Source organism: Streptococcus parasanguinis, from assembly GCF_023109675.1.
In the GTDB taxonomy this organism is placed as follows: Bacteria; Bacillota; Bacilli; order Lactobacillales; family Streptococcaceae; genus Streptococcus; species Streptococcus parasanguinis_I.
In genome coordinates, this window is record NZ_JALDUR010000002.1 from 1 (window position 1) to 55809 (window position 55809).

The following is a 55809-nucleotide window of genomic DNA, read 5'->3' on the forward strand; positions in this document are numbered from 1 at the left end:
ATGGGACTTTTTGTGTACACTCAAAAAGCTCTATAATCTCTACAGTGGTTTTTACCCACTACAGAAATTATAGAGCCATTTTTGTTGGGAGAGAATCAAAAGAAGAAAGTACGGACCAAATATGGTATAATAGCTGTATGATTCAAATGATTTTTAATCTTTCAAGCCATCTATTGTTTATCTTTTTTGCCTATTACCTATTGATGAACCTAGTTCAATGGGAAAAGTTTATAAAAGTAAGTGCTGAAAATGCAGTTAAAATCCGTTTTTTGATCTTGATGATCAGTGTTGGAATAGGCTATCTAGCCAGCTCATTTTTTATCAGTGTTTATGAGATGAGTCGGCAGATTTTTATTGGCCAATTCTAGCCATATTTTATAAAAAATATGGTATGATAGAAAGCGTGACTTTAAGAAATTGGAGAACAATCCCGTATGGAAAAAATAATCGTTAATGGTGGTCATAATCGACTGGTTGGAACCGTCAAAATCGAAGGAGCCAAAAATGCTGTCCTTCCTCTTCTTGCTGCAACAGTTCTAGCAAGCGAGGGCGTGACAACCTTGAAAAATGTGCCTGTTTTATCAGATGTCTTTACAATGAACAATGTTGTTCGTGGGTTGAATGCACAAGTGACCTTCAATGAAGAAGAAAATACAGTTGTCGTAGATGCGCAAGCAAAATTATCAGAGGAAGCACCTTATAAGTATGTGAGCAAGATGCGGGCTTCTATCGTTGTCCTAGGTCCTGTCTTGGCACGCAATGGCCATGCCAAAGTTTCCATGCCTGGAGGCTGTACGATCGGTAGTCGTCCGATTGACCTCCACTTGAAAGGTCTGGAAGCTATGGGAGCTGAAATTACCCAAACAGCCGGCTATATTGAAGCAAAAGCAGATCGTCTCAAGGGAGCACACATCTATATGGACTTCCCATCAGTAGGGGCGACACAAAATATTATGATGGCGGCAACCTTGGCAGATGGAGTTACTGTGATTGAAAATGCAGCTCGAGAACCTGAAATTGTTGACCTAGCTCTCTTGCTGAATAAAATGGGGGCTAACGTCAAGGGTGCAGGAACTGAGACCTTGACCATTGTTGGTGTGGAGAGCTTGCACGGTGCAAACCACAATGTTGTGCAAGACCGCATCGAGGCTGGAACCTTTATGATTGGGGCAGCCATGACTGGTGGAGATGTCTTAATCGAAGATGCCATTTGGGAACACAACCGTCCGCTTCTATCTAAGATGCAGGAGATGGGTGTGACGGTAACCGAAGAAGAAAATGGAATTCGGATTCAGTCGGATATCAGTAAGCTCCGTCCAGTGACCGTTAAAACCCTTCCGTATCCAGGATTCCCAACCGATATGCAGGCTCAATTCACAGCCTTGATGGCCATGGCTAAAGGTGAGTCTACCATGATTGAAACGGTTTTTGAGAATCGCTTCCAGCATTTGGAAGAAATGCGTCGGATGGGCGTTCACTCGGATATTATGCGGGATACAGCTCGTATCGTTGGAGGGGAAAGCTTCCAAGGTGCAGAGGTTATGTCGACCGATTTACGAGCAAGTGCAACCTTGGTCTTGATGGGCTTGGTAGCAGAAGGAGAAACGAAAGTCAGCAAATTAAGTCACTTAGATCGTGGTTATTATCAATTCCATGAGAAATTGGTGGCACTAGGTGCAGACGTGAAACGTGTAGAGGAAGAAGACGATGAAAACTAATCTTCGCTATGTTGGAAAACAGCTAGGAATTGTCCTCCTGTTGGCTGTGATTGGAATCATCATTTTTGCAGTTGGTTTGGTCATTGGCTATGGAGTGATTGGAGATGGAAAAAATCCATGGTCCATTCTCTCTCCGGATACCTGGTCAGAAATCATTGGGAAGCTAACCGGCAAATAAGATTTAAATAACATTGAGTAAAAAGGAGAGCAGCGAATCGAGTCAGTGACCCATCTAGCGCTGCTCTTTTTTGGAGAGAGGCATGACAAAACAAACGTTAACCAAACGAACCAAACAAACCTTAGCAGGTTTTGTGGTGGCAACAGCCCTAGCAATCGGGGGCTATTATTTTAATCAACCGACGATAAAAGAAGCGACGGATCAGGTTGTTTCGGTGGTGACGAGTAGCCAACAAGAAACACCCAGTAAAGAGTTAGCTAGCTCTGTACTAACGAAATCTGCTCGTTCACAATTAGGAAATGACATAGAATGGAATGGCGCTGGAGCCTTTGTAGTTAAGGGGAATCGAACAGATCTGGATGCCAGTGTGGCTAGTCAACCCTATGCGGATAACAAGACAAAAGAAGTCAATGGAAAGACCGTACCGACAGTGGCCAATGCCATCATGACTAAGGCGACTCGTCAGTACAGAGATCGCGATGCAACAGGAAGTGGCCTAACCGATTGGAAACCTGCAGGTTGGCATCAGGTTCATAATCTGTCAGGCGAGTACGACCATGCTGTGGATAGAGGTCATCTATTGGGCTACGCCTTGATCGGCAATCTTAAAGGCTTTGACGCCTCTACTAGCAATCCCAAAAATATCGCCGTTCAAACGGCTTGGTCCAATCAAGCCAATGATCCTCATTCCACTGGTCAAAACTACTACGAGACCCTGGTTCGAAAAGCCCTAGATAAGAACAAGCGGCTCCGCTATCGGGTCACTTTGATCTACAATCAGCCGGAAGATCTGATTCCTTTAGGTTCTCAGATCGAAGCCAAATCGAGTGACGGGACTCTTGAGTTCAATGTCTTTGTTCCCAATGTTCAAAGTGGAATGAGCCTGGATTACCAGACAGGAAGAGTAACCATCCATCAATAAGCAAAAAAGCAGGTTTATTTAAGTTATTTTTAAGCATGGAGTGTTACAATTACATACCTTCTTTAAGAGAAAGGAGAATGTATGAGAACTATTTTTCGGTTTTTCAGAGGAATCCTTCGCATGGCTTGGAGTCTCTTTTGGGGATTTTTCTGGACCATTGCGATCAGTTTTCTCATCCTTGTGGGGATCATCTATTTCACAGATTCTCCTAGTTCTGGTATGGATGGGGTTGGGCGAGCTGCCCAAAAGGTTGTCTATCAAGTCGGCAATTTATTTGGTGATCAGGGCTTTGCATCGCGCTTTGGGTTGACACCTAGCTCACAGACCACGCAGACGGACAATCATGAGCATAGCGGTGCTCGCTGGGAAAAAGCGGAGGCCACGGTCTACCTGGATCCTAATATCAGTCAAACTTTTGTAAAAGCTTATCGGGATGCTATTGAGGCTTGGAACCAAACAGGCGCCTTTACCTTCAAGTTGGTTACAAATGAAAAAGAGGCTAATGTGGTCTTGACGGAAATGGATAACGCATCCGTTTCTGCTGCAGGAGAGACTGCTTCTCAGACCAACCTCTTAACCAACCGCTTCACCCACATCACAGTGCGTCTCAATCGCCATTATCTTTTAAATTATGTCTATAACTATAGTTATGATCGGATTGTCAATACAGCTGAGCATGAGCTAGGCCATGCCATTGGGCTGGACCACACTGATGGAGAATCGGTCATGCAACCAGCTGGCTCCTTCTACAGTATTCAGGATACAGATGTGGAAGCAGTCCGACAATTATACAAGGAAGAATAAAATACAATTTATCATTGAAAAGTTCTGGGCCCCAAGGGCTCAGGATTTTTTTGATGGCTCGTCTTTCCTTGTTTAATCTGAAAAAAGATAGTAAAATAGGGACATGATTATTTTACAAGCCAACAAAATTGAACGCTCTTTTGCAGGGGAGGTTCTTTTTGATAATATCAGCCTGCAAGTGGATGAACGGGACCGGATTGCCCTGGTCGGAAAGAACGGAGCCGGCAAGTCTACGCTCTTGAAAATCTTGGTGGGAGAAGAAGAGCCGACTTCTGGGGAAATCAATAAAAAGCGGGACCTTTCTCTATCTTATTTAGCCCAGGATAGTCGATTTGAGTCGTCCAATACTATCTACGATGAGATGCTCCATGTCTTTGACGATCTCAGAAAGACCGAGAAAACCTTGCGGCAGATGGAGCTTGCGATGGGGGAAAAAACTGGGGCTGACTTAGAAAAGCTCATGCAGGACTATGACCGTCTCTCGGAAGAATTCCGTCAGGCAGGTGGCTTCACCTATGAAGCTGATATTCGCGCCATTCTCAACGGCTTTAAGTTCGATGAGTCTATGTGGCAGATGAAGATTGAAGAGCTGTCTGGTGGGCAAAATACCCGTCTCGCTCTGGCCAAGATGCTCTTGGAAAAACCAAATCTCTTGGTACTGGACGAGCCGACCAACCACTTGGATATTGAGACCATTGCCTGGTTGGAAAACTATCTGGTCAATTATAGTGGGGCCCTTCTCATTGTCAGCCACGATCGCTATTTCCTCGATAAAGTTGCTACCATTACCTTGGACCTGACCAAGCATTCTTTAGATCGCTATGTCGGTAATTACTCTAGTTTTGTGGAGCAAAAAGAGCAAAAACTGCTGACGGAAGCCAAGAACTACGAGAAGCAGCAAAAAGAAATTGCTGCGCTGGAAGACTTTGTTAATCGCAATTTGGTGCGTGCGTCGACCACCAAACGGGCCCAGTCTCGGCGTAAACAGTTGGAAAAAATGGAGCGCCTAGACAAGCCGGAAGCTGGGACTAAGTCTGCTCATATGACCTTCCATTCTGATAAGACATCGGGAAATGTCGTCTTAACAGTAGAAGAGGCAGCCGTCGGCTATGACAATCAAATCCTGTCAGAGCCAATTAATTTGGATATCCGCAAGATGAATGCGGTCGCTATTGTAGGACCAAATGGGATCGGGAAATCTACTCTTATTAAGTCTATTGTCGGGCAGATTCCTTTTATCAAGGGAGAAGCTCGTTTTGGGGCCAATGTCGAGGTAGGCTACTATGACCAGACTCAGAGTAAGCTAACCCCTCACAACAGTGTCTTGGATGAGCTCTGGAATGACTTTAAACTGACACCAGAAGTGGAGATCCGCAATCGCCTGGGAGCCTTTCTTTTCTCTGGGGATGATGTCAAGAAAACTGTCGGCATGCTGTCAGGTGGAGAGCGGGCGCGTCTGCTCTTGGCCAAGCTGTCCATGGAAAATAACAATTTCTTGATTCTCGACGAGCCGACCAACCACTTGGACATCGATAGCAAGGAAGTGCTGGAAAATGCCTTGATTGATTTTGATGGGACCTTGCTCTTTGTCAGCCACGACCGTTACTTTATCAATCGGGTGACTACACAGGTCTTGGAACTGTCAGAAGAGGGCTCAACTCTTTACCTAGGCGACTATGACTATTATCTGGAGAAAAAAGCTGAGTTAGAAGCCCTAGCTGCAGCACAAGCAGAAGCTGTGCCTGTTTCTTCTACGGAGGAAGTCACAAGCAATGACTATCACCTGCAAAAGCAAAACCAGAAGGAACTCCGGAAAATCACCCGTCGCATTGAGCAATTGGAAGCAGAGATGGAAGAGCTGGATCAAAAAATCCAAGCCATCACCGAAACCATGCATAGCACCAATGATGCAGAGGATTTGGTCCAACTGCAAAGCGAGCTAGACCAACTGACTATTCAACAGGAAGCTATCATGGAAGAGTGGGCAGAACTGTCAGAGCAGGTGGAATAAATGGACGATCTTGGCAAAGTTTTTCGTGAATTTCGAATCAGTAAGAATTATTCGTTAAAAGAAGCTGCAGGAGAAGCCTGCTCGACCTCTCAATTATCCCGTTTTGAATTGGGGGAGTCGGATCTGACTGCGTCGCGCTTCTTTGAAATATTAGACAATATCCATGTGACGATTGAGAATTTTATGGATAAGGCTAGGAATTTTCAACACCATGAGCATGTCGCCTTGATGGCTCAGATTATTCCGCTTTACTATGCAAATGATATTGCTGGTTTTCAAAGGCTTCAAAGAGAACAACTGGAAAAGGCTACAAGTTCGACCAATCCCCTTTATTTTGAATTGAACTGGATTTTGTTACAAGGGCTGATTTGCCAGAGAGATGCCAGCTACACGATGAAGCAAAGTGATCTGGACAAGGTGGCAGATTATCTCTTTCAAACGGAAGAATGGACCATGTATGAATTGATCCTCTTTGGCAATCTCTACAGCTTTTATGATGTGGACTATGTCACACGGCTTGGGAGAGAAGTGATGGAGCGTGAAGATTTTTACAAAGAAATTGGTCGCCATCGCAAACTGGTCTTGATTCTTGCTCTGAATTGCTACCAGCATTGTTTAGAACACTGTTCTTTTGAAAATGCCAGCTATTTTGAAGCCTATGTAGAAAAGATTATCGGGAAGAGCATCAAGCTATACGAACGCAATGTCTTTCATTATCTCAAGGGATTTGCCCTCTATCAGAAGGGGCAAACAGAAGAAGGGCGGCAGCAAATGAGGGAAGCCATGCACATTTTTGATGTGCTGGGACTGCCAGAGCAGGTGGCCTATTATCAAGAACACTTTGATAAATTTGTAAAAAATGAATGTTCTAAATAGGACAGTGATAAAGGAGATTTTATGAACCGACATGCGGTCCAATTAATTAGTCGTGGAGCTATTAACAAAATTGGAAATATGCTCTATGACTATGGAAATAGTGTCTGGCTAGCCTCGATGGGGACTATAGGAAAGACGGTATTAGGGATCTATCAAATTTCTGAGTTAGTGACAGGGATTCTCGTGAATCCTTTTGGAGGAGTGATTTCAGACCGTTTTTCTCGTCGCAAGATTTTGATGACGACCGACCTGGTTTGTGGACTCCTTTGTTTGGCGATTTCTTTTATCACAAATGATAGCTTGATGATTGTGGCTCTTATTTTTGCCAATATTGTTCAGGCCATTGCCTTTGGTTTTTCTCGACCTGCCAATAAAGCTATTATTACCGAGGTAGTAGAGAAAGAAGAGATTGTGACCTATAACGCTCACTTGGAGTTAGTCTTACAGGTTGTTAGTGTCTGTTCACCTGTTTTTTCTTTCCTAGTTCTACAATTTGCCAGTCTTCATATGACCCTCTTATTAGATGCGCTGACCTTTTTCATTGCCTTTGTCCTAGTGGCTTTCCTTCCGAAAGAAGAAGCTAAGGTGCAAGAGAGGAAACAGTTTACCGGGAAAGATATTTTTTCTGATATCAAGGATGGGTTAGACTATATCTGGCATCAGAAAGAGATTTTCTTTCTCTTATTAGTGGCTTCTAGCGTCAATTTCTTTTTTGCGGCTTTTGAGTTTTTACTTCCCTTCTCGAATCGTCTATACGGGGTTAAAGGAGCTTATGCGACCATTTTAACGCTGGGAGCTATTGGATCTATTCTAGGAGCACTTGTTGCCAATAAAATGAAATCAAGTATGAGAATTCTCCTGTTTTTACTGCTTTTGGCAGGGATAGGAGTGTTCATAATGGGCTTGCCCCTTCCACCTTATCTTTCCTTTTCAGGAAATCTGGTCTGTGAATTTTTTGTGACCATTTTCGACATCCACGTTTTTTCCCAAGTACAAACCAAGGTGGAAGATGATTATCTGGGGAGAGTCTTGAGCACAATTTATACCTTGGCTGTTCTCTTTATGCCCATCGCCAAAGGGTTGATGACTTGGTTGCCAAGCGTCCGTATGGAATCATTTCTCTTGATTGGAGCTGGGGTTATTCTCTTTTCACTCTTGGCTCAGCTAGTAGCTAAGCAGCTTCAATCAAAAGAACAGTAGGGATCCTTTGATAAATTTGTGAACCATTAATTTTCCCAAATAGGGGACAAAATGAAAACCTCTTTCATGAACTGATACAATAGTTTCAGAAGATGAAGGAGGTTTTTTTATGAATCGACATGCAGTCCAATTAATTGCTCGTGGAGCTATCGATAAAATAGGGAATATGCTCTATGATTATGGGAATAGTGTCTGGCTGGCCTCGATGGGGACGGTGGGAAAAACGGTATTAGGGATTTATCAAATTTCAGAGTTGGTGACAGCTATACTAGCTAATCCATTTGGAGGCGTGATCTCAGATCGTTTTTCCCGTCGCAAGATTTTGATGATGACCGACTTGGTTTGTGGTCTCCTTTGTTTGGGCATTTCTTTTATTAGGAACGATCGTTGGATGATTGCGGCCCTGATTTTTGCCAATATTGTCCAGGCCATTGCCTTTGCTTTTTCTCGGCCTGCCAATAAAGCCATTATCACAGAAGTCGTAGAGAAAGATGAGATTGTGACCTATAATGCCCACTTGGAGTTGGTTTTACAAGTGGTCGGTGTCAGCTCTCCTGTGTTCTCTTTCCTTATTTTACAATTTGCCAGTCTCCATGCGACCCTCTTACTGGATGCCCTGACCTTTTTCATCGCCTTTGTCCTAGTTGCATTCCTTCCGAAAGAAGAAGCCAAGGTTCAAGAGAAGAAAAAATTTACAGGAAAAGATATTTTTTCGGATATTAAGGAGGGGTTACACTATATCTGGCATCAGAAAGAGATTTTCTTTCTCTTGTTGGTGGCTTCCAGCGTTAATTTCTTTTTTGCAGCTTTTGAGTTTTTGCTCCCATTTTCCAATCGCCTTTACGGGGTCAAAGGAGCCTATGCGACCATCTTAACCTTGGGCGCTATTGGCTCTATCATCGGAGCCTTGATTGCTAATAAATTTAAATCAAGCATGGAAATGCTACTTATCTTATTGATTTTAACAGGAGTAGGGGTCTTCATGATGGGCTTGCCCCTTCCGCCTTTTCTTTCCTTTTCTGGAAATTTGGTCTGTGAACTCTTTATGACAATTTTGAACATCCACTTTTTTACCCAGGTTCAAACCAAGGTAGAAGGAGATTATCTGGGCCGGGTCTTAAGCACCATTTTTACCCTAGCTATTCTCTTTATGCCCGTAGCTAAAGGATTGATGACTTGGTTGCCAAGTGTCCGTGTAGAATCTTTTCTCCTGCTCGGAGCTGGCGTCATTCTCTTTTCACTCCTAGCTCTAGTAATCGCCAAGAAATTACAAGCAAAAGAAGGTACATCAGCATGAAAAAAGCACCGATCGGTGCTTTTTAGTTGTTTTCTTTTTCTTCTGTCTTGATTTCTTTCTTTTCTTCTTCCAGTTGCTTTTGAGTGCTCTTGAGTTCTTTTTTTAGGGAGAAGCCCTTTGAAAAATTAACCAAGGTCATGACGAATGCACCCAAGAGGACACAGAGCAAGATCAGAATGATCAAGGGCAATTTAAATTGAATCAAGAGGAAATTCACGGTGACCGTTTGCATATTTGCAAGGGAAATACCAGCAATCAATAAAATTAAAAGTAATAAAGCAATGTAGTGTAGATTATTTTTGTTCATCATTATCTCCTTATTGTTCAGTCGGTGCCTTGCTTTTCACATCAGCGTATTCTTCCGGCTGCTCTAGGCTTAGAATCTCCTCATAAGCCGGTAGGGAAAGGTCCTTGCCATATTTATTTTTTAAAGCAGTGCTCACTAGTCGATAGGCCAAATTGGCATTTCGGGACAAGATAGGACCGTGGAAGTAGCTGCCAAAGACGTTCTTGTAATGAACCCCTTCGCACCCATCTTCTTTGTTGTTCCCATTTCCATAGACGACCTTACCCAGCGGTTTTTCATCCTCAGCCAAGAAGGTCCGACCTTGGTGGTTTTCAAAACCATAATAGGTTTCGTTAAATTCTTCGTTATGGATTTTGATATCACCGATATAGCGGTTGTTGACTTGGTTGAGCGTATAGTGGCCCATAATGCCAAGTCCCTCAATGCGTTTGCCAGAAGCTTCAATGTAGTATTGGCCTAGAAGCTGAAAGCCACCACAGATAGCAAGGACTACACCATCGTCATGAATGAAGCGTTCGAGGTCTTCTTTTTTATCTGGTAGATCCTCGGATACAATGGTCTGTTCGTAGTCTTGCCCGCCGCCGAAAAAGGCGATATCGTAGGCATCAGGGTCGAACCGGTCTTTGAGAGAGACGATATCAACAGTGACATGGGCTCCAAGCTTTTCCGCAACGTACTTGAGCATGAGGATATTCCCATTGTCCCCATAGGTATTCATTAAGTTGCCATAGAGATGGGCAATACGCAGGCTGTAGGGATACTGTGCCTGATCAGAAGATTCTAGGGAAGTATAAGTCATTAGTGCATCTCCTTTTCAATCAGGTGTTCTTGGGCCAAAAGTTCACGGAATTCTAGCATGGCTGTATAGGTAGCTAAAATGTAAGCGTGAGGGGTTTCCTGTTGCTGGATGCGTTGGAAAACCTCTTTTAATTCAGCCATTTCTGTGATCTTTTCTGCAGGATAGCCAGTGACCCGAAGTCGCCGAGCAATCTCAGAGTGGCGCACCCCGCCAGCGTTGATCTCTGGAATGTCCATCTGAGTGATTTGCTCGAAGTCGGCATCCCAAATCCAGCTGGTATCAATCCCATCTGCATAATTCGCATTGAGGAGAACCGACAAGCTAAAGGGATAAGGGGCTAGTTTGATCATTTCAATGGCTTGGGTCGCACCAACCGGATTTTTAATCAGGACTAGGGTACATTCCTTATCCCCAATCTTAAAGGTTTCCTGGCGACCAAAGACAGCGCGACTGCGATCAAATCCTTGCTTAATCACTTCAGGTTGAACCCCAAAGAATCCAGCAACGGAAACAGCTGCTAAGGCATTATAGATGTTGTAGAGACCACCGATATTGATGTGGTAATCTTGCCCTTGGATCCGGAATTGGGAAGAGCGATGGGTTAAAGAGAGGAGGTCCGATACGGCATAGGTCAGAGGGGGCCGGTGGAAACCACAGTGCTCACAGATATAATCTCCCAGGTTAGCATAGGTATTGAGCTTGTACTTGAGGATGTTGTGACAATGCGGGCACAGGATTCCTTCCGTATTGTAATGGGCTAGTTGTGGCTCTGATTTGTCTGTATCAAATCCATAATATTGGATCGGATTGGATAAGGTCTGACTATTAAAGAGCGGACTATCTCCGTTTAACAGAACCGTCGCAGTTGGGACCTTGTGAATGGCATCCAAAATCATCTGGTAAGTTGTATAGATCTCCCCATAGCGATCCATCTGGTCCCGGAAAATATTGGTGACCACAAAAAGGCTGGGCTTAATATAATCACAAATACGAGAGAGGCTGGCCTCGTCAATTTCAAGTACCGCAATCGGTCGATTTGATTTCGAATGTTTGGCCCGTATGAAGGTCGTCGTGATTCCCGAGATCATATTGGCCCCGCTTGGATTGGTCAAAATAGGTCCAAAAGCTTCTTGGAGAATACCAACTGTTAGCGCAGTGGTCAAGGTTTTTCCATTTGTCCCTGTAATCACAACAATCTCATAGTTTTTGGCCAGTTGACTGAGAATATCTTTATCAAATTTGAGGGCTACTTTACCTGGTAGGGTTGATCCCCGCCCCATTTTTTCTAGAATAGAGCCGGAAAGCTTTCCTGCCAGAAGGCCCAAGGTTGTATTTATCTTCATAAATCATATTTTATCATAAAAAGCATCAGAAGGTTACAGAAAAATCTGTTGAAACATGTTATAATAAGGTGATGTCTTTTAGAGAAGTGGTAGGTTTGAGAATATGAATATTCAACAGTTTACAAATCCACAATTTTGGACCAGTTTGTTCCCGAATTGGTGGAGTATTATTATCAATATCATTGATATTGCCCTGGTGGCTTGGTTGTTGTATTTTTTGATCAAGGCCATCGTAGGGACCAAGATCATGATTTTGGTTCGTGGAGTTATTATCTTTTTCTTGGTGCAGTTTTTAGCCAATTTCTTAGGCCTCACGACTATTTCATGGCTGATCAATCAAGTGATTACCTATGGTGTTATCGCCCTGGTTGTGATTTTCTCCCCTGAGATTCGGATCGGTTTAGAACGTCTGGGTCGAGCGACAGAATTCTTTATGACGAGTGAAGTCAGTCAAGAAGAGAAGATGGTACATGCCTATGTTAAGGCGGTGGCTTATTTGAGCCCACGTAAGATTGGTGCCTTGGTAGCCATTCAAGGAGCCAGAACCCTTCAGGAATATATTTCCACAGGGATTCCTCTAGATGCAGATATTTCAGGAGAATTGCTGATTAATATCTTCATTCCTAATACTCCCTTGCATGATGGAGCCGTCATTGTCCGCAATGACAAAATCGCTGTTTCTTGTGCCTACCTGCCCTTGACAGAAAACACTGGAATTTCAAAAGAGTTCGGAACGCGTCACCGCGCAGCCATTGGTTTGTCTGAAGTTTCGGATGCCTTTACCTTTGTGGTATCAGAAGAAACGGGCGGGATCTCTGTGACCTATAATGGAACCTTCCGTCACGATTTAACCTTAGAAGAGTTCGAATCAGAATTGAGAGCTTTCTTGGTTCCTGAAGAGAATAAAACGATTAGTTGGAAAGAGCGTCTATTTGGGAGGGTGACAAAATGAGATCGAAAAAAGAATTTCTTTATGTTTTCGCCTCCGTCTTATTGTCCTTTATCTTGTTTATCAATGCGTCTTCCTTTAATTTTCAAAATAATAGTAGCGCTAGACAAGTGAGCTCAGAGACCTACACCAATACATTGACCAATATTCCAATTGATGCCAAGTACAATGACAAGACATACTTTGTCAGTGGGTTGACATCAGAGGTAACGGTCTTTCTGAAAGGTTCAAACCGGGTTGCTCTTGCTAGTGAGATGCAACCGGGCACTCGGAAGTTTCGTGTGGTAGCAGATCTTCGTAAGGCCAAGGAAGGCACCGTAGAAGTTCCGTTGATTGTGGAAGATCTTCCGGCTGGTTTGACCGCAACCGTAGAACCTCAGAAAGTTTCTGTAAAAATCGGGAAGAAAGCGAAAAAATCGTTTGCGGTCAGGGCCACAATCCCGGACAATCAAATTGTGGATGGAATAACGGTATCGGATATTACTCTTGAAACCACCAAGGTAGAAGTGACCAGCGATCAAGAAACCTTGAGTCGCATTGATCATGTCGAAGCTGTCTTCCCATCCAGTGAGATCATCAGTGGAAATTATAGTGGAACTCTTTCATTAAATCCGGTAGATGCTCAAGGAGATGGTCTACCAGGTCTGGTAAATCCGAGTGAAACACGGATTAAAGTAACCACAAAGACTAGCTCGTCTACGTCAAGCTCTAGCAGTTCGTCGTCGACCTCTTCCAGTTCAAGTAATTAGAAAGTAAAAAAGGTAATGAAGAATGGGTAAATATTTTGGAACGGACGGTGTCCGTGGAGAAGCAAATGTAGAATTAACGCCAGAATTGGCTTTTAAACTAGGCCGTTTCGGTGGCTATGTGTTGAGCCAACATGAAGAAGAAACACCCTTGGTATTTGTTGGACGTGATACGCGTATTTCTGGTGAAATGTTAGAGCATGCCTTAATTGCTGGCCTCTTATCTGTTGGAATTCGCGTCTACAAGTTGGGTGTGATTGCAACACCAGGTGTTGCCTATCTGGTTCGTACGGGAAAAGCCAGCGCCGGCGTTATGATTTCTGCTAGCCACAATCCAGCCTTGGACAATGGCATCAAATTCTTTGGTGGTGATGGCTTCAAATTGGATGACGATCGCGAGCTTGAAATTGAAGCCTTGCTTGATGCTGCTGAAGATACCCTTCCACGTCCAAGTGCCCAAGGTTTAGGAACGGTCATGGAATATCCAGAAGGCTTGCGTAAGTATCAAGAATTCCTTGTATCGACAGGCATTCAACTCGAGGGCATGCACGTAGTCTTAGATACAGCAAATGGTGCAGCCTCTACTAGTGCCCGCCAAATCTTTGCAGATTTGGGAGCTCAATTGACTGTCATCGGTGAAAACCCAGATGGTTTGAACATCAATGATGGGGTTGGTTCTACTCACCCAGAGCATTTGCAAGAGAAAGTCAAAGAAGTAGGTGCAGCGATTGGTCTTGCCTTTGACGGAGACAGCGATCGCTTGATTGCTGTGGATGAAAATGGAGAGATCGTAGACGGCGATAAGATCATGTACATCATCGGTTCTTATCTTTCAAGCAAGGGCTTGCTCGAAAAAAATACGATCGTCACAACCGTCATGTCCAATCTCGGCTTCCACAAGGCATTAGATGCGAAGGGAATTCAAAAAGAAATCACAGCTGTTGGAGACCGTTATGTGGTCGAAGAAATGCGCAAGTCTGGTTACAATCTTGGTGGTGAACAATCTGGTCACGTAGTCATCATGGATTACAACACAACTGGTGATGGTCAATTAACAGGAGTTCAATTGACTAAAATTATGCAAGAAACTGGCAAGAAATTATCTGAATTGGCTGCTGAAGTAACCATTTATCCACAAAAACTCGTCAATATCCGGGTTGAAAATAGCATGAAAGACAAGGCGATGGAAGTGCCTGCCATTCGTGAAATCATTGAAAAAATGGAGGCAGAAATGGCAGGAAATGGTCGCATCCTCGTGCGCCCAAGTGGAACGGAACCCCTCCTTCGTGTGATGGCAGAAGCACCAACCCATGAAGAAGTGGACTACTATGTGGATACCATTGCTACAGTTGTCCAAGCAGAAATCGGACTTTAACCTTGTAAAAAACATGGCTCGCAAATAGGCGAGCAGAGGAGGTATATATGAAACAGGTTCGTCAAATTGTATGGGCACTTGCCTTAGTGCTAACGATTCTATTCACAGTTGGTTTGACTAAAACAATTCATGCTGCAGAAGTCTCATCATATACACAGACAGCACGTCTAACGAAAGATGGTAACACGCTAACAAATGGGAGCAAGGTGTTGACAAATGAAAAATTGTCAGCAAGTATTTATTTTGCCTTTCCAGATTCGCAAACTATTCAAGCTGGGGATACCTTAACTCTTAGTTTGCCAAAAGAATTAGCCCTCTACACAGCATTGGAATTCAATGTTCTTGAGGAAGGTCAATCAAATGGTCAGATGGTTGGGAAAGCTGTCGTTGATACAGCTAAGAAAACAGTGACCGTTACCTTTAATGATTATTTCGCATCTCATCCACTCAACAAACGAGTTGCCTTGCATTTTGATGTAAAAGTAGATTCCGAAGTGGTCACTAAAACCTCCCCAATCCAATTTAAACTTGGAAATACGGATTTTTCATTGAATTATGAAAAGACAGATGGGGAAGCTGGAGACTATGAGATGAAATATGGCTACCAAGATAAGTCTGATCCAACCATTATCAAATGGCGGATTCTCTTAAATGCTCGCCAAGATATGCTTCGTGGAATGGTCATTAAAGACCAATTCGGAGATGGCTTAACATTGGTTGAAGGTAGCTTACGCGCTGTTCGTTATGCTCCTGTACAAGGTGGGATTAAGAACGAAGCTCAGATATTAAGTCTCCCAGTTCTAGATAACTTTACTAAAAAAGCTGTTTTCAATAAGAATGCAGATGGAAAGACCACTGGTTTTACAATTGAATTTGGTGATAACTACAATTGGCCAATGTATATTGAATATTCTACAAAAGTGGCACCTGGAACGAAAGTAGGCGATATTGTCCATAATACGTTAACATGGACGGCAACCAATTTCCCAGCACCGCGTAGTTTAACCCGTGAAGTGCGATTGGAAACAGGATCTGGCGAAGGATTAGGTGAGAAAGATCAAACGCCACCGACACCTAGCTCAACCTCCTCATCAAGTTCTAGTTCTTCATCAAGCTCATCATCTTCAACGAGTTCTAGTTCTTCATCAAGTTCATCATCTTCAACGAGTTCCAGTTCTACATCGAACTCAACATCCACATCAAGTTCTTCATTGAAATCATCTTCATCTTCTGTTAAAGAAGAAGCCCCAAAACCTGGTAAGAAAAAAGTTCTTCCAAGTAAAGGTGAAAAGATGACACCGGTAGTTCTTGTCATGGGTGTCTTCCTAGCAATTCTATCGGTTGGTGTTTTACGTGTAAGAAAAGATTCTTAATATGATCAATGAAAGATCAGACTTCTGTCTGGTCTTTTTGTGTAGGCTCGATTTGAAAAATCCCCTATTTCGTGGTAAAATAGGGCTAATGAATTTATAGTAATCGAGGTATTAGAAGTGGCTTTTGGAGATAACGGAAAACGTAAAAAAACACCATTTGAAATGATCACGATGGTGGTCATTGTGATTATGTTGATTGTAACGGTTGGTGCAATCTTTGCAACCGCAATTGGTGCTCTTTCTTACTAAGACGCACACAGAAATAAAGGAAATCATCTATTTATGAGTATGTTTTTAGATACAGCCAAGATTAAGGTCAAGGCTGGAAATGGCGGCGATGGCATGGTGGCTTTTCGCCGCGAAAAATATGTCCCTAATGGCGGACCTTGGGGTGGTGATGGAGGTCGTGGTGGCAATGTCATCTTCGTAGTAGACGAAGGCTTGCGCACCTTGATGGACTTCCGTTATAATCGGCATTTCAAAGCCCAAAATGGGGAAAAAGGAATGACCAAAGGGATGCACGGACGGGGAGCAGAAGATCTCTATGTACGAGTCCCTCAAGGAACGACCGTCCGAGATGCTGAGACTGACAAGGTCATTACAGACCTAGTTGAAAATGGACAAGAGTACATTGTCGCCCACGGTGGCCGTGGCGGACGTGGAAATATTCGTTTTGCTACTCCAAAGAATCCAGCTCCAGAGATTTCTGAGAACGGGGAACCTGGCCAGGAGCGCGAACTCGAATTAGAACTCAAAGTCTTGGCAGACGTTGGTTTGGTTGGCTTCCCTTCTGTTGGGAAATCTACCCTTCTTAGTGTCATCACTTCAGCCAAACCAAAGATTGGAGCTTATCATTTCACTACCATCGTTCCAAATTTGGGAATGGTTCGGACGCCGTCAGGTGAATCCTTTGCAGTCGCAGACCTTCCTGGATTGATTGAAGGAGCTAGCCAAGGAGTCGGACTAGGAACCCAGTTCCTTCGCCACATCGAGCGCACACGAGTTATCTTGCATGTTATTGATATGTCAGCCAGTGAAGGACGCGATCCTTACGAAGATTATGTTCAAATCAATAAAGAGCTTGAAACTTATAATCTTCGTTTGATGGAGCGACCTCAGATTATCGTGGCAAATAAAATGGATATGCCAGAAAGTCAAGAAAACTTGAAAGAGTTCAAGAAGAAATTGGCAGCCAATTACGATGAGTTTGATGAACTGCCACAGATCTTCCCGATCTCTAGTTTGGCGCATCAAGGTTTGGATAACTTGTTAGAAGCAACGGCAGAATTGTTAGATAAAACGCCAGAATTCCTCTTGTATTCAGAAGACGAAATGGCTCAAGAAGAAGTCTACTATGGCTTTGATGAAGACCAGCCAGCCTTTGACATCAGTCGGGATGACGATGCCGCTTGGGTCTTGTCTGGTGAAAAACTTGAAAAACTCTTTAATATGACGAATTTCGATCGGGATGAAGCGGTCATGAAATTTGCTCGTCAATTGCGTGGCATGGGTGTTGATGAAGCTCTCCGTGCGCGTGGGGCAAAAGATGGCGATATCGTCCGGATCGGTAAATTTGAATTTGAGTTTGTAGATTAAGGGTGATCCTGAGCGGATCAAGGATTCCAAATAAGAAATGAGGCTTTTTCAGTGGGAGATAAACCAATATCTTTTCGTGATGAAAATGGAAATTTTGTTTCAGCAGCTGATGTTTGGAATGCTGAAAAATTAGAAGAACTCTTTAATACGCTAAATCCTAAGCGCAAGTTGCGCCTACAAAGGGAAAAATTAGCAAAAGAAAACCAGCAGAAGTAAATAGACTTGGAGAATACTATGGCAAAAACAATTCATACAGATAAAGCACCCGCAGCAATTGGACCTTATGTTCAAGGGAAAATCGTAGGCAATCTTCTCTTTGCAAGTGGACAAGTTCCCTTGTCACCTGAAACTGGCGAAATCATTGGCGAAACCATCCAAGAACAAACAGAACAAGTCTTAAAGAACATTGGGGCTATTTTGGAAGAGGCTGGGACAGACTTCGACCATGTGGTGAAAACCACTTGTTTCTTAAGTGATATGAATGACTTTGTACCTTTTAATGAGGTCTATAAAACAGTCTTTACTACAGAGTTTCCAGCTCGATCTGCTGTTGAAGTAGCACGCCTGCCACGTGATGTGAAGGTTGAAATTGAAGTTATTGCGGAAATCAAGGCCTAATAACCATTCAAAGACAAAAAAACAGAGTGGAGAGCAGGAAACTGTAGGCCACTCTGTTTTATTTTGGGAGGAAAAAATGACAAAAAGTAAGATTCAACTGGTTATGGTAACGGGGATGAGCGGTGCTGGTAAGACCGTCGCCATCCAATCGTTTGAGGATTTGGGTTACTTTACCATCGACAATATGCCACCAGCGCTTTTGCTGAAATTTATTGAGCTCATGCGCCACAGCCAAGATAACAATAAATTAGCAGTCGTTGTGGATATGCGGAGCCGTTCCTTTTTCAATGAAATTCGCACGATTCTAGACGAGTTAGACAACCAAGAAGATCTGGATTTTAAGGTTTTGTTTTTGGATGCCACGGACAGTGAGTTGGTAGCGCGGTACAAGGAAACCCGTCGCAGCCATCCACTAGCTGCAGATGGCCGTGTTTTAGATGGGATTACTCTAGAGCGCGAACTCTTATCCCCTTTAAAAAATATCAGTCAAAATGTAGTAGATACGACTGAGTTGACGCCTCGTAATCTGAGAAAAACCATCGCAGAACAATTTGCCAGTCAAGACAATCAGCCAGATTTTCGGGTTGAGGTCATGTCATTTGGTTTTAAATATGGCCTTCCGATCGATGCCGATCTCGTGTTTGACGTGCGTTTTCTTCCAAATCCCTACTACAAATTGGAACTTCGGAATTTAACCGGTCAAGATCCAGCAGTCTATGATTATGTCATGGATCACCCTGAATCAGAGGAGTTTTACAGTCATCTTCATGACTTGATTGTTCCTATTTTACCGTCCTATAAACGGGAGGGTAAATCCGTTCTCACCATCGCTATGGGCTGTACCGGTGGGCAACACCGTTCAGTAGCCTTTGCAGAGCGCTTAGCGCATGATTTAGAAAAAAATTGGCAGGTCAATTGCAGTCATAGAGACAAGGACAGACGGAAAGAAACGGTGAATCGCTCATGAGAAAACCTAAAGTAACCGTTATTGGAGGAGGAACAGGGATTTCTGTTATCCTCGATAGTCTGAGAAAGAAACCGGTCGATATTACTGCCATCGTAACTGTTGCAGATGATGGTGGGAGTTCAGGTGAATTGCGGAAGAACATCCAAAAATTGACACCACCTGGAGATCTTCGAAATGTGCTGGTTGCCATGTCAGATATGCCTCGTTTTTATGAGAAAGTCTTTCAATACCGCTTTGCAGACGATGATGGCCCTTTAGCCGGACACCCTTTGGGAAACTTGATCATTGCAGGGATTTCAGAGATGCAAGGCTCGACCTATAATGCCATGCAGTTGTTAACCAAGTTCTTTCATACGACCGGCAAGATCTATCCTTCCAGTGATAGTCCCTTGACCCTTCATGCCGTTTTTCAAGATGGAAAAGAAGTGGTAGGAGAAAGCCACATTGCCAACTACACCGGCATGATTGATCATGTTTATGTGACCAATACCTTTGATCAAGAGCGCCCAAAAGCTAGTAAGAAAGTGGTGGAAGCTATTCTTGAAAGTGATATGGTCGTCTTAGGTCCTGGTTCGCTCTTTACCTCGATCCTTCCTAATTTGATGATCGATGAGATTGGGAAAGCCATCCTTGAAACCAAGGCTCAGGTAGCCTATGTTTGTAACATCATGACCCAAAGAGGAGAAACCGAGCATTTCACAGACAGTGACCACGTTGCCGTTCTCCATAAACATTTGGGAGAGAAGTTTATCGATACCGTCCTTGTCAATATCAATCAGGTTCCCGCAGCTTACATGAACAGTAACAAATTTGATGAATACTTGGTACAGGTAGAGCACGATTTCAAGGGGTTGCACTCGCAAGTTCCCCAAGTGATTTCTTCTGATTTCTTGAAGCTGGTCAATGGAGGAGCCTTTCATGATGGTGAAAAAGTAGTCGAAGAGTTGATGCAGATCGTGCAGGTGAGAAAATGAGTTTTACGGTTCGTGTCAAAGAAGAATTATTGTCTCTCAAGCGATTTGAAAAGAGTGAATTGGCTGCTATTATTAAGATGTCTGGGAGCCTCGGAATATCAATGGGCGGCTTGACGCTCTCGGTAACAACAGAAAATGCCAAGATCGCTCGCCATATCTATGAATTGTTGCATCATTTCTATGAGGCTAAATCGGATATTCGCCACCACCAAAAAACCAATTTGAAAAAAAATCGTGTCTACACAGTATTCTTGGATGAAAAGGTGGAAGAGATTCTTGCTGACTTACATTTGGCAGATGCCTTTTTTGGGATTGAGACAGGCATTGATGCCAGTGTTTTAGAAGATGAAGTAGCCAGTCGTGCTTATCTTCGAGGGGCTTTTCTGTCGAGTGGTTCCATCAAGGATCCTGAAAAAGGAAAGTACCAGTTGGAAATTCATTCTGTTTATACAGACCACGCGGAAGGAATTGCCCTTCTCATGAAAGGATTTTTACTAGATGCGAAAACTATCGAGCGGAAAAAAGGAGTGGTAACCTATTTGCAAAGAGCGGAAGATATTATTGATTTTCTAATTGTAGTAGAGGCCATGCAAGCCATGCAGGAATTTGAGGCTATCAAGGTCATGAGAGAGACGCGCAATGACCTCAATCGGGCCAATAATGCCGAGATGGCCAATATCCAACGAACGGTCACGGCCAGCATGAAAACCATCAATAATATCAGTAAAATTGTGGATACGATCGGTCTAGGGAGTTTACCAAGTGACTTGCAAGAAGTTGCCTATATTCGGATGAACCATCCAGATTATTCCATCCAGCAGATCGCTGATAGCTTGCAACAACCTATTTCAAAAAGCGGTGTCAATCACCGCTTGCGTAAGATCAATAAGATCGCAGACGATTTAGACAAATAAAAAAGGCCAAAGGCCTTTCATAATGAGGATAAAGTCTTTTTAAAAACTTTCCTTAGGTGAGTACGGACGTCAGCGAACTTCATAGAAGTTCCATGACTTAGTTTTGAGCCTAATGTCTCAAAACTCCCGAGTGCCTGAAACGTATTGTTTCAGGCACTTTTCTCACAGCGGAAAGTTTTTTATTTTCTTGATTCATACTAAAAATAGGAACTCATTTTTACTTCTTTGCAGAATCGATTAACTTATTTTATTATAAACTGGTTGAGTGCGTTGGTTGGACTTTCTTATCTGGATAGATGTAGTTGATGGCATTGTTTACAGCTGTTGGAGCTTCCCCCAGACCTGTAGCGATGAGATCGATCTTTCCTTCATAGAAGCAGCAGTCTCCACAAGCATAAATTCCAGGAAGGCTGGTTTCTTGTTTTTGGTTGACCTTGATTTTATGGCGTTGCAATTCTACACCCCATTCTTTCAAGTTTCCGATTGAAGATTTAAAGCCATAGTTGACAAATAAGTGATCAATCGGAATGAGTTCGGTTTCATCGGTTTTAACTTTTGTGATTTCAAGGTGAGTGGCATGACCATTTTCGCCAATCAAGCGACTAGGAACAAATGGTGTTTTGATGTTGACAGAAGATTGTTTGAGTTCTTCTACACTATGTTCTAAAGCACGGAAGTTATCCCGACGATGAATGATCGTAGTTGGAGCAATCTTGTCAAAAGTAAGAGCCCAGTCTACAGCAGAGTCTCCACCACCAAGGACGGTCACCTGCTGTCCTTCATATTGTTGGATGTTCGAAACATAATAGTGGACGTTATCAAAGTCTTCGGCTCCCTCAATGTCAAGGGCGCGTGGCTTAAAGGCACCACCGCCCATGGCAATAATGACTGCTTTAGACTGATGCACTTGGCGAGAAGTAGTGATGGTGAAGAGGTCGCCTTCTTTTCGAATATCCTCTACAGTTTCATTGAGAAAGATCGGTGTATCAAACCGTTTGACTTGCTCGATCAAGCGGTTGCTCAATTCTTCACCAGTTAAATTGGTAAAGCCAGGTACATCGAGGATACTCTTTTCTGGATAGAGAATAGCTGGTTGCCCTCCCAGTTGAGGTAAGGAATCAATCAGTTTGACTTTTACTTGGCGCATATTGCCATAAAAAGCAGCAAACAGACCAACTGGTCCGCCCCCAACAATTGTAATATCATAAATTTCTGACATAGTATCTCCTTCAGGGTTTTCTTTGTTTCCATTGTATCATAAAATGGGAAGAATGAAAAAGTTGGAAAAAGAAAAGATATGAAGGCTAGGAGGGCTAGAAAAGTTTCAAAAGATCTTGACAGCGTCCTTAAAGTGTGATAAAATTATTAAGATTTTAGGCTTGAAGGGAGTGAAAAATATGTCAAAAACAGTAGTACGTAAGAATGAATCTCTTGACGATGCTCTTCGTCGTTTCAAACGTGCGGTTACTAAAGCTGGTACTCTTCAAGAAACACGCAAACGTGAATTCTATGAAAAACCTTCTGTAAAACGTAAACGTAAATCAGAAGCAGCTCGTAAACGTAAAAAATTCTAATTGAATACAAGAACAGACTTCGGTCTGTTTTTTGTTTTTTTCATCCGTTAAAGACAAAAAAACCGATCTTCTAGCTAGAAGATCGGATCTTTTTATCTGATTATTTGTTTGCAAGCAAGTCGCGGATTTCAGTAAGCAACTCTTCTTGAGTAGGAGCAGGAGCTTCTTCTTCGACAGCTTCTTCTTTTTTACCAAGGTTTTGAGCTTTTTCAGCAGCTTTCACTACGAAGAAAAGAACAGTACCAACAACAAGGAAGTTGATAACAGCGCTCAAGAAGCTACCGTATGCAACACCGTTCCATGACAAATTAGCAATCTTATCAACACCAGCAGCTTTCATAGCTGGTTTCAAAATAAGTGGAGTGATGATATCGTTAACAAGTGATGTTACGATAGCTCCAAATGCAGCTCCGATAACGACTGCTACAGCAAGGTCAACAATATTTCCACGAAGGAGAAAAGCTTTCAAATCTTTTAACATATCCTAAATATGTCCTTTCATAATAATTTTTACTATGATAGTATAACGGAAAAATATTCGACTGACAAGGAATATGCCTCATTTTTTTAAAATTAGTGATAAAGGTTGAAAATCTTTTCTTTTATGTGTGAAATCGGTAGGAAAAAATTTACTTTTACTAACTTTTAGTATAAAATATAAAGTGATAATCTATGGTAAAATGGAGGCACTGTTTATGGTTGATAAAGAGCTAATTGCAGAAATTAAAAACAGTGTAAACATTGTTGAAGTTATTGGAGAAGTTGTTTCTTTGACCAAGGCTGGCCGTAATTTTTTAGGGCTCTGTCCTTTTCATGGTGAAAAGACTCCTTCTTTTAATGTCGTTGAAGACAAGCAGTTTTACCATTGTTTCGGATGTGGTCGCTCGGGAGATGTCTTTAAGTTTATTGAGGAATACCGTGGAGTGGCTTTTATGGATGCGGTCCAGATCGTAGCAGAAAAAGCGGGTATTGCGCTTCAGTACCAAGCAAGGCCGGCTCAACCAACGTCTATCAATCCCAACCAAGAACTTTATGAGATTCATCAGGAAGCCAGTAAGTTCTACCAGGCGATTCTGATGACGACAAAGATGGGAGAAGAAGCGCGAAATTATCTGCATGAACGTGGATTGACGGATGAGGTCATCCGACATTTTCAATTGGGCTTAGCCCCAGCAGAAGGGAATTATCTCTATCGAAATCTCTCTGAGAGGTTCTCTGAGAAAGTGATTACCGATTCGGGGTTATTCACAATCTCAGATGCTGGAACAGTTTTTGATGCCTTTCAGGATCGGATTATGTTTCCTTTGACGGATGATAGTGGACGTGTCATTGCTTTTTCTGGTAGACTGTGGAAACTAACGGATGATGGCAGTCATCAAGCCAAGTACAAGAATAGTCGAAGTACCCGTCTATTTAATAAGAGTTATGAACTTTATCATTTGGATCAAGCTAAGACGAGCGCCAAAAAGCAACATGAAATGTATATCATGGAAGGCTTTATGGATGTCATTGCGGCTTATCGAGCTGGGATTGAAAATGCAGTCGCCTCTATGGGGACAGCCTTGACACCAGAGCACGTCCAGCACCTGTCTCATTTTACCAAAAAGGTCATTTTGACCTATGATGGGGATAAGGCGGGACTTGAAGCAACCGCTAAGGCCTTGGATGTCTTGCAGGATCTGGAGTTGGAGATCGTCCGTATCCCTGATCAGATGGATCCCGATGAGTACCTCAAAAAGACCTCCCCAGAAGATCTAGCTTCCCTCTTGAAGAATTCGCGGATCAGTAAGGTTGAATTCTTGATGCACTACTGGAAACCCCAGTATATTGAGAACTTACAGGCACAGATTGAGTTTGTCGAGAAGCTGGCACCGATGATCGCCCAGACGCGCTCCATCACAGCGCAAAACACCTATATTTATAAGTTGGCAGATTTATTGCCAGACTTTGATTATTTGCAGATTGAGCAGATTGTCAATAATTGTCGCTTGCATCAACGGCAGGAGGATCAAAGTGGTGGACGATCAAGAACGTCGAATTTTTCAGTCGATCTCCTGCCTAATCGTGGGATGACGCGCTTGATCAAGGCGGAAAATCATTTATTAAGTAGGATGAAAGATTTTCCAATGGTGCTTAATGATTACCGTTTGCGACCTGATTTTGTCTTTGACACACCGGAGTTACAGATCTTGTACCAATTACTCTGTCAAAATGGAGAAGTCACATCTCAGGATTTGTCCGAGCAACCTGAAGGGGTCCAGCACGCCTGGTACCGGATGTTAGAAGAAGATTTGCCAGAAGAGATAGCGGATGGTGAATTAGAAGAAGTGGAAGAAACGCGAAATCGTGAGCTTCTTCGCAAAGAAAGTCAACAAATTGGAAATAAAGTGAAGGAAGCTTCCTCAACAGGGAATGCGGAAAAAGCTTTATTGGAACTCGAGCGTTTGATCGCTCAAAAAAGAAGAATGGAGTAGGAATGGCTAAAGAACAAAAAGATATTACAACATTGGACGTTCAAATTGCAGAGTTTATTCGTAGCCACAAGAAAAGTGGAACTGCAACAGATGATGAAATTAATGACAAGTTGGTTATTCCATTCACACTAGATGCAGATGGAATTGAAGATCTTTTGCAACGGATTCAAGATGCAGGAATTTCGATCACGGATAAAGATGGTAACCCAAGTGCGCGTGTGTTGAACAATGAAGAAGAGCCAGAATTGTCAGATGAGGAATTGCTTGGAAGCAACTCTGCCAAGGTCAACGACCCAGTACGGATGTACTTGAAAGAAATTGGGGTTGTTCCTCTTTTGACCAATGAAGAAGAACAAGAATTGGCTATCCTAGTGGAACAAGGTGATTTGGAAGCTAAGCAACGTCTTGCAGAAGCCAACCTTCGTTTGGTTGTATCCATTGCGAAACGTTACGTTGGTCGTGGAATGCAATTTTTGGATTTGATCCAAGAAGGAAATATGGGCTTGATGAAGGCCGTTGATAAGTTTGACTATACCAAAGGGTTCAAGTTCTCTACCTATGCTACTTGGTGGATTCGTCAGGCTATCACTCGTGCCATTGCAGACCAAGCACGGACCATTCGGATCCCTGTTCACATGGTGGAAACCATTAACAAGTTGGTTCGTGAACAACGCAATCTCTTGCAAGAATTGGGACAAGACCCAACGCCAGAACAAATCGCTGAACGTATGGATATGACACCAGACAAGGTGCGTGAAATCTTGAAGATTGCTCAAGAGCCTGTTTCTCTTGAAACTCCAATCGGGGAAGAAGACGATAGCCACTTGGGCGATTTCATCGAAGATGAAGTGATTGAAAATCCAGTAGACTACACCACTCGTGTGGTACTACGCGAACAATTGGATGAAGTCCTCGATACTTTAACAGATCGGGAAGAAAATGTTTTGCGTCTTCGTTTTGGTCTCGATGATGGAAAAATGCGGACCTTGGAAGATGTGGGGAAAGTCTTCAACGTGACCCGTGAACGGATCCGTCAGATCGAAGCCAAAGCCCTCCGCAAACTTCGCCACCCAAGCAGAAGCAAACCATTGCGTGACTTTATAGAGGATTAAAAAGATCCTGCGGATCTTTTTAACGGCTACCCAAAAACCAAAGAGTGGCCAGGTCCAGTGGACATTTTTAACGGCCACCTAAAAACCAAAGAGTGGCCAGATCCTGCGGATCTTTTTAACCCGAGCCCAGAAATTCTATCGAGAGTAAATAGCAGAAAAAGGAAGTCATATGGCATATACAACTGAGCAAATTGAAGAAATTAAAAATAAAATTTTAAATGCTTTGGAAGAGGTAATCGATCCTGAGCTTGGGATTGACATTGTCAATTTAGGTCTTGTCTACGAGATCCATTTTGACGGTGAAACTGGAGCAACCATCATTGATATGACTCTAACGACCATGGGATGTCCATTAGCGGACCTTCTGACAGATCAGATTCATGATGTTTTAGCAGAAGTAGAAGAAGTGACATCTGTGGATGTGAAGTTGGTCTGGTACCCTGCTTGGACGGTTGAAAAGATGAGCCGTTATGCACGGATCGCACTTGGAATTAGTTAAACATTCTATGCATCAAAATAAATCAGAGGTTGGGGTTTCCCTAACCTCTGATTTATTTATCCCTATTTTTTTGAACAAGTATTTACAAATTCTTAGCAAATTTTCAGATAAAGTTGCAATCATCAAGGGGACAGGGTATAATAGCATAAATAGAAAATAAAGGAGATTTACATGAATCAGTATCCTTTGGTCTACTTGGACCATGTGACAAAGAATTATGGGCATGAAGTTGCTCTCATGGATGTTAGTTTGAACATCCAACCTGGCCGTATTATTGGCCTTTTGGGTCCCAATGGTAGTGGGAAAACAACCATCATTAAATTGATTAATGGTTTGTTGCAACCAAGCCTTGGAAATATCTATATTCATGGGCAATTACCATCCCCAGCTTCTAAAAAAGTGGTTTCCTATTTGCCAGATACAACTTATCTGAATGAAAATATGAAAATTATTGATGCTATTAACTATTTCCAAGATTTTTATGCAGATTTTAATGTCCAACGAGCTTACCAATTGCTCAACGATTTGCATTTGCAGCCAAATCAAAAATTGAACAGCCTTTCAAAAGGGAACAAGGAAAAAGTGCAATTGATTTTGGTGATGAGCCGTGAAGCTGACTTGTATGTTCTTGATGAACCAATCGGTGGGGTTGACCCAGCAGCGCGTGATTATATTTTGCGGACCATTATTCAAAACAGACGTCCAAACTCTTCTGTCTTGATTTCTACTCACTTGATTGCGGATATTGAGCAAGTTTTGGATGAGGCCATTTTCATCAACCAAGGAAGAATCCTCTTGCATGAAAATACGACTGTTATGCGCAATCAACACGGAAAATCAATCGATGAGATCTTCCGTGATCAATTCCGTGTTTATTAGGAGGAACCCATGTTTGGTAAATTATTAAAATATGAATTTAAATCGACAGCTAAGTGGTATTTATTGATCACCCTGATCGCACTAGGTTTGTCAGTGATTACAGGTGTTATTGGTGGAAGTGCTACAAACGGTTTTGTGAATATGGAAACCAATAGTATGCAAATCATAACGGGGACTCTTGGGATTCTCATTTTTGGAGGAGTCATTGGTCTTTATCTTAGTAACTACTATATTATTATCCGTCGTTTCTATTCCAACTTATACGGACGCGAAGGTTACTTGACCTGGACCCTTCCAGCTAGCCCGCATGCGATCATTTTATCTAAATTTGTGGGAGCTTTAGTAGCGAGTCTTTACTGCCTATTCCTTCTATTTTTGAGTGGTTTTATCACAATACTTGTGATGGGCGCTGTCATTGGACAAGACCTCTCTCCTGTATTTAGTATTATCGCTGAGGCTTTTAGTCATTCAATTGCTTATTGGATTATCGTTTGGTGGATTTTTACCACAGCTTCAGGGATCTTCCTATTTTATGTATCGATCGCACTTGGCCAACTCTTCCAAAATCGTCGTGGATTGAAGGCGATTCTGTTTTTCTTTCTCTTGTGCATTGTTTTAAGTATCATCGGTACAGCATTCAATCCATTAAAAGATTCATATGCTGTTGGGTCTGCATTGGTTTATGGAAATATTGATGAATTTGGACCTAACTTCATCCCAGGTCTTATCTATGAAGTCATCAAGATTGTTTCTATGTACTTCACGATTCACTATATCAGCAAGTACAAGTTGAATCTTCAATAATAACAGTAAATTGAGCAAGGAGCTTCCCGGTGGAAGCCTTCTTGTTCAATTTTTTTCTTTTGCATTTTTGGCTACATTTTGATATACTAATTGTATTCGTTTTGGGGTCGATACGGATTCGACAGGCATTATGAGGCATATTTTGCAACTCATCTAGCGGATGTAAAACGCCAGTTAAATATAACTGCAAAAAATAATAATTCTTACGCTTTAGCTGCCTAAACACCAGCAGGCGTGACCCGATTCGAATCGCTCGTGTTTGATGACAGGTCTTAATTTTAGCGAGATACGATCTAGCTTTGTCTAGGAGTTAGATAAGAGATTGATAGACTCGCAGGTACAGGGCTTGAGTTATGTGTCGTGTAGCTGTTAAAAGAAAACATAACCTATGGTTGTAGACAAATATGCTGGCAGGTGTTTGGACGTGGGTTCGACTCCCACCGGCTCCATATATACTTCTTGAAACTTATTAAAACTTCTTAAAACGTTGATTTTTCAACGTTTTTTATTTTTATACTTTCTATTCTTTCCCATAACTTTTTGAAACTAACAGACCCAAAAACAGACCCTTTTTTGAAAAGAGTCTGTCCTGATATCTGATTAGTTTAAAAATCTATATAATTAGCAAATTTTTCACCAATGTCATCTTTGGCCTGCTTGGTGATATGTGTGTACACATTCATAGTTGTCTTTAAGTCAGAGTGACCAAGACGATGCTGAACCTGCTTCAATGTCATTCCTGCTTCAAAGCACAAGCTGGCATGTGTATGTCTAAAACCGTGGATCTTGATAGGCCTAACCTCAGTCCCTTTGACAATCTGCAAGAGCCATTTGCGTGGCAGTGAACTTGGAATAGGCTTTCCTTCAGGGCTTTCAAAAATGAAAGTGGTAGTAGGATTCATTTCTCTGTACTCTGACAGCAGATCAATCGTTCTTTGATCAAGGCTAATCAGTCGGACACTACTCTTGTTTTTAGTAGCCCCCACAGATTCGCCCTCAAATCCTCTTGTAATGGCCTTATTTATGTTCAAGGTGTTATCTATCCAGTCAGTCCATTTGAGAGCCAAAATCTCCCCTTTTCTGGCGCCTGTGAACGCAAGAAGACGGAACATGACTTTCTTTCTCAGATCATCCGTGTCATCCACTAATTTCATGAATGCTTTCAGCTCATCTTTATCATAGAAATCACTAGAAGAATCACTCTCTTTTTTGACAAGAGTGGTCACGCTATCAACAGGATTGGTTGAAATATAACCATAACGGATGGCATACTTAAAAATATTATTCATCAGACCTTTCAGCTTGCGCCCATACACCAATTTTCTGGACCATTCATTGACCTGTTCCTGTATCTGAAGAGGGGTGATGGAAGATATTTTTTGATTACCAAAAACGGGATAGATGTGATTTTTGATATTTCTTTCAGTCTTGATGTAAGTGCTATCCTGAACAGTATCAGCATACTCTTTGAGCCATTTCTTTGTAACTTCCTCAACTGTGATTTCTTTCTTTGCTTGCTCCCCGTTTTCTAAATCATCCTGAAGTTGTAAGAGTGCCGCCCTTGCCTTTGCTTTGGTTGGAAATCCTTGACGCTTGACATACTTATCTTTTCCGTTTTCTTTACCTACATAGATCCTAAATCCGTAGGCTGTATCACCATTCTTCTTTTTATAAGATTTTATTTCCATTGCGTTTTACCTCATTTCTTGATAAAATGGGCATAAGAAAAAGACCTTTTGAATGGCTTTTCTTACACTGTAATCCTCACACTCAATTTTTGGCGAAGGCGAGTGTGGGGATTTTTTTCTTATTTAATTATTAAGTATCTTCATCTTGCCACCATGCTCTTGAGCAATTGTTGTTTTATCTGCATCAGAAACTTTAACTATTAATTCAGGAGTATCTTTCTCTGGGTTAATTTTATAGTTGTTTTCTTTTGCCCATTTTTTAAACAACTCATTTTTTTGTTTAAGAAATGAATTAGCAAGATAGATTTTACGACTTGTACTTTCAGCACTCCACGATTCTCCAACACGGACAGAAACAGCAGTAGCATTTCCACCTGTAACAAATTCGATTTTATCACCATTGTCCAAGACTTCCGCATTTTCTCGTAAATAAATTGCGAACTCTTCCCCAAGCTTATCCGTCATTTTAAAAGTGTTGTTTTTAATAGTAGCAGACTTTTCTGCACTACTTGTAGTTTTTGATTTTGGTTTAGTTAGAGAGCTTATACCGCCAATAACAACCAAAATAATAAATATTATAAACCAAACTTGTTTATAAAAAGGCTTACTTTTTTTCATTAGATCCTCCTATTTAACTAATTAGTGAATTAAACTCGTCTTTAACCATCGTTTCATTTGCGATGGTCTTCAGACTGTATTTTTCCATAAAATGAAGATAATTAAAATCCCTAATATCATCCATTAGCTTCAATTCTTCTTCAAGCAAATGATGAATCATGCTTCTATCAGCTTGTAATTCGCAAAGCTCTCTATTCAATTCATATTGAACAGGAGTGTGTTCTTTATGACCTAATTCATGAAGAGCTACTTGTTTTTGATCTTCCACAGACAAATTAATGTCCAGGGCTAGAATATTAAGAGCAGGATTGAAAAATCCAGGGCTGTGCCAATTACTTCCGTCAAAGTAGCAGAGATTTACACCTTCTTTGGCACAAAGCTCTTGTACTGTCATATAATGTACCTCTATTTATTTTTAAAATGAGCCTCAAGGACAGCAGTGATGAAATCAATATCTTCTTCGGTCAATGGCTTTCCATCAAACAGCATGGATTGAGCCGCAATATCACGCAGATCCAATGGTGCAGAAGCATCACCATAGTTTGCGATATTCGGGTTATCAGTTCTTCCCAATAAGTAGTCTGTAGAGACATTGAAATAATCAGCAACCTTTTCTATTTTGTCACCGCTAGGCATAGAGGTTTCCCATTTTCTTAAACTACCATTGCTGAAATCTAGCTTTCTTTCCAGTTCAGCCATGGTCATTTGATGAGTAGCTGCCAATAACTTGATTCTATCAAGTAGACTCATTTTTTCCTCCTTTTTTTAAAAAAAACTTACAAAAATGTAAAATTTTCTATTTTATCTGTTGACAAGAGGAAAATTTTCTATTATACTATTCTTGTAAGTTAATTTAAAAGCTAAAACAGTAAGTTAAAAATATCTATTAAGTCCGCCAAGACAACGAGATAACAACTTATTTTTATAGCTCTCTTTTCTATACCCTAATGATAGAATATTTTCTATTATTTGTCAACGGAAACGAGATTATTTTCTTATAAAATTTTCGAAAGAAAGGAGTGCCTGGATGCTATACGACAAAATAAAAAATATAGCTGAGCAAAAAAATATTTCTATTTACAGAATCGAAAAAGATTTAGATTTAAGTAATGGAAGTATAAGAAAGTGGAACTCAAGTATTCCGTTATCACAGACTTTAAAAAAGGTAGCTGACTATTTGAACGTTTCAATAGATAAACTGATGGAAGAATAAAGGAGCTTTTATGGTACTAGAACTATTTGGAACTGAATTCAAAGAAAGACTCTTTGAAGAACTGGTTGAACTAAATCTAAAAGCATTGAATGAAGCTAAAAGAAAATCATCAAGATACACCACTTGGGTTCCCATCAAGAAACTTCAAGAAGAGACTGGTTGGGGCAGAACCAAATTAGAAGAGTGGAGAGATCAAGGTAAATTCCAGTATCAGCAATCTGGAAAAGGCGGGAAATACCTTTACAATCTGGAAGATGTTCAGAGGTTTTGTCAATCAATGCAAAAATAAAAAGCACCCGAAAAATCAGGCGCTTAACAAAATTACTAAAACAATTATAACACAAGGAGGACGCACATGGCAATATCTAGAGATATGACAGCCACAGAAGCAAATATCCTTAACTACATCAAAAAATACGCAACAAACGAAATGCCAGTTACAGCGGTTCAGCTCAGACAAAAATTTCACTGTGGCAAGAGAACAATAGAAAATATCATTGAAAGCTTGCGTGTAAATTTTGGACATCCCATAGTTGCAAAGAAGAGAAAGCCCAATGGGTATTACCTTCCTAAAAATGATGAAGAACGGAATGAGGGATTGGCACCCTACAAGCGCCAAATCTTGACAGAACAAAAGAACCTGGCAGCAATCATGGCTGTTAACTTGAATGAATATTGGAGGAATTAGAAATGTTACTAGAAATTATTATCGCTTTATTGATCATGGTGATCTTGCTTCAAATGATTATTATCAGCGCAATCAGCGAACGATGCAAAGAGTCAAAACGAGAACTCAAGAAAATGATTCAAGAACAGCAACGCATCCAAGAAGCACGGGAAACAATGCGCTTCGGCTATCGTAGATAGGAGCAACTAAATGGCAGAAAATATGAATGTACTGCCTCATGATCTTTTAGCTGAACAAGCAGTGTTAGGTTCTATCTTCCTTGATCCTGATAAGATTCACATTGCTTCCGAATATCTGACAAAAGATAGTTTCTTCAAACTATCTCATGGGATGCTTTTCAACATTATGCAGGATCTATCAGATAAAGGAGATCCAATTGATCCCGTATCTGTCAAATCAGCCCTAGACTCTATTGGGCAGTTCGAGCAGGTCGGAGGAATGGCATTTCTTGCAAGTCTGATCAATGCAGTGCCTACAAGCGCCCACATTGAACATTATTCAAAAGTTGTCGCTGAGAAATCCAGAGCAAGAAAAGTCATCGAAGATCTAAGCCAGAGTATTTCAAATGTTTACGATGGTCAAAAAGATTTGAATGAGATCCTTTCTCAAACTGAGCAGAATTTGTCAACAATTTCAAGCGAGCAGAAAAAAGGATTCAGGCCCATCATTGATGTGATTGATTCAACTCAATCAATTCTAGATGAACGCTCTCAGAAGGTTGGTGATGTGACAGGAACCTCAACAGGATTCACTGATTTTGACCAAATCACAACAGGCCTTCATGAAGATAATTTGATCATTATCGCTGCAAGGCCTGCAATGGGGAAGACAGCATTTGCCCTGAACATTGCTCAGAACGTGGCCAAAAGTTCAGATAAAGCAGTAGCCATCTTCTCGCTTGAGATGGGAGCAGAAAGCTTGGTGGAGCGTATGCTGTCAGCAGAAGGCTTGATTCCATCGTATCATGTCAGAACAGGGAATCTCTCTGAGAGCGAATGGCGCAGAATGATTTCAGCACAGGAACGACTAGCAAAAGGGAAGATCTTCATTGATGACACAGCAGGAATCAGAATTTCAGAAATTAGATCAAAGGCCAAAAGACTGGCTCAAGAAAATGGCGGTTTAGGATTGATTGTGATTGACTATCTTCAACTAATCGAAGGAAGAGGAAGAGAGAATAGACAACAGGAAGTCTCTGAAATTTCAAGACAATTGAAGATCATAGCCAAAGAATTGAAAGTTCCTGTCATTGCTCTCAGTCAGTTATCTCGTGGAGTTGATCAACGAAACGATAAGAGACCTATACTGTCAGACTTGAGGGAATCTGGATCAATTGAACAGGATGCTGACATAGTAGCTTTCTTGTACAGAGAAGCATACTACAAGCGTGATGAACAGGAAGAGCCAGACAATGTGACAGAACTCATCCTTGAGAAGAACAGGCATGGAAGCCTTGGGACTGTCCAACTATACTTCCTCAAAGAATACGCAAAATTTGCAAACAAGGAGGCCTGATGAATGGTAACTGAGAACCGTAGATATTACTGGTTACAATTAAAAGATGACTTCTTCAATTCCAAAGAAATGAAGTTGATGAGAAAACTTCCCGGTGGAGAAGAGATCACAATCATCTATTTGAAGATGATGCTTGCAAGTCTTGCCGAACAAGGGAAATTGTATTTTGAAGGATTAGCTGAAGATCTAGCTGAAGAATTATCACTCATCATTGATGAAGATCCCGAAGCAATCAGATTGACATTGATGTTCTTGACTAAGAAGAAATTGTTGACAACATCAGACAATTACCAGTTCAATCTGGAACAAGTTCCTGAGATGGTAGGCAGTGAAACAGCAAGCACCCGTAGATCTCGTAAGCATCGAGAGACACAAAAACTGTTGCAATGCAACACCACTGCAACAAAAGGCAACGGAGATATAGATATAGATATAGATATAGATATAGATAAGGGGCAGAAGCCCCAAACAGATGTCTATGAAGAAATTATCAAATATCTAAATGAGAAAACTGGTTCACATTTCAAACCAACTAGCAAGTCAACTCAAAGACTAATCAATGGAAGATTGAGTGAGAACTACACAATTGAAGATTTCAAATATGTGATTGATGTTAAGACAAACGAATGGAAGGACAACACAAAGATGTCTAAATACTTAACACCAGATACACTCTTCAATGCTAGTAAATTTGAAAAATACCGCAATCAGCAAATGCCTAAACAGCCAAATGTTCAGAAGCAAGATGAAAGGTTGGGATTCTAATGAATGAAGAAATTACTTCTTGTGAAAAACATGGCTGTCAAATCTATCATGCAAAAGTGAAGATCAGTGGATCAGAACAGATCATTGAGATTTGTCCTGAATGTGAAAAAGAAGAAATCATGAAGATGGAATCTCTCTTGAGGCAAGAAGCGAAAATCAAAGCCCTCTTGTCTCACACTTATAAAGTATTTGAAAGAGAGAGCATCTATTCTCAAGAGTTGAGCAATAAGACATTAGAGAATTATACAGCAGACAATTCAACTAATGAGCAAGCTCTGAACTTCATGAAACGGATGCTGAGGGATTATCTGAAATTTGAAACAGGGAATGTGATCCTAAGTGGACCGCCTGGCATTGGAAAGAGCCATCTTTCTATTGGGTTAGCAAAAGCATTGAATGAGCAATCAAAAGAATGTGAGAATCCCAAAAGCGTGATCTTCATCTCAACATCAGCCCTCTTCAATAGGATTGAAGAAAGCTTCAATGGTCGAGGAGACTTCACAGAGAATTACGCTGTGGACCTACTCAGCAAAGTTGACTTTCTCTTCTTGGACGATTTGGGGAAAGAAAGTAGCATGAGCGCCAATCTCAAAGAAGCGAATGACTGGAGACAGCGAGTGCTGTTTAAAATCTTGGACAATCGTCAAACAACATTCTTCAACACTAACTTGTCAAGTAATGACATCAAAAAAATCTACAATCAAGCACTTGCTGACCGAATCTTCAAGGGAGCAAGCAAGCACATTTTTAAATTTCCTGAAGCTATGGAAAGTCGGAGGTATTAAACAAATGGAAAACAACAAACTAAAGGATCTAATTTCAAAAGTTCAAAAATGGTTCTATGACCGCAACTTACACACTCAAGAACCCAATAAACAGTTCCTGTTTTCAGAAGCTGCAAAAACAGAAGATTATTTTGTATTGATGATGGATCAAGCTCTGGCATCTTATTTCAACCGTCAAGGCTACCAACTCAAAAGCGTAGTGCATGAATTGATGCGAATCTCTCAAATGCTGAACTATGATTTTGTGGAATGTTTAAATAAAGCCTATGAAGAAATCAAGGACCGCAAAGGAAAATTGGTTGACGGAATTTGGATCAAGGAGGAAAGACTAAAATGAAAGAACGGTCATTTGAACAGATTTTAGAAGAGATGAATGATTCAGTGAATAAGCCAAATCACTACTGTGGTGAATTTGGTCTGGAATCCATTGATGTCATCCGGAATTTTGCAGGAAACCTGAAAGGGGTTCAGGGATTTTATTGGGGAAATGCTATCAAGTATCTATGTAGATTCCAGAAAAAGAATGGGCTTGAAGATTTAGATAAAGCTAAGAAATATCTTGAATGGCTTATTGAGGATTTGAAGACCAGCCATGAACAGGAGTGACAGCATGAGAGATTACACGAGAAATCAGATGGATCATTTCCGTCAACAATTGCAATTGTTGATCCTTGGTAAAGGATTGACACGCAAAGAACTCTCAAGAAAATTGAATAGAAATCAGAACACAATTCAGCAGTGGATCACAAACAAAAATATAAAACCAGCTCATGTTCATGAATTGTGTAAGTTCTTCAATATTGATGAAAAGGCATTGATGGGAGATCCAGAAGAATTGACAGATTATAGATTCTTTGATCAAGAGAAGTACATCTGTACAGCTCCACTAAAAGAATTGAGCAAAATCACAGGAAGAGAAGCTGTTCAGTTTAGGCTAGAAAGGGTAATTGAAGATGAAAAGTAAAATCAATTGGCTGATCATCAACTTGATCTCATTGGCAGTTATTTCACTGGTCATTGCTATCAATCTCAATTCTAGATTAGTAGATCAAGAGAACAAGATCAAAGATATGGAATGGACGATTCAGGAACATGAATTGAGCATCCAGAGATTAGCTGAACAGAATACTGCACAAGATACAATCTTGAATAAATTAAATCAAGAATATCAAATGCAGGAACGCAAGAAGGCAGAAGCGCTCAAGGAAGTCGCTGAAGTGAATAATGTCGGAGGATAATAATGATTAACAATGTGACTCTTATTGGTCGGTTGACCAGAGATGCAGAACTACGCTACACACCCAACAACATTGCAACTGCTCAATTCAACATTGCATGCAATCGCAATTTCAAAAACGCAAATGATGAATATGATGCAGATTTTATCAACTGTGTGATGTGGCGAGAACAAGCAGAACGCTTCTGCAATTGGACAAGAAAAGGAATGCTCGTGGGAATTGTTGGACGAATCCAAACAAGAAGTTACGAGAACCAGCAAGGACAACGTGTATATGTGACTGAAGTTGTCGCAGAAAATTTCCAAGTTCTTGAAAAACGTGACAATACCGCAAACCAAAACAGCATGACAGAACAGATGCCACCAAGCTTTGCAAGCCAAATGGACATCACAGATGACAAATTACCATTCTAATAAAATCAAATATTGAAGAGGAGGATTTATAAAATGGATGATTGTACTAAAGTTTTAGTGTATGGTAGCTTTGACGGGTTTGCTTATTCTACAGATGATTCGCTATTAATTAGTGTAGTTCTTGATGGTGGCGAAAAAGTAGAAATACCAGAAGAGTTTATTGTAAGCGCAGATCAAATGGTCAATAAATATAAAATTAAACTAAAAGACGTTATCGCACGAATTGAAAAGTTTGATCTTGCAACTAAAGCAGTATGGATCAATGAAATTTTGAATAAACTTGGAAGTGATTATGGGCTGTATAAATATTATGCAGGGTATAAACAAGGAAAGTTTGATGGTGCTATTGAACGTGAGGAAGTCACAGTACCGCAGTTTGTGGCGGATTTTATCAGAGAACAGAAAAAGCTAGGTCATACACTATCCTACTCAATAGATGCATGCATGTCTGATAGAGTTGCAGAATGGTATTGGGATAACTCTGAGTTATTTGCCCGTGCATGGATTGATGGATATGAGGTTGAGAAAAAGCGGTATTTAGTGAAGATTAAACGAGTCGGAGATGTGTCTTTCCTTAATCACGATTTACAAAGTGATTCGTGGTTAATCAATAACGGAGATAATGGCAAACTTTTTAAAACACACCACACCCGCAAAGAATTGGAAAAAGCCGGATTCGGTTGGGTGTTTGAATGTCTGGGTGTTGAGATTGAGGAGGTGAAGGGATAATGCCAAATTGGGCCGAAGGATCTCTTAAATTAAGAGGGAGAAGCGAAAATATTGCATCAGCATTGAAAGAAATGCTATTAAGCGACACTGTAACACTAACAGATGAATATGATGGCACTCTACTTATATTCAACAGCACAGGTCCCTATTTTTACATCAATGGGACAAGACGAGCGTTTATCAATCAAAAACAAATAGAAGTTTGGCTTGAAGAAAAATTTTGTACCATTGAACTGGATAATTTCAAGCAAGCGTGGAGTGCTATTCCAGAAAATTATCAAGAAATTTCAAGTAAGTTTGATGTTGATATTAAAATTTTTACGTTTGAGTGTGGCATAGAATTCACACAGGAAATTGAAATTTCCAAAGGTGAAATTATCAAAGATGTTTGTCTTGAATACGTTGATTATCAATGGGAAGTTCCATTCAGTAATTTAGGAGGTTGAGGGATGAAACAGCCTGAACGATACCAATCTAGATACTTCATACCTGAAAGATGAAAAGGAGAACTAGTTGAAAAAAATGATTACATGGGCACTTTTTGACAGTGGAAATGGTAGCTATACAAAAGGGGTTAAGGAACTAAATGAAAAAGGTTTATGCAATATTGATGTATATCCAATAGGGATAGATATTGAGAAAAGAAATAATCACTTTATAAATTTGAATCTTGCTGATTATAGTCGCCTGTTTGGGGATAATACCTTGTTTAATACTTTGGATAAGCTACCAAAGCCAGATCTAATCATAGCAAGTCCTCCTTGTGAAAGCTGGTCGAATGCAAGCGCAATGACCGGAGGAAATGCTTGCTGGAAACAAGAGGATTTATCAGACAGTCTGTTCACTCCTCAGAAAGAAGCCAGTATGTTTACAATAAGAAATGCCTATGATTATGAAGAAGCTTATATCAATTACAAATATGATCGTCAATTCATGAAGAGAATCAACGGGGAATTATGTGCTTTTAACACCATTGAAATCATCAAGCGTTATAAGCCTATGTATTTTGTAATTGAAAATCCAGCAAGTGGCCGCTTATGGAAATATATCGATGAGGTCATAGGTTTTAAACTGCCCTACCTAAATCTTACAAGGTATAACAATTATGATTACCCATTACAGAAACCAACGAAATTTGCAAGCAATCTATATTTAGGTTTAAAGAACGACATTATCAAGCAAGAAATTGAATGGGGAAATTTTTCCAAATCATACAATGAACGTTCTAACATCCCGCAAAAACTAGTTATTGAGATATTTACAAAAATTTATAAAGATTTTTTGAGACTACAACTGAGCACATAACAGAAACGGAGTAGTATTTGATGGAATTACAAGATTTTATATTCACACTTTTCTCAATCATTTGGGGAGCTGGCTTCCTGTGGGCCTTCAGTGTAGTTTTTAAAACCAGGAGAAAGAAATGAAGATGTATGTTGTAAGAAAATATCATGGACACGCAAGCTGGATTGATCCTAAGCATTTAGCTGAATACACTGAAGCTGAATTTGAAACAAGACATGAAGCACTTGCTCACTGTGAAAGACTAAAAGGGAAAGGGATAGTAGAAATCTATCAAAGAGAGGTTATTGAATGAAAAAATTAAACAATAGAGAATTGTTTAACCTTGATCAAGAATTATTTAATTTTCGTGGAATTGACAGGGCAATCTGGACACGCAAAGCAGAATTGATGGCAAAGAACGGTGATGATCTTGTTGGTGGCGGTAAGTCTGGCATCAGCAAGCCAACAGAAAACACAGTGATGAAATTCGCCACTGATGTGACTCTGAAGAATCTTGAGCTGTTCAAAGAGACTGTTGAATCCTTTAAGAAGCAACTGACAGGAGAACAGCTTGACATCTTCTACCTAAGATGGGGACAAGCAAATCTTGATTGGGAAGAAATTGCAGAAAAGCAATTTGTCAGCAATGCCACGATTTACCGCAAGCGTGCTGGCATCTTGGAAACGTATGCCAGAATGAAAGGTGTACTATAAATTGAGAATATAAGTTATTGTATTCTCACACAAAATAAAATACTATAATCTTGTTCATGATAAGCACATCATGGATGAGAGGGTCTCCTAATAGTGGTTAGGGAGTTAGCTCAAAAGGTTAGAGCATGCTGGCGGAAAACAGCAGATGCAGGTTCGATTCCTGTACTCCCAATTCCTTATGAAATCAATTTTAATATAGAGAGGGGGAAGCGTATGGAAGAGGTCTCACCCATAAAAGATACAGATGACATCCAAGCCATGAAAGACTATCTGAGAAAATGGAATGAAATGTATTACATGTTATTCATCACTGGTCTCAATACAGGTTTGCGAGTCGGTGACATCCTCACACTCAAAGTCAAAGATGTTCAGGGATGGCACATCAAACTACGAGAGAGAAAGACTGGCAAGCAGATTTCTCGTAGGATGACAAAAGAGTTGAAACGAGAAATGAGGAAGTATGTTGAAGGGAAGCCATTCCATCATTTTCTATTTAAGAGCAGGCAAGGAGGAAACAAGGCCATCACTCGTGAACGAGCCTACCAGATCATTCACGAGGCTGCTGAAGAATTGGGCATTGATAACGTGGGAACGCACACGATGCGCAAAACATTTGGATATAAATACTATAACAAAACAAAGGATGTAGGCACACTACAGAAGATGTTCAATCATTCATCTCCAGCGATTACGCTGAGATACATTGGAATTGAACAAGCTGAATTAGATGATGCCTTGAGAAACTTTGTTATTTAATTTTTTATATTTTTGACATTAACATAATGAGTTAAGCATAAGCTAGAAAAAGAGAAACGAATGAAAGCCATATTCTAAAAGGATTTCAGAAACAAGGCGAGCTTAACAAAATATAAGATATGTGAAAGTGAGGGTGAAAAATGGCTACTGCAAAAAGAACATCAGATATAACTGTGGCACTTTATGAATGGAATGAATTGACAACCAGAGATATCTATGAAGACGATAAAGAAATATTTGGGGATGGATTTGATTTTGTTTGGAATGGTAAAACTCCAGAAATTGACGAGGAAGTTCTTGTATACAATCCAAAGACCCAAGAGATAACCACTGACATCTGGATTGATTTTGGGAACGGTGTTGGATTTGAAAACACTTATGAAGATACAGTATTCTGGATGAGTTATCCAAAACCACCAAAGGAGATGGAAGAATGAATAAACAAGAGTTGATAAAACGTATTTCGGAGCTGCCTTATTCAGAAGGTCCTATAGCAGATATAGTCACAGTAAATAGAAATTGGATATTGGAATCTATAGAACAACTAGACAAACCACAGGAAGTCCCAGTCCCGCAGTTTGTGGCGGATTATATTAAATATGCCATAGAGAATGATTGGGATTTTCAAGATTTATTTAAGGGTATAGAAGACGAAGAAGATGAAGAACTTCTGAGATGGGTTTATCACGAACGTAATCAAGAAACGCTTGCTGCCGCTTGGATCAATGGCTACACAGTTGAGAAAGAGAAACGGTATATAGTGAAGATGAGTGCAACAAAGCAACCGCTATTTTATAATAATATGTACGAGAAAACATTCTTTTCTTTAGGAGATTTAGCTACTCGATTTACACGCAAACAACTTGAAGGGCTTGGATTGGGTTGGGTGTTTGATTGCCCAGGAATTGAGATTGAGGAGGTAACGGAATGAATACAAAATTTAGAGCATGGGACGAAGAAAAACAAAAAATGTTTTACAGGGTCATGGTAGGCAATTGTGATCAAAATGATGAAAACCGTAATTGTCCAGTAGTCTACTATGAAGGCAGTGGATGGAAGCACTTCGAAGATTTGAAATGCATCACTCAGTCAACACGCACTTATGACAAAGAAGGCAGAGAGATTTTTGTAGGAGATGTTCTTCAAATTGATTTTGTAAAAGCTATTGTCCGCTTTGGAAAGTATCGCTACTATGAAGAAAAGAAAGTACTCTCTGGAAATGGTTTTTATCTTGAATGTCTAAATGTCATTGACCCAGATTGTATTTCACCTTATGAACCAGATGTATTGGATAAAGCTGAAATCATTGGGAACATTTTCGAGAACCCAACATTAGAATATCATTTCATAGGATTGAGACCAAAATAAAAGATGAGAAAATAAACTCTTGTTTTCTCACATAAAATAAAATATTATGATAGCATAGCTTTCAAGTATGAGAGGGACAGCCAATCAGTTTGGTCTGTCCTTTTTGTGTGAGGAGGATTATATGTATAACAAAATTGTCAGACCTTCTTTGAAGACAAAGAAGTGGGAGAAGTTCAGAGATAAGATTCTAAGGAAATATAATTATCTATGTCAAGAGAGTTTGAGATATGGAATATCAGAACCAGCTGAAATGGTTCATCATATTTTTCCAGTGTCCGAATATCCTGAACTAGAATTCCAAGAATGGAATTGTTTACCTCTCACTAACAAACGACACAATACTTTTCATGACAGAAAGAATGATAAAGTTATTGGTCAAGGAATTTTTTGGCAAAAGAAACGAAAAAGGGAATTTTTAAATTTTTACAAAAATCGAAAAAATGAAATTTTGTAAAAATCGAAATTTTCAATTTTTCAATTTTTGAATTTTTCGATTATCCCCCCCATCAAAAAAAAATTTTTCTCGAGCGTCTGGGAACCGGTGAAGGGAACTTTTTCCAAGTCGGAGGCCTCCAGACAAAAAGGGGATAAAAACTAAAGGGATTTTGGGAAGGAGGCCTAGTTTTTGGCAAAACCAGTCACAGCTAAGTCAATCAAGTCAAAAGTCATCAAACAGATGAAAGAGCTTGGGACTTATCGCAAAGAATTTGACATGATCATTGACATCTTTTCAGGAATGCTATTTCAGTATCAGAAACTTGCTCAGGATTATGCTGATATGGGCTATCCTGTAACAGATGTCTACGTTAACAAGGCAGGAGCTGAGAATGAGCGTAAGGTCCCCATCCTAACAGCGATGGAAATCCTACGGAAAGACATACTCAGTTATTCTAATCAATTGATGATGAATCCTAAGTCATTGGGTGAAGTTGTAGAGCAAGATAATGGATCAGTTCTCACAGAGGTTCTAAAGTTTAAGAATGAACTGAAAAAGAGGCGAGTGAAAGATGGATAAAGACTTTGAAAAACGTTTTGCCGATTTTCGCCACGCTACAACCAATCTTGGAAAAGCTAATGCCTATGTTGATTATGTCCTGAGCTATCAAGAGGAACATAACGAAGAACGGATTTTGGCTGCTGAACGCTTTTTGAGGGACTTAGAAAATCCAGCATATGAGCTTGATGAGGATATAGTTGATTTTGCAGTTCACTTCATTGAGAACTCTATTGTTCATCAGCAAGGAGATGACATGTTTGCCATGTCCATCCGTAATAAGCCTTTGATTTTACAACCGTGGCAACATTTCACAGTTGTCAATCTCTTTGGGTTCTATCACGCTGGTACGAATGAGCGTAGGTTTAAGGAAGCCTTGATAATGCTGGCACGGAAAAATGGCAAGACCAGTTTTACTGCTGCTATTGCTCTGCTTTATCAGATTTTGGATGCTGATAGTGGTTCAAAATGCTATATCGTAGCCAACTCTGTCAAGCAAGCGCTGGAAGCCTTTAATTTCATCAAGTTCAACGTGGAACGATGGAATGACAAATCTATCCGTATCAAAGACAATAACCAAGAACACTCTATCACAGCTAATTTTGGAGATGATGGGTCATTCTATATTCAGGCTTTGGCCAACGATGAGAGTCGTTTAGACTCTCTCAATGGTAATGTCACGGTCATTGATGAAGCTCACACAATGAGGAATAGTAAGAAGTATGGTCTTATGAAGAAAACAATGTCAGCATACCGAAACAGTATGCTTTTTGTTATCTCAACGGCTGGTGACATTCCTACTGGATTTCTTGCTAACCGCTTGAAATACTGTCAGAAAGTGCTTAAGCAGTTGGTACAGGATGAGGCTTTATTTATATTTATTTGTAAAGCCAATCAGACAACGGATGGCGATGTTGGTGACTATCTTGATGATAATGTTTTGAAGATGGCAAATCCGTCTTGGGGTGTCACGGTGTCCATGCCTGCTTTGAGAGCTGAAGCAGAACAAGCTTTGAATGATCCACAGACCAGGAATGAGTTCTTCAACAAGACGCTGAATGTCTTTACCAACTCAATGAACGCTTATTTCAATCCTGATGAGTTCATTGCTAGTGATGACTGTTATGACTGGACTATTGAGGAGCTTGCAAGGCTTCCTATTCGCTGGTATGGAGGGGCTGACCTTTCAAGACTGCATGACTTGACCGCTGCTGCCCTCTATGGTGTATATAACGATGGTGAAAAAGATGTTGATATCTGTATCACACACGCTTTCTTTCCTCGTGTCAACGCTCAGAAGAAAGCCAATGATGATGGCATCCCACTGTTTGGGTGGCAATCAGATGGATGGCTGACAATGAGCAACACTCCAACAGTCCTCTATGATGACATTGTTAAATGGTTCATAGAGATGAGACAGAAGGGCTTCAAAATTGCTGCTGTCGGTATGGATAGGAAATTTGGTAGAGAGTTCATGCTAAAAATGAAGCAAGCTAAATTCAAAATGATTGACCAGCCTCAGCTATTCTATTTGAAATCAGAGGGATTCAGAAGAATTGAATTGAAAGTGAAGAATAAAGAATTTTATTATGTGCATTCGGACGCTTATGAGTATTGTGTCAGCAATGTCAGAGCCATTGAAAAGGTGGATGACGCTGTCCAGTATGAGAAGTTAGATGGTGATGGCGGTACAGCAAGAATTGACTTGTTTGATGCGAGCGTTTTTGCTTGTATACAGGCACTTGCTAACCTTGGTAAGAATAAGAATGTGATGGCTTACTTTGATTAGATAGAAAGGAGGTGAGAAATATGGGAATCTTTGACAAATTATTCAAGCGTGGCAAGTCTCAAACGATGTTCACAAGCTTTGGCAATTCTGATTTGGGCATCATGTATGATGGCGATGGCTATATTCCATTAGCAAGGAATCCAGATGTGATCATGGCTGTCAATAAAATTGCTGACATGGTTTCAAATATGACTATCCAGCTCATGGAGAATACAGAATCCGGTGATGTACGAATCAAGGACGGGTTAGCCCGTAAGATTGACATCAACCCTTGTGCTCACATGACACGGAAATCATGGATCTTCAAGATTGTCAGAGACTTGCTTTTGTTTGGCGATGGGAATTCTGTCCTACATGTGGAATACGATCCAATGACTGACTACATAAGCAATCTCAGACCATTCCCAATGTCAGAAGTGTCGTTCAAAAGTAATGATCTGACGTACATGATCCATTTTAGGGATACTGATTTCAATCCAGATGAAGTGGTCCACTTCGCCATCAATCCTGATCCAGACCGGCCTTATATTGGGACCGGTTTTAGATTTGCTTTGAAAGATATTGTTCGCAATTTGAACATGGCTACTCAGACCAAGAAAGGCTTCATGAATGGAAAAAACATTCCTAGCCTTATTATCAAGGTGGATTCATCAAGTGAGGAACTTGGAACAGTGGAAGGCCGTGAGAAAATCGCTAAGAAATATCTGACCACAAGCCAGTCCGGTGAACCTTGGATTGTTCCAGAAGCTTTGCTGGAAGTGGAACAAGTGAAGCCATTAAGTTTGAATGACATCGCTTTGAATGAGTCAGTAGAAATTGATAAGAAGACGGTAGCTGGAATATTAGGTGTTCCGGCTTTTGTGTTGGGTGTGGGAGATTTCAACAAAGAAGAATACAACAACTTTGTGAATACTACCATCATGAGCATCGCAACAACGATCACTCAGACGCTCACAAGAGACCTACTGACTTCAACCACACGCTACTTCAAATTCAATCCACGTTCACTGTATTCTTACGACATTACAGAGCTTTCAACTGTTGCTCAACAGATGACAAACAGCGCCGCAATGCGTAGGAACGAGTGGAGAGATTGGGTTGGTATGACTCCGGATCCTGAAATGGATGAAATCATCGTTCTTGAAAACTATCTGCCACAAGGCGAGTTAGGCAATCAGAACAAACTAAATAAGGAAGGAGGAAATGCCAGTGAAGAAACGTAATTCCTACATCGCTACTCAATTTGAGACACGAGAAGAACAAGAATCTGGTGACTTGATTCTGAGTGGCTACTTCATCCGGTTCGATGAAGAAACTGAGCTGTGGCCAGGCTATTTTGAAGTGATCAAACGTGCAGGAGTGGAAGAAGCAATCAAGAATGCTGATATCCGTGCATTGTTTAACCATGATCATAACCTAGTATTAGGACGCACAGGGAACAGCACAGTGAGTCTCAAAGTTGATGATAAGGGTCTCTATGGTGACATTATCATCAACAGGAATGATCCAGACGCTATGGGAGCTTATGCCCGTGTACAGCGTGGGGATATTGTTGGATGCAGTTTTGGATTTATGCCAATCAAGGTGGAAACTGTTGAGCGTGAAGATGGTTCTTATCTTGATACCGTGCTAGAGCTTGAAATTTTTGAGGTCAGCCCTTGCACGTTCCCAGCATATCCACAGACTGAAATTGCTGCACGCAAGAGAGACTTTGAATGTCTAAAACATGCCAATGTTGAAGCGTTAAATGAACGCAAAATGAAAATTAAGGAGAAATACAATCTATGAACAAAGCATTGATTCTGGGCGCACGTATGCGCACAAAAGCAAATAAGGTTGTTGAATTGGAAGAAGCAATTGAAGAATTGAACAACCGTTCTGCAATCGAAGCAGAAAAACTGGACCGTGCTGAAACTGAAGAAGAAGTTTCAACGGTTGAAAAGAGCCTTGAAGATCTTCAAAAAGAATTAGAAGAGAAACAAGCAGAAAAAGCAAAACTTGAAGAAGAAATTGAAGAGCTTCAAAAACAAGTTGATGAACAAAATCGGAAAGCCCCAACATTCAAAGATGTTGAGCAACGTGGAGGAAAGAAATTGGAAGAACGTGACGCAATTGCTAAATTCATTCGTACTGGTCAGACTCGTGACATTGAAGGTCTTAAAACAACTGACTCTGGAAGCGCTGCTTTGATCCCAACTGAAGTGCTAAAACCTCACTTCCTTGAAAAGACACGCAATCCACTCTTGGATCTTGTCCAACGTGTCAAAGTAAATAGTGGTTCTGGTAAATATCCAGTTATCAAGAAGACAGACAGCAAAATGGCTTCAACTGATGAATTGAAAGCTAATCCTGAACTTGGAAAACCAAGCATCAGCGAAATTGATTACTCAATCAAGACTTACCGTGGTTACATTCCTGTATCTCAAGAAATGATTGATGATGCAGACTATGACATCATGTCAATCGTAGAAGATGAAGTATTCAACCAAGGTGAAAACACTGAATTGTCATTGGTCGCTACCATCCTCAAATCAGCAACTCAAGCAGATGCTGCTGGATTCGATGGCATCAAGGACATCTACAATAAGAAACTCAAATCAATCTACAAAGCAAGTATTGTTGTAACGCAATCAATGTTTGCAGCACTTGATAAAGTGAAAGACAAAAATGGCCGCTACATGCTTCAAACGGATGTTGCATCACCTACAGGCTATTCATTTGGTGGCAAAACAATCTACCCAGTAGATGACACTGTATTTGGAGCTGAAGGAGACATGAAGTTCTTCATTGGTGATGTTTCTGAATTTGTAAAACTCTTTGACCGTTCTCAAGTGTCTGTTAAATGGGTGAACAATGACATCTATGGCCAATTGCTTGGTCTCTTCATCCGTTTGGATGTGAAGAAAGTAGATGCTGCTGCTGGATTCTTTGGCACATACACTGATGTTGTAGCATAAGGAGGTATCACATGACCTATACTGTAATCCGTCCATTCAAGGACATGCGTGACAAAGAACAACATGAATATAAAATTGATGATGTTTTTCCACGCAAAGGCTATGAACCTGATCAAGAGTTTATTCAAGGACTCTTGACAGGCTTCAATTCAGCAGGTTCGATTTTTATCACTGATGAAGTAGTGAAGAAAGCTACTAAGAAAGTAGAGGAGGCTGCTGAAGAGGTGGAAGAAACTGCTGAAGAGTTGGAAACAACTACTGAGGAAGTAGAAGAAACAACTGAAGAAAAGCCAAAACGCAAGAAAGCAACTAAGAAAGAGGAAGAATAGCATGGACACTGGTCAGTTAGTGGAATTACTAAAAATCAAATTAGGAATTGCTTCAAATTTGCGAGATAAAACACTAGAGAAGATTGTCTCAAGCGTCATCAGCGAATTAACAAACAATCTGGGTGTTGAACTGGTTCCAGATCGTGCTGACCATGAAATGTTCATTGTTGACTTTGCTGCTTATCGCTATGAAGGTGGTGTTGATTTGCCACGTCACCTTCAATGGCGCTTGCACAATCTGCAAATCTCTTCCAAGAAAGAGGTGTGAGATGTGGAATGATGAAATCACATTGATAGGTTTTAAAATTACAGGTAAGGACAAGCTCAAGCAAGATCTGACTGAGAAAGTAAAGACTACAATTTTTTGTAAAAAGAAATCTATTACACGGTCTGAGTTTTACCAAGCCAATCAGGCTGGCATCCGGCCAAATCTGATTGTTGATATTCACAGTTTTGAATACAACAATCAGGAGTTTGCTGAATTTGGCGGTAAAGAGTACCGGATTTTGAAGACATATCCAATCAACCTCAATATCCTTGAATTGACTCTGGTGGAGAAAATGACATGAGCCAAGATCTAGCCAGTCAAATTGCTAAAGCATTAGCAGAGTATTCCACAGAAGTTGAAGAAGAAGTGGACAAGATAGCGGAAGAAACAGCAGAAGAGGCCGTCCAAGAATTAAAAACCACAAGTCCAAAAAGTCCAAGGGCAAAAGGTGGTAAGTATGCCAAATCGTGGAAAAAAACAAAAATGGGGAAAGGTAATTTTGTGGTTCACAACACAAATTACCGTCTCCCACATTTGCTTGAATTTGGCCACTTAAAGAGGAACGGGGGACGGGTTTCCGGAATAGTACACATCAAACCGGCAGAAGATCACGCTATTGAGAATTTTGAAAAGAAATTGAAGGAGCTTGGAAGATGAAGCTGTCAGAGTTTGCAGAAATTTTGGAACAGGCTGGCCTGCCTGTCACTTACAAGGCATTCAGGGAAGGAAATGTCCCCACGCTGCCTTACCTTGTCTATTTTGAAAGCTTGCCATCTATCACAGGAACAGACAATCAAGCATCATACATGATCCGTGCTGTCACTGTAGAATTGGCATTTGAACGAAAAGATGAGGAGCTAGAAGAACGATTGGAAGAGCTGTGGAATGACCACAAGCTCTTTTATGATGTTCAAGAAGAAAATTTTATTGAATCAGAAAGACTGTTTGTGAAGTCTTATGAAGTCTATCTATATTGAGGAGGAAAGAAATGACTGAAAACAAAGTTACATTTGGACTTGAAAATGTCCATGTGGCACCAATCCAATCAATCAGTGAAGCAGGAGTGATCACTTATGGTCAAGTATTCCGCTTCCCTGGAGCGATGGAATTGACGCTGGACCCTAAAGGGGATTCAGGATCAGTGAAAGCTGATAACATTGATTATTACTTCGTCAACTCAAACGAAGGTTACGAAGGTAAATTCAAAGTCCCACACATCATTGAAGCATTCGCAACAAAAATTTTGGGCGACATCAAAGACTCTACAACAGGAGTGGTCACAGAAAAAGCAGATGCGAAGACAACCAACTTCGCACTTATGTTTGAATTTGCTGGCGATGCTAACAAGACACGCCATGTCATGTATTACTGTTCAGCAAGCCGCCCTTCTAGTGGATCATCCACTAAGAACGGAACTAACGTGAATGAACGTGAATTGAGCTTCAATGCTAGTCCTCGTCCCGGTGATCAAGTGGTGAAACGTTCCATCACATCAGCGGATGATCAAGAAGTCTATAAAAAATGGTTTGAAAAGGTCTATGAACCTACTCAAGCTTTGTAATTAAGGAGGCCTTAAATGCGTAAGAGTGTGATCATTAGTGAAAAGGAGTATGAGCTTGTAACAAATGCTTACACTCCTATTGCTTATAAGAGCGAATTTGGAAAAGATTTCTTCCAAGATTTATTTGGAATGATCTCAAACCAAAATATCATGCAAATGGCTGAGAATGGCAACAATGAAGTTGACATCAACATGTTAGCCAATTTTGACATGACCTTCTTCAATCGCTTGTTTTGGGTTTTCACAAAATCAGGAAATCCACACATCAAGCCTTATGAACAATTTTTTATGGAAATGGAGGAATTTCCTTTGCAGGACATCGCTCCAATTCTAATGGAAATGATCAACGACACGATGACATCAAAAAAAAACCAGATGAGTCAGAATCAGCCAGTAATGAAATCTTTACAGTAGAATCTTATCTCTCCTGTTGTAAAGAAACTGGTCTCACAATTGATGATCTAAAGCACATTTCAATTGGAATGGCCTTGGACTATCAAACAGATTATGTGAATTTGCGTACTGAGAACAAATCAGAAACACGCAAGGCTACACAGTCAGATTTTGACTCATTCTAGTCTGAAACAGAGTGCTGAGAGGAAGAATCTGAGGTCAAGTTCATCGAATAGATGGACGATTGATCACAAGAATCCTTTAGGCGCTCTTTATATTTTTATGTGAAAGGAGGAAACATGGCCGGTAATATTAAAGGGATAAAAATTGAGATTGGTGGGGATACACAGCCCCTTCAAAATGCCCTGAAAAAAGTAAATTCTGCTTCTGTTGAAGCAGCAAAGGAATTGAAGAGTATTGACAAGGCTCTGAAATTTGACACAGGGAATGTGACTCTATTGGCTCAGAAGCAAGAAGTCCTCCAAAAGCAAGTCTCAACAACCAAGGAAAAACTTGAAACATTGAGACAGGCACAAGCACAAGTTGAAGCTCAGTTCAAGAGTGGTGACATTGGTGCTGATCAATACCGTGCATTTCAACGTGAAGTGGTCCAGACGGAGAACATCCTGAAGGGCTATGAGAACAAGCTTGAGAATGTCAATAAGGCATTAGACGGAAATGGAAATGCTACCAAGTCCAACCGTGAACAACTGAAAGAACTTCAAAATGAGCAACAGCGCCTTGCAAGTGAAGGAGATAAAGTTGTCAGCTCATTCAAACTACAAGAAAGCCAAATGGGTTCCAACGCTAGTGAAGCGGATAAGTTGGCGCTTGCTGAACAGAAGATTGGAAAGCAAAGTGAGATTGTTGCTCAACAGGTCGAGAACCTTGAGAAACAACTTGCCATTGCAAAACAAGAGTATGGCGAAAATTCAACAGAAGTCAATAAGCTAGAAACCCAACTGAATGAGTCCAAGGCTGCCTTCAACGGGCTTGCTAATGAGATGGAGAACCTTGGTGAGTCAGGCAAGAAAGCTAGTAGCGGTCTAGAAGAGACAAATAAGCTTCTGAAAGCTGAATTGCTGAATCAATTCTCTGAGAAGTTATCTGAGATCAGTCAAAAGTTGGTTGATTTTGGAAAGAGCGCTCTAGATGCATTCCGGGAAATTGATGAGGGAATGGACACCATTGTCACCAAAACTGGTGCTGGTGGGAAAGCTCTTGAAGAAATGCAAGGCATTGCTAATGGAATAGCCACTGAAGTCCCTACTGATTTCAGCACCATCGGGAACGCTGTTGGTGAGGTCAATACTCAATTCAAATTAACTGGAGACGCTTTGAAAGTGACTTCAGAAGACATGATCAAGTTCTCTGAGATCAATGGTACAGATGTAACAAACGCAACAATCCAATCAAAACAAGCTATGGAAGCCTATGGCTTATCCATTGATGACTTAACAGAGATTCTGGATAATGTAACCTATGTTTCTCAAGATACAGGGGTTTCTGTTGATGAGTTGATGAAAAAGGCAACTGATGGAGCGCCTCAAATCAAGATGCTTGGTCTTGAATTTGGTGAGGCAGTCACCCTTATTGGCCAATTCGAGAAAAACGGGGTGGATTCATCCTCAGCGCTTTCTGGATTGACAAAGGCCGCTGGTGTATATACCAAGCAAGGAAAGACCATGAAGCAAGGTCTGAATGAAACCATTGAAGCCATTAAGAACAGCAAGTCAGAGACCGAAGCGATGGGAATCGCTATGGAGATTTTTGGTGCTAAGAAAGCCCCTCAGATGATTGATGCAATCAAGCGTGGGAAATTCAACATGGAAGATTTAGGCTACACTTCACAAGTGTCAGCCGGTTTGGTTTCACAAACTTATGAAAGCACTCTGGATCCTATTGACAAATTCACGACAGCCCAAAATGGTTTGAAAATCGTTATGGCTGAAGTCGGTGGGGCTATAGCAGAAACATTTGCTCCAGTGCTTGATGTACTTGTAGGCCTTTTTAAAAATGTCGCAGAATGGGTAAATAAATTACCTGGGCCAATTAAAGAACTTGTAGTTGTATTTGGAAGTATTGTGACAGTAGCTGGAGTACTGTCCCCAATATTCCTCGCATTACAAGCGGCAGCAATGGCGGCTGAAACCACTATAGGTGGACTGATAGCTGCTGCATTACCAATAATTGGAACAGTTATAGCAGTAGCTGCTGCAATTGCTGGAATTATAGTAGTTATTAAGTATTTATGGGAAACCAATGAGGGATTCAGAACCGCTGTTGAGACTGTTTGGAACGCTATCATGTCAGTCATCAACACTGTTGTCCAAGCCATTTCAAGCTTTGTTATGGAAATCTGGGGAACACTGACAACATGGTGGAATGACAATCAACAATTGATCAGGCAGACAGCAGAAACAGTCTGGAATGCTATTTCAGCAGTAGTGACAACAGTCATGAATGTTCTTGGTCCTTTTATTGAAACAGCATGGAATAACATTTCAACCGTAATTTCTACGGTCTGGGAGACCATCAAAACTGTTGTAGAAACAGCCATCAACGTGGTATTAGGCATCATTAAGACTGTGATGCAGATCATCAACGGGGACTGGTCTGGGGCTTGGGAGACCATCAAGGGTATTGGTGAAAATATCTGGAACGGGATCAAAAGTATCTGTGAATCTGTATTCAATGCAATGGCTCAAATCTTATCTGGAATTTGGGACACAATTTCCGGTACGGCTTCAACTGTTTGGAACGGGATCAGCTCAACTCTATCTGGGATTTGGGATGGAATCACAGGAACAGTTTCAACTGTATTCAATGGGATTTCTAGCACAATTTCAGGAGTTTGGAATGATATCAGCTCAACCGCTTCAAGCATTTGGAATGGGATCAAAGACACAATTGACACAGCTATCAATGGAGCAAAAGATCTCGTAGGAAGAGCCATTGACGGAATTAAAGGTTTCTTCAATTTCCAATTCAAATGGCCACACATCCCACTACCTCACTTCAAGGCCAGTGGATCACTGAATCCAATGGACTGGCTGAAAGGTAAAGGGATTCCAAGTATCGGAATTGACTGGTATGCCAAAGGTGGGATCTTAACCAAGCCCACAGCATTTGGCATGAATGGAAATAGCCTGATGGTTGGTGGGGAAGCTGGAAAAGAAGCAGTCCTGCCACTGAATGAACGGAACTTGAGCGCCATTGGTCGGGGCATCGCCCAAACAATGGACCCACAAGGAACCGTAATCAACATCAACATCTCTGACAACATCATCAGAGAAGAAGCTGATATTGAGAAGATCGCTAACAAGGTATCTCAGAAGATAGCTGCTGAATTGAGGAGACAGAAAGAATTGAGAGGAGCGCCTGCATGGTAAAGTACAATGAATTGATTATTGATGGAGTTGGAACTTCATCATTTCCATTTGATGTGATTGTGCTGGAAGGCCCTACAATTCAAGTAGGTCTCTCAAAAGACAAGCTATTGAGCCATGATGGAGTGAGTGGATATATTGTTCAGTCGAATCCTCACAGAGAAGCGATTGAAAAGAAATACACTCTTCAACTCATCAACCCAACAGAACTGCAAGTCCTTGAATTTGTCCAATTCCTCTCCAAAAGGAATTTCTGGCTTGAGAATCAACAGAACAAGCTCACAAGATGGTTCTGTTATCAGACAAAGGTGTCTGACACTCAGAGAGATAAAACTAAAATGTACTCTGTGGAAGTGACATTTGTTTGTCACCCCACCAAATACATGAAGAACAACGATGTTCAAACTCTCGCCTCAAATGGTGTTCTCAGGCTCCAAGGTAGTTCACTAGCGTTCCCTAAAATCACAATCAAAGGAAACAGCTCTTCTGAGACCAGCTTCACAATTGGAAAGCAGACTATCAAACTTGAACAACTCTCCGAGAGCGCTGTGATGGTGAATGATCCACAAAATCCAAGCTTCTTGGATAAGAAAGGGAATCTTGTGAAGTGGTCAGGAGACTTCATCACAATTGATGCAAACCAAGCCCAGAAAACTGTCGGTGTAGTTTTGGGGCCTGGCATTCAATCTCTTATTTTTGAAACAAATTGGGGGTGGTTATAATTCTTTATCTATTAGACAGAAATGTTCAAACAGTAAAATGGAATGGCCAGCCACTCCATGAAGCAACAAAAGCAGAAGTTGAAGAAGTAATCAACGTGAGCTACACACTCAAGGTTGACTATCCAATCACAGACACTGAAATTTATAAAAAATTTCAGGAAGACATGCTCATCATCGCCCCCACTCCTGTAACTGGCCGGCAACTGTTCCGGATTAAGGAGATCAGCGAGCAAGATGACACAGTAAGTCTGACTTGCCAGCACATCACAGAGGACATCTTCAAGCGCTCTGTTCGTCCTATCAAGGTTTCAAACTCAACCTGTCAAATCGCCTTGAATGCTATGATTTCAGCAGTCAAGACACCACTTGGGAAGTTCTCTTTCACAAGTAACATCATGGACAATAGAACCTTCAACACTACAGAAGATGAAACGCTTTATAAGATCCTGATGGATGGAAAACATTCCATCGTGGGTGCTTGGGAAGGTGAGATGATCCGTGACAACTTCCTGATTGATATTCCTAAAAGTCGGGGAATTGATCGTGGTGTGGTAATCACCACACATCAAAATTTGAAGCAGTATGAACGAAACAAGAGCAGTTCCAGCATCATCACAAGGCTACATCTGAAGTCAACATTCAAGCCAGAGGGAGCAGAAGAAGACACGGTTCTGAAAGTCACTGTGGACAGCCCCCTCATTGGCAGCTACCCTTACATCAATGAAGCTGAGTATGAGAATAATGATCTTACTACAGAGGAAGAATTGAGAAAATGGGGTGAAGCCAAATTCAAGAATGGAGACATTGACAAGTCCACTGATCAGATTAAAGTTGAAGCCTATGAGCTAGATGGTCAAACTGTGCATCTTGGTGATACAGTGACCATCATGAGCTTGAAGCATGATGTCATGATGAAGAAAAAAGCTGTGGGCTATGTCTATGATGCTCTGTCAGAAGAGTATATCTCTCTTACATTTGATGACAAGGCTGGCCACGGTGGAGGTATGTCAGGATCAAATGGAATTTCTGATGTAGCATCTGAAATCCTTGATACAGTCCAAAAGACTCAAGAGGATGATGAATACTACAAGAAATTGAAAATATTGGTTGATAATGCCAACAGAGCCTTTGAAGACAAAGCAGGAGCTTTGAAGAAAGAGATCACAGATGGCATTGAGCAAGCCAAAGCACAAGCTGAAGTGGTCAAAGAGGAAATCTCAGCTCAAGTCACTGAGAAGATCAAAGCAGCAAACCAAGCTAACAAAAATGAAATTGTGGAAGAATTTAAGGCTCAATACAATGGCATTGAAGTCAAAATGGAAGG

General features: G+C 40.9%; 72 protein-coding genes, 1 tRNA gene and 1 other RNA gene (1 of these 74 only partly in view). 65 read left to right on the plus strand and 9 right to left on the minus strand.

The genetic code is table 11. The annotated features are described in order from the left end of the window. Positions 1–137: 137 nt before the first annotated feature. From M1G14_RS01470 to M1G14_RS01510, 9 genes are all read left to right on the plus strand, one after another. Positions 138–368, plus strand: coding sequence for a DUF1146 family protein (locus tag M1G14_RS01470; RefSeq protein WP_247926265.1), 231 nt, complete (start codon positions 138–140; stop codon positions 366–368). Between the two features lie 66 nt (positions 369–434). Continuing rightward, the gene (gene murA / locus M1G14_RS01475; RefSeq protein ID WP_214259499.1) at positions 435–1718 is read left to right on the plus strand and encodes a UDP-N-acetylglucosamine 1-carboxyvinyltransferase; all 1284 of its coding nucleotides are present in this window, start codon (positions 435–437) and stop codon (positions 1716–1718) included. Then, positions 1708–1896, plus strand: a complete 189-nt coding sequence (locus M1G14_RS01480) for a DNA-directed RNA polymerase subunit beta (protein WP_003006464.1) — start codon at positions 1708–1710, stop codon at positions 1894–1896. Before murA ends, M1G14_RS01480 begins: the two co-directional genes overlap by 11 nt. A gap of 82 nt (positions 1897–1978) precedes the next feature. Further along, the gene (locus M1G14_RS01485) at positions 1979–2818 is read left to right on the plus strand and encodes a DNA/RNA non-specific endonuclease (RefSeq protein ID WP_031573398.1); all 840 of its coding nucleotides are present in this window, start codon (positions 1979–1981) and stop codon (positions 2816–2818) included. A gap of 81 nt (positions 2819–2899) precedes the next feature. Further along, a complete protein-coding gene (locus tag M1G14_RS01490; protein WP_247926168.1) occupies positions 2900–3622 on the plus strand; it encodes a M57 family metalloprotease in 723 nt (240 codons plus the stop codon). 103 nt (positions 3623–3725) lie between these two features. After that, complete coding sequence (locus M1G14_RS01495) at positions 3726–5633, plus strand: ABC-F family ATP-binding cassette domain-containing protein (RefSeq protein ID WP_247926169.1); 1908 nt, start codon at positions 3726–3728, stop codon at positions 5631–5633. Further along, positions 5634–6509 (plus strand): XRE/MutR family transcriptional regulator, encoded by an 876-nt coding sequence (locus M1G14_RS01500; RefSeq protein WP_247926170.1) that lies wholly within the window; start codon positions 5634–5636, stop codon positions 6507–6509. Between the two features lie 21 nt (positions 6510–6530). After that, a complete protein-coding gene (locus M1G14_RS01505; RefSeq protein ID WP_247926171.1) occupies positions 6531–7709 on the plus strand; it encodes an MFS transporter in 1179 nt (392 codons plus the stop codon). A 109-nt stretch (positions 7710–7818) separates the two neighbouring features. Next, positions 7819–9006 (plus strand): MFS transporter, encoded by a 1188-nt coding sequence (locus tag M1G14_RS01510; protein ID WP_247926172.1) that lies wholly within the window; start codon positions 7819–7821, stop codon positions 9004–9006. A gap of 22 nt (positions 9007–9028) precedes the next feature. On the opposite strand, the gene M1G14_RS01515 is transcribed toward M1G14_RS01510, so the two are convergent. Genes M1G14_RS01515 through murT form a run of 3 tightly spaced genes read right to left on the minus strand, consistent with a single transcriptional unit; the run spans position 9029 to position 11455 of the window. Further along, entirely contained in the window at positions 9029–9313 is a 285-nt protein-coding gene (locus M1G14_RS01515; RefSeq protein WP_070589415.1) for a LapA family protein, read from the minus strand. Between the two features lie 10 nt (positions 9314–9323). Then, the gene (gene gatD, locus M1G14_RS01520) at positions 9324–10112 is read right to left on the minus strand and encodes a lipid II isoglutaminyl synthase subunit GatD (RefSeq protein ID WP_045759263.1); all 789 of its coding nucleotides are present in this window, start codon (positions 10110–10112) and stop codon (positions 9324–9326) included. Continuing rightward, entirely contained in the window at positions 10112–11455 is a 1344-nt protein-coding gene (murT, locus tag M1G14_RS01525) for a lipid II isoglutaminyl synthase subunit MurT (protein WP_247926173.1), read from the minus strand. The genes gatD and murT overlap by 1 nt, the downstream gene beginning before the upstream one ends. A 103-nt stretch (positions 11456–11558) precedes the next feature. On the opposite strand from murT, the gene cdaA reads away from it, so the two are divergent. The 11 genes from cdaA to whiA all read left to right on the plus strand — a co-directional run bounded on the left by cdaA (position 11559) and on the right by whiA (position 20967). Beyond that, entirely contained in the window at positions 11559–12407 is an 849-nt protein-coding gene (gene cdaA, locus M1G14_RS01530; RefSeq protein WP_247926174.1) for a diadenylate cyclase CdaA, read from the plus strand. Further along, the gene (locus M1G14_RS01535; RefSeq protein ID WP_247926175.1) at positions 12404–13153 is read left to right on the plus strand and encodes a CdaR family protein; all 750 of its coding nucleotides are present in this window, start codon (positions 12404–12406) and stop codon (positions 13151–13153) included. The genes cdaA and M1G14_RS01535 overlap by 4 nt, the downstream gene beginning before the upstream one ends. A gap of 22 nt (positions 13154–13175) precedes the next feature. Beyond that, entirely contained in the window at positions 13176–14525 is a 1350-nt protein-coding gene (gene glmM, locus M1G14_RS01540; protein ID WP_070673849.1) for a phosphoglucosamine mutase, read from the plus strand. A 47-nt stretch (positions 14526–14572) separates the two neighbouring features. Then, positions 14573–15898 (plus strand): LPXTG cell wall anchor domain-containing protein, encoded by a 1326-nt coding sequence (locus M1G14_RS01545; RefSeq protein WP_247926176.1) that lies wholly within the window; start codon positions 14573–14575, stop codon positions 15896–15898. A gap of 117 nt (positions 15899–16015) precedes the next feature. Continuing rightward, positions 16016–16147, plus strand: coding sequence for a DUF4044 domain-containing protein (locus tag M1G14_RS01550; protein ID WP_003011566.1), 132 nt, complete (start codon positions 16016–16018; stop codon positions 16145–16147). Between the two features lie 33 nt (positions 16148–16180). Then, positions 16181–17494 (plus strand): GTPase ObgE, encoded by a 1314-nt coding sequence (gene obgE / locus M1G14_RS01555; RefSeq protein WP_247926177.1) that lies wholly within the window; start codon positions 16181–16183, stop codon positions 17492–17494. 51 nt (positions 17495–17545) lie between these two features. Then, a complete protein-coding gene (locus M1G14_RS01560; protein WP_003006512.1) occupies positions 17546–17710 on the plus strand; it encodes a hypothetical protein in 165 nt (54 codons plus the stop codon). A gap of 18 nt (positions 17711–17728) precedes the next feature. After that, entirely contained in the window at positions 17729–18112 is a 384-nt protein-coding gene (locus M1G14_RS01565) for a RidA family protein (RefSeq protein WP_003006514.1), read from the plus strand. Between the two features lie 76 nt (positions 18113–18188). Then, positions 18189–19079, plus strand: coding sequence for an RNase adapter RapZ (gene rapZ, locus M1G14_RS01570; protein WP_247926178.1), 891 nt, complete (start codon positions 18189–18191; stop codon positions 19077–19079). Continuing rightward, entirely contained in the window at positions 19076–20053 is a 978-nt protein-coding gene (locus M1G14_RS01575) for a YvcK family protein (protein ID WP_003017791.1), read from the plus strand. Before rapZ ends, M1G14_RS01575 begins: the two co-directional genes overlap by 4 nt. Further along, positions 20050–20967: a DNA-binding protein WhiA gene (gene whiA / locus M1G14_RS01580; protein WP_247926179.1), complete on the plus strand. Its 918-nt coding sequence runs from the start codon at positions 20050–20052 to the stop codon at positions 20965–20967. The genes M1G14_RS01575 and whiA overlap by 4 nt, the downstream gene beginning before the upstream one ends. Positions 20968–21217: 250 nt before the next feature. On the opposite strand, the gene M1G14_RS01585 is transcribed toward whiA, so the two are convergent. After that, on the minus strand, positions 21218–22186 hold the full coding sequence (locus M1G14_RS01585) for an NAD(P)/FAD-dependent oxidoreductase (protein ID WP_214259488.1): 969 nt from the start codon (positions 22184–22186) through the stop codon (positions 21218–21220). Between the two features lie 178 nt (positions 22187–22364). On the opposite strand from M1G14_RS01585, the gene rpsU reads away from it, so the two are divergent. Further along, positions 22365–22541 (plus strand): 30S ribosomal protein S21, encoded by a 177-nt coding sequence (gene rpsU / locus M1G14_RS01590; protein WP_000048054.1) that lies wholly within the window; start codon positions 22365–22367, stop codon positions 22539–22541. Positions 22542–22641: 100 nt separating this feature from the next. On the opposite strand, the gene mscL is transcribed toward rpsU, so the two are convergent. Then, positions 22642–23022, minus strand: a complete 381-nt coding sequence (gene mscL, locus M1G14_RS01595) for a large conductance mechanosensitive channel protein MscL (protein WP_021152922.1) — start codon at positions 23020–23022, stop codon at positions 22642–22644. Positions 23023–23236: 214 nt separating this feature from the next. Here mscL and dnaG point away from each other — a divergent pair, with 214 nt between their 5' ends. From dnaG to ssrA, 6 genes are all read left to right on the plus strand, one after another. Beyond that, positions 23237–25015 carry a DNA primase gene (gene dnaG / locus M1G14_RS01600; RefSeq protein WP_247926180.1) on the plus strand — a complete coding sequence of 593 codons (1779 nt, stop codon included), beginning with the start codon at positions 23237–23239 and terminating at the stop codon, positions 25013–25015. Between the two features lie 2 nt (positions 25016–25017). Continuing rightward, complete coding sequence (gene rpoD / locus M1G14_RS01605) at positions 25018–26127, plus strand: RNA polymerase sigma factor RpoD (protein ID WP_021152924.1); 1110 nt, start codon at positions 25018–25020, stop codon at positions 26125–26127. Positions 26128–26296: 169 nt separating this feature from the next. Next, on the plus strand, positions 26297–26626 hold the full coding sequence (locus M1G14_RS01610; RefSeq protein ID WP_004220168.1) for a metal-sulfur cluster assembly factor: 330 nt from the start codon (positions 26297–26299) through the stop codon (positions 26624–26626). A 171-nt stretch (positions 26627–26797) separates the two neighbouring features. Beyond that, a complete protein-coding gene (locus tag M1G14_RS01615) occupies positions 26798–27505 on the plus strand; it encodes an ABC transporter ATP-binding protein (RefSeq protein ID WP_024054676.1) in 708 nt (235 codons plus the stop codon). A gap of 9 nt (positions 27506–27514) precedes the next feature. Further along, complete coding sequence (locus M1G14_RS01620) at positions 27515–28309, plus strand: hypothetical protein (protein ID WP_247926181.1); 795 nt, start codon at positions 27515–27517, stop codon at positions 28307–28309. A 103-nt stretch (positions 28310–28412) separates the two neighbouring features. Beyond that, positions 28413–28761, plus strand: a transfer-messenger RNA (tmRNA) gene (gene ssrA / locus M1G14_RS01625). Positions 28762–28914: 153 nt separating this feature from the next. Here the strand turns inward: ssrA and M1G14_RS01630 are convergent. From M1G14_RS01630 to M1G14_RS01645, 4 genes are all read right to left on the minus strand, one after another. Then, the gene (locus M1G14_RS01630) at positions 28915–29997 is read right to left on the minus strand and encodes a tyrosine-type recombinase/integrase (RefSeq protein ID WP_247926182.1); all 1083 of its coding nucleotides are present in this window, start codon (positions 29995–29997) and stop codon (positions 28915–28917) included. Between the two features lie 123 nt (positions 29998–30120). Further along, positions 30121–30615, minus strand: a complete 495-nt coding sequence (locus tag M1G14_RS01635; protein WP_247926183.1) for a hypothetical protein — start codon at positions 30613–30615, stop codon at positions 30121–30123. Between the two features lie 13 nt (positions 30616–30628). After that, positions 30629–31009: an ImmA/IrrE family metallo-endopeptidase gene (locus tag M1G14_RS01640; protein ID WP_070666221.1), complete on the minus strand. Its 381-nt coding sequence runs from the start codon at positions 31007–31009 to the stop codon at positions 30629–30631. 11 nt (positions 31010–31020) lie between these two features. Continuing rightward, a complete protein-coding gene (locus M1G14_RS01645) occupies positions 31021–31365 on the minus strand; it encodes a helix-turn-helix domain-containing protein (RefSeq protein WP_282184812.1) in 345 nt (114 codons plus the stop codon). Positions 31366–31642: 277 nt separating this feature from the next. Between M1G14_RS01645 and M1G14_RS01650 the strand changes: the two genes are divergently transcribed. From M1G14_RS01650 to M1G14_RS01835, 38 genes are all read left to right on the plus strand, one after another. After that, positions 31643–31828, plus strand: coding sequence for a helix-turn-helix domain-containing protein (locus M1G14_RS01650; protein WP_155214278.1), 186 nt, complete (start codon positions 31643–31645; stop codon positions 31826–31828). A 10-nt stretch (positions 31829–31838) separates the two neighbouring features. After that, positions 31839–32117, plus strand: coding sequence for a hypothetical protein (locus tag M1G14_RS01655; RefSeq protein WP_155214277.1), 279 nt, complete (start codon positions 31839–31841; stop codon positions 32115–32117). 66 nt (positions 32118–32183) lie between these two features. Then, positions 32184–32516 (plus strand): HTH domain-containing protein, encoded by a 333-nt coding sequence (locus tag M1G14_RS01660; RefSeq protein ID WP_155214276.1) that lies wholly within the window; start codon positions 32184–32186, stop codon positions 32514–32516. Between the two features lie 2 nt (positions 32517–32518). Next, positions 32519–32695, plus strand: coding sequence for a hypothetical protein (locus M1G14_RS01665; protein ID WP_247926184.1), 177 nt, complete (start codon positions 32519–32521; stop codon positions 32693–32695). Between the two features lie 10 nt (positions 32696–32705). Next, complete coding sequence (dnaB, locus tag M1G14_RS01670) at positions 32706–34031, plus strand: replicative DNA helicase (RefSeq protein ID WP_247926185.1); 1326 nt, start codon at positions 32706–32708, stop codon at positions 34029–34031. Positions 34032–34034: 3 nt separating this feature from the next. After that, a complete protein-coding gene (locus M1G14_RS01675) occupies positions 34035–34796 on the plus strand; it encodes a conserved phage C-terminal domain-containing protein (protein ID WP_247926186.1) in 762 nt (253 codons plus the stop codon). Next, the gene (locus M1G14_RS01680) at positions 34796–35581 is read left to right on the plus strand and encodes an ATP-binding protein (protein ID WP_247926187.1); all 786 of its coding nucleotides are present in this window, start codon (positions 34796–34798) and stop codon (positions 35579–35581) included. The genes M1G14_RS01675 and M1G14_RS01680 overlap by 1 nt, the downstream gene beginning before the upstream one ends. Positions 35582–35585: 4 nt before the next feature. Then, on the plus strand, positions 35586–35918 hold the full coding sequence (locus M1G14_RS01685) for a nucleoside triphosphate pyrophosphohydrolase family protein (RefSeq protein WP_247926188.1): 333 nt from the start codon (positions 35586–35588) through the stop codon (positions 35916–35918). Continuing rightward, positions 35915–36187, plus strand: coding sequence for a DUF3310 domain-containing protein (locus M1G14_RS01690; protein ID WP_282184813.1), 273 nt, complete (start codon positions 35915–35917; stop codon positions 36185–36187). Before M1G14_RS01685 ends, M1G14_RS01690 begins: the two co-directional genes overlap by 4 nt. A gap of 4 nt (positions 36188–36191) precedes the next feature. Next, positions 36192–36545: a helix-turn-helix domain-containing protein gene (locus tag M1G14_RS01695; protein WP_247926189.1), complete on the plus strand. Its 354-nt coding sequence runs from the start codon at positions 36192–36194 to the stop codon at positions 36543–36545. Then, the gene (locus tag M1G14_RS01700; protein WP_247926190.1) at positions 36535–36819 is read left to right on the plus strand and encodes a hypothetical protein; all 285 of its coding nucleotides are present in this window, start codon (positions 36535–36537) and stop codon (positions 36817–36819) included. Before M1G14_RS01695 ends, M1G14_RS01700 begins: the two co-directional genes overlap by 11 nt. A 2-nt stretch (positions 36820–36821) precedes the next feature. Next, a complete protein-coding gene (gene ssb, locus M1G14_RS01705) occupies positions 36822–37232 on the plus strand; it encodes a single-stranded DNA-binding protein (protein ID WP_247926191.1) in 411 nt (136 codons plus the stop codon). Positions 37233–37265: 33 nt separating this feature from the next. Next, positions 37266–37961 (plus strand): DUF1642 domain-containing protein, encoded by a 696-nt coding sequence (locus M1G14_RS01710; RefSeq protein ID WP_247926192.1) that lies wholly within the window; start codon positions 37266–37268, stop codon positions 37959–37961. Next, entirely contained in the window at positions 37961–38407 is a 447-nt protein-coding gene (locus M1G14_RS01715; RefSeq protein ID WP_247926193.1) for a hypothetical protein, read from the plus strand. The genes M1G14_RS01710 and M1G14_RS01715 overlap by 1 nt, the downstream gene beginning before the upstream one ends. 76 nt (positions 38408–38483) lie before the next feature. Next, positions 38484–39266 (plus strand): class I SAM-dependent methyltransferase, encoded by a 783-nt coding sequence (locus M1G14_RS01720; protein ID WP_247926268.1) that lies wholly within the window; start codon positions 38484–38486, stop codon positions 39264–39266. 118 nt (positions 39267–39384) lie between these two features. Next, positions 39385–39558, plus strand: coding sequence for a hypothetical protein (locus M1G14_RS01725; protein WP_247926194.1), 174 nt, complete (start codon positions 39385–39387; stop codon positions 39556–39558). Continuing rightward, on the plus strand, positions 39555–39959 hold the full coding sequence (locus M1G14_RS01730) for a transcriptional regulator (protein WP_070594929.1): 405 nt from the start codon (positions 39555–39557) through the stop codon (positions 39957–39959). Before M1G14_RS01725 ends, M1G14_RS01730 begins: the two co-directional genes overlap by 4 nt. Positions 39960–40058: 99 nt before the next feature. Continuing rightward, positions 40059–40131, plus strand: a tRNA-OTHER gene (locus M1G14_RS01735). Between the two features lie 41 nt (positions 40132–40172). After that, positions 40173–40715, plus strand: coding sequence for a site-specific integrase (locus M1G14_RS01740; RefSeq protein WP_247926195.1), 543 nt, complete (start codon positions 40173–40175; stop codon positions 40713–40715). Positions 40716–40855: 140 nt separating this feature from the next. Next, positions 40856–41152, plus strand: coding sequence for a hypothetical protein (locus M1G14_RS01745; RefSeq protein WP_247926196.1), 297 nt, complete (start codon positions 40856–40858; stop codon positions 41150–41152). Next, on the plus strand, positions 41149–41646 hold the full coding sequence (locus tag M1G14_RS01750) for a DUF1642 domain-containing protein (protein ID WP_247926197.1): 498 nt from the start codon (positions 41149–41151) through the stop codon (positions 41644–41646). The genes M1G14_RS01745 and M1G14_RS01750 overlap by 4 nt, the downstream gene beginning before the upstream one ends. Next, the gene (locus M1G14_RS01755) at positions 41643–42083 is read left to right on the plus strand and encodes a YopX family protein (RefSeq protein WP_247926198.1); all 441 of its coding nucleotides are present in this window, start codon (positions 41643–41645) and stop codon (positions 42081–42083) included. The genes M1G14_RS01750 and M1G14_RS01755 overlap by 4 nt, the downstream gene beginning before the upstream one ends. Before the next feature lie 121 nt (positions 42084–42204). Further along, the gene (locus M1G14_RS01760; protein WP_070666179.1) at positions 42205–42537 is read left to right on the plus strand and encodes an endonuclease; all 333 of its coding nucleotides are present in this window, start codon (positions 42205–42207) and stop codon (positions 42535–42537) included. A 171-nt stretch (positions 42538–42708) separates the two neighbouring features. Further along, positions 42709–43098 carry a P27 family phage terminase small subunit gene (locus M1G14_RS01765; RefSeq protein ID WP_021152929.1) on the plus strand — a complete coding sequence of 130 codons (390 nt, stop codon included), beginning with the start codon at positions 42709–42711 and terminating at the stop codon, positions 43096–43098. Beyond that, a complete protein-coding gene (locus M1G14_RS01770) occupies positions 43091–44866 on the plus strand; it encodes a terminase large subunit (RefSeq protein WP_247926199.1) in 1776 nt (591 codons plus the stop codon). Before M1G14_RS01765 ends, M1G14_RS01770 begins: the two co-directional genes overlap by 8 nt. 20 nt (positions 44867–44886) lie before the next feature. After that, positions 44887–46089 (plus strand): phage portal protein, encoded by a 1203-nt coding sequence (locus M1G14_RS01775; protein WP_247926200.1) that lies wholly within the window; start codon positions 44887–44889, stop codon positions 46087–46089. Continuing rightward, positions 46076–46654 (plus strand): HK97 family phage prohead protease, encoded by a 579-nt coding sequence (locus tag M1G14_RS01780; RefSeq protein WP_247926201.1) that lies wholly within the window; start codon positions 46076–46078, stop codon positions 46652–46654. The genes M1G14_RS01775 and M1G14_RS01780 overlap by 14 nt, the downstream gene beginning before the upstream one ends. Then, complete coding sequence (locus M1G14_RS01785) at positions 46651–47823, plus strand: phage major capsid protein (protein ID WP_247926202.1); 1173 nt, start codon at positions 46651–46653, stop codon at positions 47821–47823. Before M1G14_RS01780 ends, M1G14_RS01785 begins: the two co-directional genes overlap by 4 nt. 11 nt (positions 47824–47834) lie before the next feature. Further along, positions 47835–48152, plus strand: coding sequence for a hypothetical protein (locus M1G14_RS01790; protein ID WP_247926203.1), 318 nt, complete (start codon positions 47835–47837; stop codon positions 48150–48152). Position 48153: 1 nt separating this feature from the next. After that, positions 48154–48420, plus strand: coding sequence for a hypothetical protein (locus tag M1G14_RS01795; protein ID WP_049522677.1), 267 nt, complete (start codon positions 48154–48156; stop codon positions 48418–48420). 1 nt (position 48421) lies between these two features. Next, a complete protein-coding gene (locus M1G14_RS01800) occupies positions 48422–48721 on the plus strand; it encodes a phage head closure protein (RefSeq protein WP_070594920.1) in 300 nt (99 codons plus the stop codon). Further along, a complete protein-coding gene (locus M1G14_RS01805; RefSeq protein ID WP_049483851.1) occupies positions 48718–49077 on the plus strand; it encodes an HK97 gp10 family phage protein in 360 nt (119 codons plus the stop codon). Before M1G14_RS01800 ends, M1G14_RS01805 begins: the two co-directional genes overlap by 4 nt. Further along, positions 49074–49397 carry a hypothetical protein gene (locus M1G14_RS01810; protein ID WP_118095682.1) on the plus strand — a complete coding sequence of 108 codons (324 nt, stop codon included), beginning with the start codon at positions 49074–49076 and terminating at the stop codon, positions 49395–49397. The genes M1G14_RS01805 and M1G14_RS01810 overlap by 4 nt, the downstream gene beginning before the upstream one ends. Positions 49398–49408: 11 nt before the next feature. Beyond that, positions 49409–49981, plus strand: coding sequence for a major tail protein (locus M1G14_RS01815; protein ID WP_129824216.1), 573 nt, complete (start codon positions 49409–49411; stop codon positions 49979–49981). Between the two features lie 15 nt (positions 49982–49996). Then, the gene (locus M1G14_RS01820; protein WP_070594916.1) at positions 49997–50395 is read left to right on the plus strand and encodes a hypothetical protein; all 399 of its coding nucleotides are present in this window, start codon (positions 49997–49999) and stop codon (positions 50393–50395) included. 278 nt (positions 50396–50673) lie between these two features. Next, positions 50674–53766, plus strand: coding sequence for a phage tail tape measure protein (locus tag M1G14_RS01825; protein WP_247926204.1), 3093 nt, complete (start codon positions 50674–50676; stop codon positions 53764–53766). Then, positions 53760–54485: a phage tail protein gene (locus M1G14_RS01830; protein ID WP_247926205.1), complete on the plus strand. Its 726-nt coding sequence runs from the start codon at positions 53760–53762 to the stop codon at positions 54483–54485. Before M1G14_RS01825 ends, M1G14_RS01830 begins: the two co-directional genes overlap by 7 nt. Further along, a protein-coding gene (locus M1G14_RS01835; RefSeq protein ID WP_247926206.1) for a phage tail spike protein crosses the window boundary here: on the plus strand, positions 54476–55809 show its 5' portion. The gene runs 2590 nt beyond the window's last position; the window shows 1334 of its 3924 coding nt (coding positions 1–1334); the start codon lies at positions 54476–54478; its stop codon lies beyond the right edge, outside the window. Before M1G14_RS01830 ends, M1G14_RS01835 begins: the two co-directional genes overlap by 10 nt.

Coding starts and splice junctions, on each gene's coding strand:
- M1G14_RS01470 (WP_247926265.1), top strand. CDS start 138: ATGATTCAAATGATTTTTAATCTTTCAAGCCATCTATTGTTTATCTTT.
- murA (WP_214259499.1), top strand. CDS start 435: ATGGAAAAAATAATCGTTAATGGTGGTCATAATCGACTGGTTGGAACC.
- M1G14_RS01480 (WP_003006464.1), top strand. CDS start 1,708: ATGAAAACTAATCTTCGCTATGTTGGAAAACAGCTAGGAATTGTCCTC.
- M1G14_RS01485 (WP_031573398.1), top strand. CDS start 1,979: ATGACAAAACAAACGTTAACCAAACGAACCAAACAAACCTTAGCAGGT.
- M1G14_RS01490 (WP_247926168.1), top strand. CDS start 2,900: ATGAGAACTATTTTTCGGTTTTTCAGAGGAATCCTTCGCATGGCTTGG.
- M1G14_RS01495 (WP_247926169.1), top strand. CDS start 3,726: ATGATTATTTTACAAGCCAACAAAATTGAACGCTCTTTTGCAGGGGAG.
- M1G14_RS01500 (WP_247926170.1), top strand. CDS start 5,634: ATGGACGATCTTGGCAAAGTTTTTCGTGAATTTCGAATCAGTAAGAAT.
- M1G14_RS01505 (WP_247926171.1), top strand. CDS start 6,531: ATGAACCGACATGCGGTCCAATTAATTAGTCGTGGAGCTATTAACAAA.
- M1G14_RS01510 (WP_247926172.1), top strand. CDS start 7,819: ATGAATCGACATGCAGTCCAATTAATTGCTCGTGGAGCTATCGATAAA.
- M1G14_RS01515 (WP_070589415.1), bottom strand. CDS start 9,313: ATGAACAAAAATAATCTACACTACATTGCTTTATTACTTTTAATTTTA.
- gatD (WP_045759263.1), bottom strand. CDS start 10,112: ATGACTTATACTTCCCTAGAATCTTCTGATCAGGCACAGTATCCCTAC.
- murT (WP_247926173.1), bottom strand. CDS start 11,455: ATGAAGATAAATACAACCTTGGGCCTTCTGGCAGGAAAGCTTTCCGGC.
- cdaA (WP_247926174.1), top strand. CDS start 11,559: ATGAATATTCAACAGTTTACAAATCCACAATTTTGGACCAGTTTGTTC.
- M1G14_RS01535 (WP_247926175.1), top strand. CDS start 12,404: ATGAGATCGAAAAAAGAATTTCTTTATGTTTTCGCCTCCGTCTTATTG.
- glmM (WP_070673849.1), top strand. CDS start 13,176: ATGGGTAAATATTTTGGAACGGACGGTGTCCGTGGAGAAGCAAATGTA.
- M1G14_RS01545 (WP_247926176.1), top strand. CDS start 14,573: ATGAAACAGGTTCGTCAAATTGTATGGGCACTTGCCTTAGTGCTAACG.
- obgE (WP_247926177.1), top strand. CDS start 16,181: ATGAGTATGTTTTTAGATACAGCCAAGATTAAGGTCAAGGCTGGAAAT.
- M1G14_RS01565 (WP_003006514.1), top strand. CDS start 17,729: ATGGCAAAAACAATTCATACAGATAAAGCACCCGCAGCAATTGGACCT.
- rapZ (WP_247926178.1), top strand. CDS start 18,189: ATGACAAAAAGTAAGATTCAACTGGTTATGGTAACGGGGATGAGCGGT.
- M1G14_RS01575 (WP_003017791.1), top strand. CDS start 19,076: ATGAGAAAACCTAAAGTAACCGTTATTGGAGGAGGAACAGGGATTTCT.
- whiA (WP_247926179.1), top strand. CDS start 20,050: ATGAGTTTTACGGTTCGTGTCAAAGAAGAATTATTGTCTCTCAAGCGA.
- M1G14_RS01585 (WP_214259488.1), bottom strand. CDS start 22,186: ATGTCAGAAATTTATGATATTACAATTGTTGGGGGCGGACCAGTTGGT.
- rpsU (WP_000048054.1), top strand. CDS start 22,365: ATGTCAAAAACAGTAGTACGTAAGAATGAATCTCTTGACGATGCTCTT.
- mscL (WP_021152922.1), bottom strand. CDS start 23,022: ATGTTAAAAGATTTGAAAGCTTTTCTCCTTCGTGGAAATATTGTTGAC.
- dnaG (WP_247926180.1), top strand. CDS start 23,237: ATGGTTGATAAAGAGCTAATTGCAGAAATTAAAAACAGTGTAAACATT.
- rpoD (WP_021152924.1), top strand. CDS start 25,018: ATGGCTAAAGAACAAAAAGATATTACAACATTGGACGTTCAAATTGCA.
- M1G14_RS01610 (WP_004220168.1), top strand. CDS start 26,297: ATGGCATATACAACTGAGCAAATTGAAGAAATTAAAAATAAAATTTTA.
- M1G14_RS01615 (WP_024054676.1), top strand. CDS start 26,798: ATGAATCAGTATCCTTTGGTCTACTTGGACCATGTGACAAAGAATTAT.
- M1G14_RS01620 (WP_247926181.1), top strand. CDS start 27,515: ATGTTTGGTAAATTATTAAAATATGAATTTAAATCGACAGCTAAGTGG.
- M1G14_RS01630 (WP_247926182.1), bottom strand. CDS start 29,997: ATGGAAATAAAATCTTATAAAAAGAAGAATGGTGATACAGCCTACGGA.
- M1G14_RS01635 (WP_247926183.1), bottom strand. CDS start 30,615: ATGAAAAAAAGTAAGCCTTTTTATAAACAAGTTTGGTTTATAATATTT.
- M1G14_RS01640 (WP_070666221.1), bottom strand. CDS start 31,009: ATGACAGTACAAGAGCTTTGTGCCAAAGAAGGTGTAAATCTCTGCTAC.
- M1G14_RS01645 (WP_282184812.1), bottom strand. CDS start 31,365: ATGAGTCTACTTGATAGAATCAAGTTATTGGCAGCTACTCATCAAATG.
- M1G14_RS01650 (WP_155214278.1), top strand. CDS start 31,643: ATGCTATACGACAAAATAAAAAATATAGCTGAGCAAAAAAATATTTCT.
- M1G14_RS01655 (WP_155214277.1), top strand. CDS start 31,839: ATGGTACTAGAACTATTTGGAACTGAATTCAAAGAAAGACTCTTTGAA.
- M1G14_RS01660 (WP_155214276.1), top strand. CDS start 32,184: ATGGCAATATCTAGAGATATGACAGCCACAGAAGCAAATATCCTTAAC.
- M1G14_RS01665 (WP_247926184.1), top strand. CDS start 32,519: ATGTTACTAGAAATTATTATCGCTTTATTGATCATGGTGATCTTGCTT.
- dnaB (WP_247926185.1), top strand. CDS start 32,706: ATGGCAGAAAATATGAATGTACTGCCTCATGATCTTTTAGCTGAACAA.
- M1G14_RS01675 (WP_247926186.1), top strand. CDS start 34,035: ATGGTAACTGAGAACCGTAGATATTACTGGTTACAATTAAAAGATGAC.
- M1G14_RS01680 (WP_247926187.1), top strand. CDS start 34,796: ATGAATGAAGAAATTACTTCTTGTGAAAAACATGGCTGTCAAATCTAT.
- M1G14_RS01685 (WP_247926188.1), top strand. CDS start 35,586: ATGGAAAACAACAAACTAAAGGATCTAATTTCAAAAGTTCAAAAATGG.
- M1G14_RS01690 (WP_282184813.1), top strand. CDS start 35,915: ATGAAAGAACGGTCATTTGAACAGATTTTAGAAGAGATGAATGATTCA.
- M1G14_RS01695 (WP_247926189.1), top strand. CDS start 36,192: ATGAGAGATTACACGAGAAATCAGATGGATCATTTCCGTCAACAATTG.
- M1G14_RS01700 (WP_247926190.1), top strand. CDS start 36,535: ATGAAAAGTAAAATCAATTGGCTGATCATCAACTTGATCTCATTGGCA.
- ssb (WP_247926191.1), top strand. CDS start 36,822: ATGATTAACAATGTGACTCTTATTGGTCGGTTGACCAGAGATGCAGAA.
- M1G14_RS01710 (WP_247926192.1), top strand. CDS start 37,266: ATGGATGATTGTACTAAAGTTTTAGTGTATGGTAGCTTTGACGGGTTT.
- M1G14_RS01715 (WP_247926193.1), top strand. CDS start 37,961: ATGCCAAATTGGGCCGAAGGATCTCTTAAATTAAGAGGGAGAAGCGAA.
- M1G14_RS01720 (WP_247926268.1), top strand. CDS start 38,484: ATGATTACATGGGCACTTTTTGACAGTGGAAATGGTAGCTATACAAAA.
- M1G14_RS01725 (WP_247926194.1), top strand. CDS start 39,385: ATGAAGATGTATGTTGTAAGAAAATATCATGGACACGCAAGCTGGATT.
- M1G14_RS01730 (WP_070594929.1), top strand. CDS start 39,555: ATGAAAAAATTAAACAATAGAGAATTGTTTAACCTTGATCAAGAATTA.
- M1G14_RS01740 (WP_247926195.1), top strand. CDS start 40,173: ATGGAAGAGGTCTCACCCATAAAAGATACAGATGACATCCAAGCCATG.
- M1G14_RS01745 (WP_247926196.1), top strand. CDS start 40,856: ATGGCTACTGCAAAAAGAACATCAGATATAACTGTGGCACTTTATGAA.
- M1G14_RS01750 (WP_247926197.1), top strand. CDS start 41,149: ATGAATAAACAAGAGTTGATAAAACGTATTTCGGAGCTGCCTTATTCA.
- M1G14_RS01755 (WP_247926198.1), top strand. CDS start 41,643: ATGAATACAAAATTTAGAGCATGGGACGAAGAAAAACAAAAAATGTTT.
- M1G14_RS01760 (WP_070666179.1), top strand. CDS start 42,205: ATGTATAACAAAATTGTCAGACCTTCTTTGAAGACAAAGAAGTGGGAG.
- M1G14_RS01770 (WP_247926199.1), top strand. CDS start 43,091: ATGGATAAAGACTTTGAAAAACGTTTTGCCGATTTTCGCCACGCTACA.
- M1G14_RS01775 (WP_247926200.1), top strand. CDS start 44,887: ATGGGAATCTTTGACAAATTATTCAAGCGTGGCAAGTCTCAAACGATG.
- M1G14_RS01785 (WP_247926202.1), top strand. CDS start 46,651: ATGAACAAAGCATTGATTCTGGGCGCACGTATGCGCACAAAAGCAAAT.
- M1G14_RS01790 (WP_247926203.1), top strand. CDS start 47,835: ATGACCTATACTGTAATCCGTCCATTCAAGGACATGCGTGACAAAGAA.
- M1G14_RS01795 (WP_049522677.1), top strand. CDS start 48,154: ATGGACACTGGTCAGTTAGTGGAATTACTAAAAATCAAATTAGGAATT.
- M1G14_RS01800 (WP_070594920.1), top strand. CDS start 48,422: ATGTGGAATGATGAAATCACATTGATAGGTTTTAAAATTACAGGTAAG.
- M1G14_RS01805 (WP_049483851.1), top strand. CDS start 48,718: ATGAGCCAAGATCTAGCCAGTCAAATTGCTAAAGCATTAGCAGAGTAT.
- M1G14_RS01810 (WP_118095682.1), top strand. CDS start 49,074: ATGAAGCTGTCAGAGTTTGCAGAAATTTTGGAACAGGCTGGCCTGCCT.
- M1G14_RS01815 (WP_129824216.1), top strand. CDS start 49,409: ATGACTGAAAACAAAGTTACATTTGGACTTGAAAATGTCCATGTGGCA.
- M1G14_RS01820 (WP_070594916.1), top strand. CDS start 49,997: ATGCGTAAGAGTGTGATCATTAGTGAAAAGGAGTATGAGCTTGTAACA.
- M1G14_RS01825 (WP_247926204.1), top strand. CDS start 50,674: ATGGCCGGTAATATTAAAGGGATAAAAATTGAGATTGGTGGGGATACA.
- M1G14_RS01830 (WP_247926205.1), top strand. CDS start 53,760: ATGGTAAAGTACAATGAATTGATTATTGATGGAGTTGGAACTTCATCA.